Origin of the sequence: Nocardiopsis sp. NPDC006198 (assembly GCF_040613895.1) — a bacterium.
GTDB classification, from domain to species: Bacteria; Actinomycetota; Actinomycetes; order Streptosporangiales; family Streptosporangiaceae; genus Nocardiopsis; species Nocardiopsis tropica.
Window position 1 is genome coordinate 1 of record NZ_JBEXSY010000049.1, and the last position, 55,241, is coordinate 55,241.

Consider the following 55,241-nt stretch of genomic DNA (forward strand, 5'->3'; position numbering starts at 1 on the left):
GGGGGGCCCAGCGGCCCCCCCCCGCGGCCGCCGGGCCCCCGGGGGACCCCCGCCGCGGCGGGCTCACATACCCCCCCCGGCGGGCGGGGCCGGGCCCGGCCCCCCCCCCCGGGCCTCGGGGACGAGCGCTCCGGCGGGGCGCCCGGCGGCGCGGGCCGCGCGTACGGCCCCCCGCCGGCGCCGGCCGGGTGCGCCCCGAGGCGGCCGGGCGTCCGGCCCCGGACACGGGAAAGGGGCCCGGGTCGCCATGACCCGGGCCCCTCACACCCCGCCGCTCACGCGGAGGGGCGGTGACTACTCCTCGTCGTCCTCGTCGTCCAACCGGGCCAGCCAGGTGGCCAGCCGGTCGACCGGCGTCTCGAACTCGGGGTGGACGTCGGTGAACACCCGCAGCTGCTCGGCGAGCCAGGCGAAGCTGACCTCCTCCTCGCCGCGGCGGCCCTCCAACTCCTCGATCCCGCGATCGGTGTAGTACACGCTCTGCCCCGTCCTCAGTCGGCGGGCGGGAACACCGTGTCCACCAGGGCACGCTGCTCGGCCTCGTGGCGCTTGGCCGAACCGGCCGCCGGCGCGGAGGAGGCCGGACGCGAGATCCGGGTGAACGGACGGTCGAGCTGCTCGGAGAAGACCAGCGCGACGAAGGGCCACGGGCCCATGTTCGCCGGCTCCTCCTGCACCCACAGGACCTCGCCCGCGTTCGGGAAGGCCTTGAGCTGCTCGCGGATCTCCTCGATCGGCAGCGGGTAGAGCCGCTCCGCCCGGATGATCGCCGTGTGCTTGTCACCGCTCTTGCGGCGCGCGGCGTCCAGGTCGTAGTAGATCTTCCCGGAGCACAGCACCACGCGGCGCACCTTGTCGGGCGCGATCGAGTCGTCCGTGATCAGCGGCTGGAAGTGCCCGGACGTGAAGTCCGCGGTGGCCGAGGTGGCGGCCTTCAGGCGCAGCAGCGACTTGGGCGTGAACACCACCAGCGGGCGCTGGAACGGCGACTTGGCCTGCCAGCGCAGCAGGTGGAAGTAGCTCGCCGGGGTCGACGGCATCGCGACGGTCATGTTCTCCTGCGCGCACTGCTGGAGGAACCGCTCGATGCGGGCGGACGAGTGGTCCGGCCCCTGGCCCTCGTAGCCGTGCGGCAGCAGCAGGGTCACGCTGGAGCGCTGGCCCCACTTCTGCTCGCCCGCGGTGATGTACTCGTCGATGACGGTCTGGGCGCCGTTGACGAAGTCGCCGAACTGCGCCTCCCACATGACCAGCGCGTCCGGACGGGTCAGCGAGTAGCCGTACTCGAAGCCCAGCGCCGCGTACTCGCTCAGGAGCGAGTCGTGCGCGTGGAACCGGGTGGTCCCCTCGTCGAACTGCTTGAGCGGCGTGTAGGTCTCGCCGGTGTCGCGGTCCATGAGGGCGGCGTGGCGCTGCCCGAAGGTGCCGCGGCGGCTGTCCTGGCCGATCAGGCGGATCGGGTGGCCGTCGATCAGCACCCCGCCGAAGGCCAGCAGCTCACCGGTCGCCCAGTCGATGGAGTCGGTCTCGACCATCGTCGCGCGGCGGGTCAGCTGGGGCGCCAGCCGCGGGTGCGGCGTGAAGCCCTCGGGCAGCGACACCTGGGTGTCGATGATCCGCTTGACCGTCTCGGAGCTGATCGCCGTCTCCACCGCGGAGTGGTCCAGGCGGCCCTCGGTGAATACCTCGGGCTTGACCACGGCGCCCGGCTCGATCGGCTTCTTCTCGACCTCGCGGGTCTCGGTGAAGGCCCGTTCGAGCTCGGTCTGGTAGTCGCGCAGGGCCGACTCGGCCTCCTCCACGGTGATGTCCCCGCGGCCGATGAGGGCCTCGGTGAACAGCTTCCGGGTGGAGCGCTTGGCGTCGATGACGTCGTACATCAGCGGCTGGGTGAACGCGGGGTTGTCGCCCTCGTTGTGACCGCGGCGCCGGTAGCAGACCAGGTCGATCACGACGTCCTTGTTGAACGCCTGGCGGTACGCGAAGGCCAGGTGCGCGACCCGGACCACGGCCTCGGGGTCGTCCCCGTTGACGTGGAAGATCGGCGCCTGCACCATGCGCGCCACGTCCGTGGCGTACACGCTGGAGCGGCTGTCGGCCGGGGAGGTGGTGAAGCCCACCTGGTTGTTCACGATGACGTGCACCGTGCCGCCGGTCCGGTAGCCGCGCAGCTGCGACAGGTTGAGCGTCTCGGCCACCACGCCCTGGCCGGCGAACGCGGCGTCGCCGTGGATCAGGATCGGCAGCACCGTGAAGCCGTGCGGGCCCTTGTTGAGGACGTCCTGCTTGGCGCGGACGATGCCCTCGGCGACCGGGTCGACCGTCTCCAGGTGGGACGGGTTGGCGGCCAGCGAGATCTGGATCCTGTCGCCCTCGCGGGTCTCGAAGACCCCCTCGGTGCCCAGGTGGTACTTGACGTCACCCGAGCCGTGCGCGCTGCGCGGGTCGAGGTTGCCCTCGAACTCGCCGAAGATCTGCCCGTACGACTTGCCGCAGATGTTGGCGAGCACGTTCAGCCGGCCGCGGTGGGCCATGCCGATGACGGCCTCGTCCAGCTCGGCCTTGGCCGCCCGCGAGATCACGCCGTCCAGCAGCGGGATCAGCGACTCCCCGCCCTCGAGCGAGAAGCGCTTCTGGCCCACGTACTTGGTCTGGAGGAAGGTCTCGAACGCCTCGGCGCTGTTGAGCCTGTGCAGGATGTGCAGCTGCTCGTCGCGGTCGAGCTTCTCGTGCTCGCGCTCGACGTGCGACTGGATCCACTCCCGCTCCTCCGGGCTCTGGATGTGCATGTACTCGATACCCACCGTGCGGCAGTAGGTGTCGCGCAGCACGCCCAGCACGTCGCGGAGCTTCATGACCTGCTTGCCGCCGAAGCCCCCGGTGGGGAACTCGCGGTCCAGGTCCCACAGGGTGAGGCCGTGCTCGAGCACGTCCAGGTCGGGGTGCTTGCGCTGCTCGTGGTCCAGCGGGTTGGTGTCGGCCATGAGGTGGCCGCGCACGCGGTACGCGTGGATGAGCTCCTGGACCCGGGTGGTCTTGTCGAGCTGCGTCGCCTTGTTGACGTGGATGTCCTGCACCCAGCGCACCGGCTCGTACGGGATCCGCAGCGAGTTGAAGATCTCGTCGTAGAAGCCGTCCTCGCCCAGGAGGAGCTGGTGGATCCGGCGGAGGAACTCGCCGGACTGCGCGCCCTGGATGATCCGGTGGTCGTAGGTCGACGTGATCGTCATGACCTTGCTGATGCCGAGCTCGCTCAGGGTGTCCTGGGACGCCCCCTGGAACTCCGCCGGGTACTCCATCGCGCCGACGGCGAGGATGGTGCCCTGGCCGGGCATGAGGCGCGGCACCGAGTGCACGGTGCCGATGCCGCCCGGGTTGGTCAGGCTGATCGTGGTGCCCTGGAAGTCGGTCACGCCCAGCTTGTTGGCGCGGGCCTTGCGGACGATGTCCTCGTAGCCGCTCCAGAACTCGTTGAAGTCCATCTCCTCGGAGCCCTTGATGCTGGGCACCACGAGCTGACGGGAGCCGTCGGCCTTCTGGAGGTCGATCGCGAGACCGAAGTTCACGTGCTCGGGCTTGGCCACGCCCGGCTTTCCGTCGACCTCGACGTAGGAGTAGTTCATCTCCGGCATGGCCTTGGCGGCCTTGACCATCGCGTAGCCGATGAGGTGGGTGAAGGAGACCTTCCCACCGCGTCCGCGCCGGAGGTGGTTGTTGATGACGATGCGGTTGTCGAACAGGAGCTTGACCGGCACCGCGCGCACACTCGTCGCGGTGGGCATGGTCAGACTCGACTCCATGTTGGTAGCGGTCCGCGCGGGTGCACCGCGCAGACGCTCCTGCTTGACCTGGAGTGCCTCGTCCTTGCTCCCCTGCGCGGGCGCAGGGGGGGCAGCGGACTTCTTCGGCGCCGGGGCTGCGGGAGTCTTCTGGTCCTGCGCCTTGGCAGCACCCCCGCCCTTCGCGCCGGCAGTCTCCGCGGACTTGTAGTCCGCGAAGAAGTTCCACCAGGCCTTGTCGACGGAGTTCGGGTCGTTCAAGTACTTCTGATAAAGCTCCTCGACCAACCACTCGTTGGGACCGAAGTCTGTCAGGGGTTGAGACGCCTCAGACGACACGGCGGAGATCGCCCACTTCCGCAGCTCGCTTGTGAATGTGTATGAAGACGGGTGGCTGCTGGCAAGGCGGGCTCGAAGGAACGTGGGAGCATCCCCGCGCATGCGGGAAGCATCTGACCTGGCCAGCACTCGTCGGATACCAGGCTACTTGTACCGGCCTCCTCGCGGGGAACCCGGGCGTTGTTGAAACTAGGAGATAGGTAACAATGTTTCACATCGCCGCTCTCCCTACGCACGGGTAACTAAGCGCAGCGTTGTTATGCCGTCTGTTTTGTGTGGCTTTCAGGGGATTTTGAGATGTGAAGACACTGTCCTCGTTCGGCCAACCGGGGTGTGGCGCGTGCCACTCGGGGGTCCCGGGAGGGCGGGAACCGGCGGCGGCCGGACCGCGTCGGAGTGGGTGTGAGCGGCCGGGCAGGACGGCCGGGTCCCCGCCGCCGGCGTTTCCCAGCGGAGGCGGGGGGACCCGGGCCCGGCCGCGGACCCCCCTCCCCGTGCCCGGGTGGCCCGGTGGTCGGCGTCCCGCCTCTTTCCCTGGTCCCCACGGGCCGCCGACGGGTGAAACGCCGGTCCGGGACGCCGAGGATGCGCGGATCTGCGCGCTCTCCGGAGTTCTCCCACGGAACAGGCCCCGCGCTGTCTACGATCTCGGTGACGAGCACACCGATGTCGCGGGGTAGGGGAGGCCCATGAGGGGGCTGGGGGAACTGGAGGCGGCCATCATGGACGCGCTGTGGCGGTCGGACGCACCGCTCTCGGTGCGCCAGGTTCGCGAGAACATGGTCTACGACCGCGACATCGCCTACACGACCGTCATGACGGTCGCGAACATCCTCTTCCACAAGGCTCTGCTGGACCGGGAGAAGTGCGGGCGCGCCTGGGTGTACTGGCCCCGGGAGACGCACGCCGAGTACACCGCGCGGGTGATGGACGAGGTCCTCAACACGGGCCCCGACCCGCGCGCCACGCTGCTCAGCTTCGTGGAGCGCTTCAGCGACGAGGACATGGTGCGCTTCCACCAGATGCTCAGCCAGGTGAGGGGCCGCCGCGGCATCGCCAGCTGACCCCGTTCGGCGTCGGCCGGGCCGGGCACGGCCGTTCCGGGCGGGCCGGGGAGGCGGCGCCGCGTCCCCGGCCCGAGCGCTACTCCAGGACCCAGCTGCGCCCCTCGGCCGCCAGCTTCTCGACGAGGGTGGCGCTGTCGTGCTCCTTGGCGAACAGGTGCTCGGGCCGGGTGATCGGCACGATCCACAGCCAGCGCACCGGATCCCCCTGGAAGGAGAGCCCGGAGGTGTCCAGCGGCCGGTGGTCGGGGTGCGCGACCAGGGGGGCCGGGTCCTCCATCAGCAGGACCGCGCCCGCGCCGCCGCGCATCGCGCGGTCCTCGGGGTTGTCCAGCCACTTGACCGTGTGGCCGGTGCCGAACCACGTGACCGCCCGCCAGGGGAACGCGCCGATCCACCGGAAGATCCTGGCGGCCCGGTGGGCGGGCATGGTCGTGGCCAGGGCCAGTTCGACGCGCGCGTGCTGGGAGGTGTTGGCCATGTAGCGGTCCAGGGTGGGCATGCGCTGGCCGCACATCCCGACGGTGGACAGGACCGTGAACGGGCGCTCCGCCGTGGGCGGGCGCTCGGACACGCGGAGCAGGGGCGGGTGCCCGTCGGACACGTCCCAGTAGTGGCCGGGCTCGCCGACGCGGCGGTTGAGGTGGCTCAGGACGGTGCGCTGCACGCTCCGCCACGCCCCCGAGGCGCGGCGCCAGTCCCAGTAGGCCTCGGCGTGCACGACGCGCGGCCACAGCTGGCCGCGCACCGAGTCCAGCTCCCAGGCGTAGGCGCTGCGGCCGATGGCCTCCCGCGCGTAGCCGGGGAGCCCGCTGTCCGCCTCGGCCCAGCCGGGGATGACCGCGAGCAGGCCCTCCTCGTCGACCAGGGCCACGCCGTCGCCCTCCTCGAACCACACCGCGCGCAGGCACGAGGGGTCGAAGCGTGGGCGGCCCTGCGGGTGCTTGGTGTACGCCTCCGGCATGAGGGGCGCCTGGCCCTCGTACAGCCCGCCCGACTCGCTCGTGCGGGGGGCCATCTCGTGGTTGGCCAGCCACACGGGCACCCGGATGCGGCCCCGGGCGTCCAGCAGGTAGGCGGCCGTGGTGTGGGAGTCGCACTCCACCACGACACGGCGGCTCTGGTACGGGCTGATCTCGTCGAGCAGGACGTCGATCCCTGTCACCGGCCCTCCAACGCGCCGATCCCCTGATTGTCGTGGCTGGTGGACGAACTCGTCCGGGCCGTCCACACAGTGCGTAGAATCGACGGTAGTGCCCTGACAGGCGGAGCTGCACCGCAGCCGCGTATAGGTCGTATAACGACCCGAGCCGCTGCCACCCGCGCCGGGCCGAGACCATCGACTCCACCCCTTACGGACTCTCTATGCCCGCCGAGCTCACCTTTGTCGCCCCGCGCCGTGCCAAGCCTCCCCGGCACCTGGCCGACCTCAGCCCCGAGGAGCGGGCCGAGGTCGTCACCGAACTGGGGGAGAAGCCCTTCCGTGCCAAGCAGCTCGCCAAGCACTACTTCGGCGGGCTGGAGTCGGACACCGAAGCGATGACCGACCTGCCGGCGGAGTCCCGGGCACGCCTCGGCGAAGCCCTGCTGCCCACCCTCCTGACGCCCGTCAGGCACGTCACCGCCGACAAGGGGATGACGCGCAAGACCCTGTGGAAGGCGTTCGACGGGGTCCTGTTCGAGTCCGTGCTCATGCGCTACCCGGACCGCGTGACCCTGTGCATCTCCTCACAGGCCGGCTGCGGCATGAACTGCCCGTTCTGCGCCACCGGCCAGGCGGGCCTGACCCGCAACCTGTCCACGGGCGAGATCGTGGAGCAGGTCGTCGCCAGCGCCCGCGACCTGGCGCGCGGCGAGGTCGCCGGGGGTCCGGGCCGGATCAGCAACATCGTGTTCATGGGCATGGGGGAGCCCATGGCCAACTACAAGCGCGTCCTCCAGACGGTGCGCCGCATCACCGACCCCGTGCCCAACGGCATGGGCATCTCCCAGCGCGGCGTGACCGTGTCGACCGTCGGCCTGGTGCCCGCGATCAACAAGCTCATCGACGAGAGGATGCAGGTCCGCCTCGCGATCTCCCTGCACGCCCCCGACGACGAGCTGCGGGACGAGCTGGTGCCGATCAACACCCGCTGGAAGGTCGGGGAGGTCCTGGACGCCGCCTGGCGCTACGCCGGTACGACCGGCCGCCGGGTCTCCATCGAGTACGCGCTCATCAAGGACATCAACGACCAGGCGTGGCGGGCCGACCTGCTCGGCAAGCTCCTCAAGGGCCACCTGGTGCACGTCAACCTCATCCCGCTCAACCCCACCCCCGGTTCCAAGTGGACGGCCTCGCGGCCGGAGGACGAGCGCGAGTTCGTCCGGCGGCTCCAGGCGCACGGGGTGTCGGTCACGGTCCGCGACACGCGCGGACAGGAGATCGACGGGGCCTGCGGGCAGCTCGCGGCGGCCGAGAACTGACCGGGGCCGGGCCCGGGGGCGGCAGGTGATCGAGACAGCGCTGGCCTTCGCGGTCGCCCTCGTCTCCGGGGCCGTCCCGGTGATCAACATCGAGATCTACCTGGTGGGCGCCGTCGTCGCAATGGACGACGGCGCCCTCGTCGCGATGGCCGTCGCCGCGGGGCTGGGGCAGACCCTCGGCAAACTGCCCTACTTCTACGTGGGTCGGGGCACTATCGCCGTGCCGTGGATGCGCCGCAAGGCGCAGACCCCGGGCAAGTGGGCGGAGCGCGCCGAGGGATGGCGGCGCAAGGCGGAGGCGCGCCCCGCCTGGGGCGCGGGGCTGGTGGCCCTGAGCTCCTTCGCCAGCGTCCCGCCGTTCGTGGTGGTGTCGGTGCTGGCCGGGGTGGTGCGCATGAACGTCGTGCTGTTCTGCGCGGTCACCTTCGCCACCCGCACCGCGCGGTTCCTCGTCGTGGTGTTCGCCCCCGCCTGGGCGATGTCCTTCCTGCCCTGATCCGGGTCGGGGCCCGCCGCCCACGGCCCTCCGGTCGCGCCGCGGGCCGCCCCCGCACCACCGTCCGGCTCACCCCCGGCGGGCGGGCCACCGTCTCCGCCCACCGGGACGGGCCGCCGCGCCCGCACGGACCGTCCGCGCCCCTCCGGGGTTCGCGAGGCCCTCCGGCGTTTTCTGCCGACCCCTTCGGTCTGTATTGCAAACCAGAGGTCCGCGCCGTACCGTGGAGGAAAGGTTTGCGCCGCAGACCAAAAGTGAGGGAGGCCTGGATGACCAGCCCGCACGACATCGACCGTCTGCACCGCGTCCGAGCGGTCACCACCGACCTCGGCGACTACAAGGGGCTCCACCTCCTCGTCCTGGGCCTGTTCCTGGTGTTCCTCGCGTTCGCCGCCGCAGGGAGCGGGGAGCTCATCGCCCCCGGGGTGTTCCTCGCCGCCGGCCTGCTCCTGGTGGTCGGCCGGTACTACCGTGAGCGCTTCGGCGACGTCCGCCCCCTGAACACCGCGGGCCGCGCCGTCCGCCGGGTCCTCCTCCCGCTCCTGTTCCTCCCCCTGGCCCTGGTCCTCATCACCCTCTCCAACGTGTTCGGGCTGACCGACGGGCCCATCTCCGTCGCGGGGTTCCTGAGCGCCCTCCTCCTCGCCCTGGCCACCGGCCCCCGGTGGCGGATGCGCGCCCACTACCCCCTCGCCGCCGCGGCCATGGCACTGGCGAGCCTCCTGCCGCTCGGCGTGCTCACCCCCTCGGGGACGCACCCGTTCCTGGTCGACTCGCCCCCCATGCCGCTCCCGCTGGCCCTGGGTACCGTGCTGTGCGTCTGCGGACTGCTCGACCACCGCACGCTCGTGCGGACCCTTGCGCCCGCGCCCCGAACGAACGAAACGGACTGAACGACGATGGGTACGCCCTTCGAGGACATGGCGGACATCGACCGCCTGGTCCACGAACCCGCGCGGCTGGCGATCACCAGCGCGCTGCTGTCCTGCGAGAGCGCCGACTTCCTGTTCCTGCAGAGGATCACCGGACTCTCCAAGGGCAACCTGTCCAGCCACCTGTCCAAACTCTCCGCCGGGGGCGTGGTGGGGATCGAGAAGAGCACCGGCGGCCGCCCCCGCACCACCGTCCGGCTCACCCCCGGCGGGCGGGCCACCGTCTCCGCCCACTGGGACCGGCTGCTGCGCCTGCACGAGGCGGCCGAGGCGTGGACGGACCCCGGAGCCTGAGAGCCCGGGAGGCCGTCCACGCCTCGGCGGGGAAGGGCCGGGGCGCCGTCGACCGCCGGGTTGCGCACCCCGGCCGACCCCTCCGGGGCGCGGTGGCCGGACACATGCCCGTCACGCTGAACGCGTGTTCGGTCGCTCGGCAAGGGCGTGGCGCACCCGCGTCCGCCGCCGGGCCGGGCGGGGAAGCGGTCGTACACTCGGGTCACGGCGCCCCCGGGCGCCCCCACAACCACGAGGAGAGGTCCATGGTGCAGGTCGCGGTCGCCCAGTTCGCCCCCGGGCGGGACAAGGCGGAGAACCGGCGCTCGGTGGCGCGGCTGACCGCGCGCGCCGCCGCGGAGGGCGCGCGCGTGGTCCTCTTCCCCGAGTACGCGATGTTCACGGCGTCGCGCATGGACCACCGCTACGTCGAGGCGGCCGAGCCCCTGGACGGCCCCTTCGTCTCGTCGGTCGCGGACACCGCCCGCCGGGAGGGCGTGCACGTCGTCCTGGGCGTCAACGAGGCGGGGGAGGACCCGGAGCGCTTCACGAACACCCTGGTGGCCCTCTCCCCGGACGGGGACCGGGTGGCGCGCTACCGCAAGATCCACCTGTACGACGCGTTCGGCGTGAGGGAGTCGGACGTGCTGAGGCCCGGGCCCGTCGAGGAGCCGGAGACCTTCGCCGTGGACGGCGTGGTGTTCGGACTCCAGACCTGCTACGACCTGCGCTTCCCCGAGGTGACGCGGCGGATCGTCGACGCGGGGGCGCACGTGGTGCTGCTGGCGGCGCAGTGGGTTCCCGGCCCGCTGAAGGAGGAGCACTGGCGGACGCTGGCCCGCGCCCGTGCCATCGAGAACACCGTGTACGTCGCGGCGTCCGGACAGGCGGCCCCGACGGGCTCGGGCAACAGCATGGTGGTCGACCCGATGGGGACCCCCGTCGCGGCCCTGGGGGAGCAGTCCTTCGCGATCGCCACGGCCCAGGTTTCGGCCGACAGGGTCGAGGAAGTACGGGGGATCAATCCCGCGCTGTCACTGCGCCGTTTCTCGGTCTGTGAGCGTCCTTCGGGCTGAAGGGCGCGCTGCGAGCCCGTTGTAGATATCAGACAAAGGGTATGAACATGCAGTTGGCGACAGGGGTCTTCCCAGACTTGATCACTTAGGGTTATGATCTCCCTGCACGGAGTGATTTAGTTCGGTCCGGACCCTTCCAGGCGCCCAGCGCTTCTGATTCAATAAAGAGCCGGTAACTATCGGCCCGCCAGACTGTCCTAAACCACGGGGGGAGCAAGGACATTGCGCGGAACGAGCACGATGTGCGATCCAGACACGCTGCCTGACGACTCACACGACACCTACGTCTACGACCCGGGATCGCTGAGCGGGGCGCAGTGCATGGGGGATGCCTGCGTCGTCTGCCACGCCAAGTGGCCGCGGCCCCGAAAGGTCCTCGGAGAGCTTCCCGACGGAAGCCGCGTCTTCGGTTGTGAGGAGTGTGCGGGGATCATCGGCGTCGATCCGGGGATACCCGCCGGTGAACGGCTGTTCGCGGTGCGGTAGGAGCGGCAGGACGGTCGCGCTCCGGGTCCAGGGGGAGAGACGGACCCGGAGCGCTTCCGCTGACGCGCCCGCTTCCATCGGGGAGGAGGGGAAATGAGCGCGTCTATCCCGGATGGTCTCCTGTGACGGCCGACGCCGCCGAACACGCCCCGTGAGGGGCTTCCGGGGACAACGATACTCCGTGTCGTCCCCCGCCGACCGTCAGTGAGAGACATCCGTCCGGTATTTCCCCGAACTCGGACTAGCCGTTGGTGGGGAACCCCAGGTCGACGCCGCCGGAGGGCCGCCGCCCCGGGTCGGTCCAGCGCGCCGTGACCGCCTTCGTGCGGGTGTAGAAGTGGACACCCTCCGTGCCGTGCGCGTGGGAGTCGCCGAAGAGCGACTGCTTCCAGCCGCCGAACGAGTAGTAGGCCACCGGCACGGGGATCGGGACGTTGATCCCGACCATGCCGACCTGGACCTCGTTCTGGAACCGGCGCGCGGCGCCGCCGTCGTTGGTGAAGATCGCGGTCCCGTTGCCGTACGGGTTGGCGTTGACCAGCTCCACCGCCTCGTCGTAGTCGCGCACGCGCAGCACGCTCAGCACCGGGCCGAAGATCTCGTCCCGGTAGCAGGCCATCTCCGGGCCGACGCGGTCGAGCAGCGAGGGACCCAGCCAGAAGCCGCCGGGATCCCCGTCCGGGACCGGGTGCACCCGGCCGTCGATCGCCAGGGTCGCGCCCTCGCGGACCCCCGACTCCAGGTACGAGGCGACCTTGTCGCGGTGCTCCCGCGTGACCAGCGGGCCCATGTCGCTGCGGTCGTCGTCGCCGGGACCGACCCTCAGCCGGGACACCCGGTCGCGGATCCTCTCGACCAGCCCGTCCGCCACGGAGTCGACCACGGCCACCGCCGAGATGGCCATGCAGCGCTCGCCCGCCGAGCCGAAACCGGCCGACACCGCTGAGTCCGCCGCCAGGTCCAGGTCGGCGTCGGGCAGCACCACCATGTGGTTTTTGGCCCCGCCCAGCGCCTGCACGCGCTTGCCGTGCCCGGCGGCGGTCCGGTAGACGTACCGGGCGATCGGGGTGGAGCCCACGAAGCTGACCGCGGCCACGCCGGGGTGCTCCAGGACGGCGTCCACCGCCTCCTTGTCGCCGTGCACCACGTTGAACACCCCGGCGGGCAGCCCCGCCTCGGCCCACAGCCCGGCCAGCAGCACGGCCGCCGACGGGTCCTTCTCGCTGGGCTTGAGCACGAACGTGTTGCCGCAGGCGATGGCGATCGGGAACATCCACATCGGCACCATGGCGGGGAAGTTGAACGGGGTGATCCCGGCGACCACGCCGAGCGGCTGGAGGATCGAGTAGGAGTCCACGCCGGTGGACACGTTCTCGGAGTAGCCGCCCTTGAGCAGGTGCGGGATGCCGCAGGCGAAGTCCACGACCTCCAGGCCGCGGGCCACCTCGCCCCGGGCGTCGGAGAACACCTTGCCGTGCTCGGCGCTGATCAGCTCCGCGAGGCGGTCCTGGTCGCGGGCGAGGAGTTCGCGGAAGCGGAACAGGATCTGCACGCGCCGGGAGAGCGGGGTGTCCCGCCATCCCGGGAAGGCCTCCCGCGCGGCGGCGACCGCCGCGTCGACCTCCCCGGCCCCGGCCATGTCGACCGTGCCCGAGACCCGGCCGGACGCCGGGTCGTGGATGTCGCCCCGTCGCCCGGCGGCCCCCTCGTGGGCGCGCCCGCCGATCCAGTGGGTGACGTGCTTGCTCATGTGATCCCTCTCCTCGTCCACAGGCGTTGTCCACAGGTGCGGGGGCGCGGGCGTGCGCGGAGGGGGCCGGGGAATCCCCTGAATGGGGGACCCGCAGTCACACCGGCCCCTCCGGCACACCGGGCCCCGCGGGGGCCTCAGGCCCCGTCGTTCACGGCGTGCACCGCGTCCAGCAGCACGTCGCGGCCCTCCACGGCCTCCTCCTGCGACAGCGTCAGGGGCGGGGCCATCCGCAGCACGTTGCCGTGCACGCCCCCCTTGCCCACCAGCAGTCCCCGCTCCCGGGTCTCCTCCTGGACCCGTCCGGCCAGCGCCGGCGCCGGGGCGCCCGTGGCGGGGTCGGACATCTCCACGGCGAACATCAGCCCCTTGCCGCGCACGTCCTTCACGCTCGGCAGGGCGGTCAGCGCCTTCAGCCCCTCCATGATCAGGGAGCCCTGCCGCCGCGCGTTCCCCTGGAGGTCGTGCTCCAGCACGTAGTCCAGGGTCGCCCCCGCGGCCGCCATCGCCACCGGGTTGCCGCCGAACGTGGCCACTCCCAGCGCGCCCAGCCGGTCCATCAGGTCGCCGCGGGCCACGACACCGCCCACCGCGAAGCCGTTGCCCAGCCCCTTGGCGAAGGTCATGGCGTCCGGGGTCACCCCGTGGTTGCCGATGCCGAAGAAGCTCGTCCCCGTCCGGCCCCACCCCGTCTGCACCTCGTCGGACACGAACAGGATGCCGTGCTCGTCCAGCACCTCCTTGTACGCGGCGTACAGGCCGTCCGGCGGCATCGCGAACCCGCCCACGCCCTGGATCGGCTCGGCGATCAGGCACGCCACGCCGGGCGCGGCCGTGTCCAGGACGTCGCGCAGGTCGGCGACGCACGCCTCGACGTACTCGCGGTCCGACATCCCCCGGAAGGCGGGAGCGGCGTGGTCGGTGCCGTGCAGGTAGTGCACGTTCAGCGGTGACAGGGAGGAGTTCTTCCACGCACGGTTGCCGGTCACCGCCACGGTGCCGAAGGAGCGCCCGTGGTAGCTGCCGCGCATCGCCAGCACCTCGTCGCTCCCCCGCGCGAACGTGGCCAGCAGCAGGGCGGTCTCGTTGGCCTCGGTGCCCGAGTTGGTGAAGAAGACCTTCGCGTCCGGGATGCCCGACAGGCCGGCGATCCTCTCCGCCAGCTCGACCTGGTTGCGGATCAGGTACAGCGTGGAGGTGTGCACGACCCCCTTGGCGAGCTGGCGCTCGACGGCCTCCCGGACCTCGGCCACGTCGTAGCCGAGCATGTTGGTCACGATGCCGGTGAAGAAGTCCAGGTACGTGTTGCCGTCGGCGTCCGTGACACGGGCGCCCTTGCCGCTGGTGATCTCCAGCGGGGAGTCGTAGTAGAGGGGCAGCCAGGAGGGCATGACCGCGCGGTGGCGCGAGAGAAGTTCCGACATGGCTCCAGTCTCGCCCGCTCCCACCCGGATGGCCAGGATCACCGTGTTGACAACATGGTGGCCGGGTTTACGCTCTGTCAAGGACGGTCGGCGGCGCTCCGACCCGGGGACGCGGGCCCGCGGCGCGGACACCGTGTAAGGACGGGCGGCCCCACACCGACACCGCGTCCGAGGCGGTCTCCTAGAATGGGCCGGTGCTCCCCACCCTCGCCGAGGTCCTCCGGCTCCCCGCGCTGCGACGCGCCCGCCCCCGGGTCGTGGTCGGGGCCGAACTGCTCGACGACGTGGCCGTGCGCTGGGTCCACATCGCCGAGGTCACCGACCTCGCCCACCTGCTCCGGGGCGGAGAGCTGGTGCTCAGCACCGGCATCGCCCTGCCCGACGACCCCGAGGCCCTCCGCCGCTACATCGACGACCTCGCCGCCGTGGGCGTCAGCGGCATCGCGGTCGAGCTCGGGCGCAAGTACCACGCCGAGCTGCCCCCCGCCTTCCTCGACGCCGCCCGCGACGCCGGGGTGCCGGTCGTCCTGCTGGACCGCGAGGCCAGGTTCGTCGAGATCACCGAGGCCGTGCACATCCGCGTCGTGAACGAGCAGCTGGAGGAGCTGCGCGAGTCCGAGAAGCTGCACTCGGTGTTCACCCAGCTGTCGGTGGAGGGCGCCGACGCCGGCCGCATCCTGCACGAGGTGGCCCAGCTGTCCGGCTGCCCCGTGGTCCTGGAGAACCTCACCCACCAGGTGCTGGCCTGCGACCTCAACGGCGAGGACCCCGGCACCCTGCTCACCTCCTGGGAGAGCCGCTCGCGCGCCGTCCGCTCGGGTTCGCGCACCGTCCACGTGCCCGCCACCGGGTGGCTGGTCACCACGGTCGGGGCGCGCGGGCAGGACTGGGGGAGGCTGATCCTCGTCGCCGGGGCCGGCCCCACCCCGCGCCAGAGCATGCTCATCGAACGCGCCGCCACCACCCTGGCCCTGGGCCGGCTGCTCGAACGCCACGAGGAGAGCCTGGAGCGGCAGACGCACCGGACGATCATCGCCGGCATCATCGACCGCGCCTACTCCGACCCGGAGGAGGCGCTGGTCCGGGCCCGGGCCGTGGGCGTCCCGCTCAACGGACGCGAGCTCGTGGGGGTGGTGCTGCGCCTGCGCGAGAGCGGGACCGGCCTCGCCGCCCAGGCCCGGCTGTCCGACACGGCGGAGGGGGCCGCGCGCGCGTGCCGCGAACTGCGCCTGCCCGCCCTGGTCGGCTCGCTGGACGACCTGCGCGTGGGGATCCTGCTCGCGCTGCCCGGCAGGCAGCGGCTCGACCCGACCCTGTACATGCTCTCCGAACGGGTGCGGGGCGCGATCGGGGACGCGGCCGTGCTGGCCGTCGGCTCCTCCGTCGACGGCATCCGGGAGGTGCGGCGCTCCTTCCTGGAGGCGCGCCAGGTCGGGGACGTGGCCGTCCGCCAGAGCGACGACCGGCCCTTCTACCGGCTGCCCGACCTCCACCTGCGCGGCCTGCTCCACCTGTTCCGGGACGACGAGCGGCTGCAGACCTACGTCGAGCGCGAGCTGGGCCCCCTCCTGGACCACGACGCCCGGCACGGGAGCGACCTCACCGACATGCTCCGGCACTACCTCGGCGCCGGCCGCAACAAGGCGCTGGCGGCGAACCGCGCCCACCTGTCCCGCCCCGCGTTCTACGACCGGCTGCGGCGCATCTCCCACGTCCTCGAAGCGGACCTGGACTCGGCGGAGACCTGCGTGTCCCTGCACGTGGCGCTCCTGTCGCTGGACTCGGTGCGCGACGAGCGCTGAGGCCCCGGGAACGCGGCGGCGCCGGGCCCCGCGGGGCCCGGCACCGCCGGGGACCGGTCAGAGGCGGTCGAACGCCTCGGCCAGGATGTCCAGACCCTCGTGCAGGAGGTCGTCGCCGATGACCAGCGGCGGCAGCATGCGGATCACGTTGCCGTAGGTGCCCGCGCTCAGCAGGATCAGTCCCTGGGAGTGGCAGTGCGCCAGGACCTTGGCGAGCGCCTCGGGGGCGGGGGCCCTGTCCTCGCCCGCGACCAGCTCGATCGCGATCATCGCGCCGCGGCCGCGCACGTCGCCGATCACGTCGTGCCGGGAGGCCAGCTCGCGCAGGCGCCCCAGCATCAGCTCGCCGATCTCCCGGGCGCGCCCGACCAGGTCGTCGGACCCGATCGCGTCGAGTGCAGCCAGGGCCGCCGCGCACGCGGCGGGGTTGCCGCCGTAGGTGCCGCCGAGGCCCCCGCTGTGCACGGCGTCCATGAGCTCGGCGCGGCCGGTCACCGCGGCCAGCGGGAGGCCGCCCGCGATGCCCTTGGCCGTCGTGATCAGGTCCGGGACGACGCCCTCGTGGTCGCAGGCGAACATGTCGCCGGTGCGCGCGAAGCCGGTCTGCACCTCGTCCGCGACGAACACGATCCCGTTGGCGCGGCAGAACTCGGCCACCGCGGGCAGGAAGCCCGGCGCCGGCTCGATGAAACCGCCCTCGCCCTGGATCGGCTCGATCACCACGGCCGCGACGTTGCGGGCGCCGATCTGCTTGGTGATCTGGTCGACGACCATGGCGGCGGCCTCGGGGCCGCAGTTCTCCGGACCGGTCGGCCAGCGGTACGGGTAGGCCATGGGCATGCGGTGGATCTCGCCCGCGAACGGCCCGAAGCCCTGCTTGTAGGGCATGTTCTTCGCGGTCAGCCCCATGGTGAGGTTGGTGCGGCCGTGGTAGGCGTGGTCGAACACCACGACGGCCTGGCGGCCGGTCGCGCTGCGGGCGATCTTCACCGCGTTCTCGACGGCCTCGGCCCCGGAGTTGAGGAGGACGGACCGCTTCTCGTGGTCCCCCGGGGTGATCCGGTTGAGGGCCTCGCACACGTCCACGTACGCCTCGTACGGGTTCACCATGAAACAGGTGTGGGTGAACCGGGCGAGCTGCTCGGCGGCGCGCTCCACCACCCGGGGGTCGGCGTTGCCGACGTTGGTCACGGCGATGCCGGACCCGAAGTCGATGAGGGCGTTGCCGTCGACGTCCTCGACGATGCCGCCGCCCGCGCGCTCGACGTAGACGGGCAGGACGCTGCCGACGCCCTGGGCGACGGCCGAGCTGCGGCGCTCCTGGATGGCGCGGGACTTGGGGCCGGGGATCTCGGTGACGATCCGGCGGGACTGGACGACCTGGGTCGCTGCCATGCGGCTGCCTCCTTCTGCGGTGGGCACGGGGCGGAACGTATGTGGGCCGGCCGGGGGTGGGCTCCCCGACTCGCCTGACACTAGGACGACCGGGGCGGAGCGTGCATGGACACAGTGGATAATCGGTGGAGGGCCTTGCGCCACTGCGGCGGGGTTCGGACGACGGACACGTCTGGAGGGAGACAGGGATGCCCCCGACTCTGGGAGCCCTGCTGCGGACGCCGCACCTGCGGCTGAGCCTGCTCGCGGGACAGGAGAACCGGGACCGGCGCGTGGAGTGGGTCGCCGTCAGCGAGCTGGAGGACCCCACCCCCTACCTGGAGGGCGGCGAGCTCCTCCTCACCACCGGTGTGCGCTGGGCGGGCGGGGTCCCCGACCTGCGCGACTACACGCGGCGCCTGGCCGAGCGCGGGATCACCGCGCTGGGCTTCGCCGTCGGCGTGGTCCTGGAGGAGACCCCCGAACAGCTCCGCGGGGCCGCGGACGAGTACGGGCTCGCCCTGGTCGAGGTCGGCAGGGAGACCCCCTTCATCGCGGTCGGCAAGGAGGTCTCCCGCCTCCTGGCCAAGGAGGAGTACGAAGGCCTCAGCCGGGCCTTCGCCGCACAGCGGGGGCTCACCCGCGCCGCCCTCACGGGGGCTCCGGCGATCGTGGACCTCCTGGCCCGCGACCTCGGGGCCTGGGTGCTGCTGCTGTCCGCGGACGGCTCGGTCCGCCACGCCGCGCCCGCGTCGGCGGCCGGACGCGCGGCGGGCCTGGGGCCCGAGCTCGACCGGCTGCGGGACGCGGGCATGCGCGCGAGCGTGTCCCTGACCTCCGTCGGGGAGCAGGTGTCCGCCCAACCCCTGGCGACGGGCCGCCAGGTCCGCGGCTTCCTGGTCGTGGGCACCGGCGGCGTGCTGGGCCCCGACGAGCGCACCCTGGTCAACGCCGCGGTGTCGCTGCTCTCCCTGGAACTGGAGCGCACCGCGCACAGCCGTACCGCGCGGGTCCACGAGGGGGTGCTCGCCGCCCTGCTCACCGGCGCGCTGGACCCGCTCCACCCGGGGGCGGAGCGGCTGCGGGAGACGCTTCCGGCCCCTCCGGTCGTGGTGGCCGCCGCCGGAGGGGCAGGTCCGGCGCACCCCCCGGAGGGGGTCCTGGTCACCGAGATCGGCGGGAACGCGCTCCTGCTGGCGGGCTCGGAGATCGGCGAGGACGTGCTCCGGGAGGTCCTGGAGGGGCCGGTGGGGGTGAGCGAGCCGGCGGCCTACGGCGACCTCGCCCCGGCGCTCTCCCAGGCGGAGCGCGCGCTGGAGGCCGCCGCCGCGCGGGGCCCCGGGGAGCGGATCGTCCGTGCCGGCGACCTGCCCGGCGGGCTGCTCGGCCTGGCGGACAGCCCCGCCGGGGCGCGCATGGCCGGCGACCTGCTCGCGCCGCTCCTCCGGGAGCGGGCCGCCGCCGAGCTCCTCGCCTCGCTGCGCGCCTACCTCGCCGCGTCGGGCCGCTGGGACGCGGCCGCGGAGGCCCTCGGCGTCCACCGCCACACGCTCCGCTACCGGATGAACCGCATCCGCGAGCTGCTCCCCGGCGACCTGGACGACCCCGACCACCGCGCCGAGCTCTGGATCGCCCTCCGCCTCCGCGGCGTTCCCGGCCGGTAGGCCCGGCCCGACCGGCGCCGCGCACGGTGAAAATCGGGCGGGTTCCCGCGTTCCCGGGATCCGGGGTTGCTCCATCCTCCACAATGGACCCCGATAGCAGCGTGTAACCGCTTGGTCACACGGGCGGGGTGCGGGGGGCGACGTGAGGTCACTACGGGACGACGCGCAGGAGATCGACGAGGGGATCGGTCCGGGAAGGGTGACGGGGATCCCCGGCGCCGCCCCCGTCCAAGGACCGGCCGGCCGGACGGGGGTCGGCGCCGCCTCGCTCCGCTGGAAGCCGCCCATCGACCGCTCCGAGGTGCGCTCCCTCCTCGCCTATCTGCGCGCCTGCGTGCGCCGCGAGGCCGTGCACACCCACGCCGTCAGAGCCGACAGCCTCGACTCCGACACCTGCGCCTGCCTCCCGGAGGGACCCGAGATCCTGTTCAGCGGGGCGGGGGAGACCCTCCCGCCCCACCCGGAGGCCGCCAGGGTCCTGCGCCTGGGCCGGCGCCGGGGGCAGGCGCTGCGCTACGGGTACCCGCTCGTCGTCCTCCGCGAGGGCGGGAACCGGGTCGCGCTGCCCCTGCTGACCGTCGACGTGCGGGTCGTGGACGACATCGACGAGAGCCGCCGCGAACCGGACGTCCCCCTGGTCAGGGCCGTGGGGCCGCCCGACGTCAACACCGGCCTCCTGACACGCCTGGGCATCACCGACCCCGAGGACCTGTTCGAGCTCCGCGCGCGGCTGAGGTCCGGCGCCCCCGACCCCGCGCGCCGCCCCGCCGCGGTCGCCGACCTCGCCGCCAAGGTCCGGGGCCTCCTCACCCGCCTGGAGATCGAACGGGTCGACGACATCGACCCCCTCGCCACCCGGGGCGCCCCGCGCACCGTCGAGGGAGGGGCGCACAACGTCGCCGTGGTCTTCCTGGCCGGGCCCAGCGGGCAGGCCGAGGCCGAGGGAGCCGAACCCGGGACGGTCGAGGGCGTCCTCGCCGACCTCGATCCCTCCGACCGCGCCGGCCTCGACCCCGACGCCGTCACCGGGACCGCGCTGGAGCCCCTGCTCGGGCAGCCGTCCGCCGGGCGCGGGGCCGGGCCCGACCCCGCCGACGCCCCGGGGCGGCTCTTCAGGGGAGGGCGGGCCGCCGCCCGCCGCGCCGCCCGCGACACCGCGGAGGCGGACGGCGCGGACGACGCCACCGTCCCGGTCTCCGCCACCCCGCTCGACCAGGCCCAGTACGCGATCCTGCGCGCCGCCATGAGCGAGCAGATCACCGTGGCCGCCGCCCCGCCCGGGAGCGGCGCCCACGACCTGGTGGACGCCATCGTCCGCACCGCCGTCAGCAACGGCCAGCGCGTCCTGGTCTGCGGGAGGACGGAGACCGACATCGACGAGACCGCGGCCAGGGCCGACACCTCTCCCGCGCACCCCGTGGTGCGCGTCGGCGGACGCGGGCACCGCGCCGAAGAGGCCCGCATGCTCACCAGGCTCCTCGCCGAGCAGGCCGGCGGCCTGCCCGCCTCCGGCCCCGGCTCCGCCGGGGAGGACCCCGCCGCCCACTGGGCCGCCCTCGCCGAGGACTGGGCCCGGGTCCGCGGGGCCTGGAGGGACATGGACACCATGGCCTCCGGCGGGCACGCCCTCGCCCAGCTCGCGGAGGAGCGCGGACGCGGCATCGCCCGGGGCTGGGACCCCGACGCCCTCTTCACCCCCGAGCGCGGGGGCCCCGAGTACTGGCTGCACCGGACCGAGCGCGCCCGTGCGGGTGGTTTCGTCGGCTTCCAGCACCGCGGCGCCATCCGCCGCGAGCTGGGCGTCAGCACCGACCCCGACAACCTCGACCGCCTGGGAGCGGTCGCCCGGATGGAGAGCGAGTGGCGCTCCGCCGTCGACCGGCGCACCCGGTGCGCGCCCCTGGGAGAGCTCACCTCCGAGCTGGCCGACGCCCTCGCCCGGCACCGCAGGTCCAGCGCCGCCTGCCTGCGGTCCGTCTCCGGACCCCGCCTGCGGCGCGGCCGGGCGGCCGTCGAGAACCGGCTGGAGACCCTCGACTGGCACCACGGCAACGGGTGGCCCGGGGTCGCCAGCCTGTTGGACGCCCTGCCCGCGTGGACCTGCCGCACCGACCAGGTCAGGGCCCTGCCGCCGCAGGCGGGCCTGTTCGACCTGGTCGTCGTCCTCGGCGCGGAGCGCACCCGGGTCGCCGAGCTGCTGCCGGCGCTCTACAGGGCCGGCCGGGCCGTGGTGTTCGGGGACCCGGCGCACCCCGGGCCGACCACGGTCCTGGAGCCCGACGAGGAGCGCCGGGCCCTGGCCGCCGCGGGCCTGGCGCCCGACCAGCTGGACGCCCGCGGGCTGCGCCACGGTTCGGGTTCCGCGATGCGCGCCCTCCACCGGGCCGCACCGGCCATGCTGTGGCTGGACGAGCACGACGGCGCCCCGCCCCTGCTCGCCGGGGCCGCGTCCCGGCACTGCTACGGCGGAAGGATCGTGGTGCGCACCGACCCCGACCCGCGCTGCGGTCCGCCGTTCGAGTGGCGCGACGTCGCCGGATCCTGCGAGGCGGTGCCGGGCGCGTCCTTCGTCAACCGCGACGAGGCGTACCGCGTGGCGGTGGTGGTGGGGGAGGTCGACGACCGCCTGCCCCCGGGGCGGGTGGTCGCGGTGGTCGCGCCGACCCAGCCCCAGGTCGCCCTGATCCGCCGGCTGCTGAGCCGGCGCGCCCTGCTGCACGAGGTGAGGGTCGGAGGGCCGGAACTCCTGGACAGCGACCGTGCCGCCGCGGACGTCACCGTGCTCTCGCCGGTGCTCGCCGCCGGCGCGCCCGCGGCCGCCGAGCGCCGGGTCCGCGGTATGGGCCACCTGTGGTCCTCGGTGCTCACCCGGACCCGGCAGCGGCTCCTCGTGGTGGGCGACCGGGGGTACTGGTCGGGGGACGACGGCCCGCTGGGCGACCTGGACGCCATGGTCACGGGCACCTGCGTGGTCGGCGCGGACCCGGCCGCCACCGTGCTGGTGGAGGAGCTGCGGGCCGTCGGCACGGGGGTCGTGCTCCAGCAGACCGTCGAGGGGTGGACGGCCGACATGGTGGTCCGGTTCGGCTCGCGCCGCCTGCTGCTCCTGCTCGACCGCGAGCCCGACGGCAGGGCCCTGCGCCACCTGCTGGCCAGGGGAGAGGCGCTCAACCGGGCGACCGGGGACCCCGTGGTGGTGGTTCCGGCCTGGCGCTGCCTGGCCGACCCCGGCGCCCTCGTCGGGGAGATCCTCGCCGCCTGCTGACCGGCCCCGGGCGGCCTGCGCGCCGCACTACCCTGGGACGGAACGCCCGGAACGCGGAGGATCCGCGTGCCCGCCGGGCGGAGGGGAGAGGGGAACACCGGTGCCCGAGGGTCACACGCTGCACCGACTGGCGGCGCACTTCGAGAAGGCCTTCGGCGGCGGGACGGTACGCGCCACCAGCCCCCAGGGCCGCTTCGCGGAGGGCGCCGCGCGGGTGGACGGCCGCGTCCTCACGGAGAGCGAGGCCCACGGCAAGCACCTCTTCCTCGGGTTCGACTCGGGTGAGTGGCTGCGGGTGCACCTGGGCCTGTACGGGGCGTGGACCTTCGGCGACGCGGACGGCGAACGCCACCTCGGCGCGCCCCGCGCGCGGGGCGCCGGCCTCGCCCCCCTCGTCCGGGACGGGGACGGGCTGGTCGTGCCGCCGGCACCCGTCGGCGCGGTGCGCGCCCGGCTCGTCAACGCCTCCGGGTGGGCCGACCTGCGCGGACCCTCCGCCTGCGAGGTCGTCACGGAGGACGAGAAGCAGGCCGTCCAGGACCGGCTCGGCCCCGACCCCCTGCGCGACGACGCCGACCCCGAACGGGCCTGGCGGACGGTCAGCCGTTCCAGGACCAGCATCGCGGCGCTGCTCATGCGCCAGGACGTCATCGCGGGGATCGGCAACATCTACCGGGCCGAGTCGCTCTTCAGGGCGGGGATCGACCCGGCGACGCCGGGCCGCGAACTGACCGCCGGGCAGTGGGCGGCGCTGTGGGAGGACCTCGCCGGCCTGCTCCGCGACGGGGTGCGCGACGGCTACATCATCACCACCCGCCCCGAGGACCGGCCCGATCCCGACGCGCGTCCCGTGCCCAGGCCGGACACGCTGTACGTCTGCTACCGGACCGGCGAGCCGTGCCGCGTGTGCTCCTCGCCCGTCGCCGCGTCCGAGCTGGCCGGACGCACCCTCTACTGGTGCCCGGGGTGTCAGCGGGGCTGACCCGCTCCCGGCCCCGGCCGCCGAGGGGATCTGGACGCCGACAGGCCATGCAGTACACTCCCTAGCCGTCTGCTTAACCGGTTCAGTTTCTGTGATCAGGGGGGCGAATGGGGGGGTTGATGCGGCGTCCGACGATCGTGGACATCGCCAAGGCCGCCGGGGTGTCCAAGGGGGCGGTCTCGTACGCGCTCAACGGGCGGCCCGGGGTCTCCGAGGAGACCCGTCGGCGTATCCTGGCGATCGCCAGCGACATGGGCTGGGCCCCGAGCAGCCCCGCGCGGGCGCTCTCGCCGGGCGGCCGGATAGGGGCGATCGGCCTGGTGGTCGACCGCCCGGCGCACTCGCTGGGGCTCGAACCCTTCTTCATGCAGCTGGTCTCCGGCATCGAGACGGAACTGGCCTCCTCCAACAACGACCTGCTCCTCCAGGTCACCGAGGACATGGGCGCCGAGACCGCGGCCTACCGGCGCTGGTCGGCGGAGCGCCGGGTCGACGGCGTGATCATGGTCGACCTGCGGGTGGACGACCCCCGGATCGGCCTCGTGGAGGGCCTGCCGCTGCCCGCGGTCGTCCTGGGCGGCCCCGAGGGGGCGGGCTCGCTCCCGTGCCTCTACACCGACGACTCCGTGGCCATGCGCGAGGTCGTCCACTACCTGGCGGCGCTGGGGCACCGGCGCATCGTGCGGGTGGCGGGCCCGGAGGAGTTCGTGCACACCAGGGCGAGGACCGCGGCGTTCCTGGACGCGGCGGAGCAGGCGGGCCTGGCGGAGGCGTACTCGGTGCACGCCGACTACACCGGCGAGGCCGGCACGCGGACCACGCGCAGGCTGCTGGCACGGACGGACCGCCCGACCGCCCTGGTCTACGACAACGACCTCATGGCCGTGGCCGGCCTCGGCGTGGCGCGGGAGATGGGGGTCGGCGTGCCCTCCCAGCTGTCGATCGTGGCGTGGGACGACTCCGTCCTGTGCCGCCTGGTGCGGCCCTCGCTGACCGCGATCGCCCGCGACATCGTCTCCTACGGCCGCCTCGCGGCGGCCATGCTCGGCGACGCGATCGAGGGCAGGCCGGTGCGCAACCAGGAGACCTCGCGGGGCGAGCTGTACCCGCGGGCGAGCACGGGCCCCATGGGGGCGTGACGGTGCGACGCGGCCGACCGTCGCCCGAGAGCCGGTGAACGCCTGTGCGGAACCGGTTCAGTAGGGGTGAATTTACTGACGTACCCGCATCTTCGCTGTTACAAGCGAATAACAGCGAAGTGTCGGGGATTGACGGCCTTCCCGTGGGCGTGTTGTTGTTAACCTCACTTACCCGGTTCAGCAACGGTCCTGTGCTCCCTCTGCTGGGAGCGCTCCCAACCCTCCGGTTCCCGGAGGGGCGCCCCCCCACAGGCCGACCGGGTGACAAGGAGGAGTCCGGATGAGAAGTCTGCGGATTCCGGCGGCACTCGCGGCACTGGCCATCACGGCCACTGCGTGCTCGGGTGGCGGCGGGAACGAGGAGGGTTCCGGGGAGTACCCCCGGAGCGAGACGCTGTACACCACGGGTACGGCATGGGGTCCGCCGGTCAGCTGGAACCCGCTCATGAAGGGCCAGTACGCGCCCGGCACGATCGGCCTGGCCTACGAGACGCTCTTCCTGTACGACCCCAACGAGGGCGAGTACGTCCCCTGGCTCGCGGAGAGCGACGAGTGGACCGCGGAGAACGTCCACGAGATCACCCTCCGCGAGGGGATCACCTGGTCGGACGGCGAGCCCCTGGTCGCCGAGGACGTCGTCGCGACCCTGGAGCTGGGCCAGTTCGGCTCCGTCTCCTACAGCAACATCTGGAACTTCATCGAGAGCGCCGAGGCCACCGACGAGCGCACGGTGACCGTCACCTTCTCGGAGAACCGCCCCCAGGAGTGGATGAACTGGGTCTACCTCAACCCCGTCCTCCCCGCCCACATCTGGGGCGACATGGAGGAGACGGCGCTCACGGACAGCGCCAACGAGGACATCGTCGCCACAGGCCCCTACGTCTACGAGTCGCACACCGACGACCGGATGGTCTGGGAGCGCAACGACGAGTGGTGGGGCACCGAGGCGCTCGACCTGGAGATGCAGCCCCGCTACATCGTGGACATCGTCAACGCCTCCAACGAGGTGACGATGAACATGATCAACCAGGGGGACATCGACCTCTCGAACAACTTCCTCCCGGGGATCGACCAGGTCCTCAACAGCAACCCCAACGTCACCAGCTTCTACGACGGTCCGCCGTACATGAAGAGCGCGAACACCGCGTGGCTGGTCCCCAACGTCACGCGCGCGCCGCTCGACGACACGGCCTTCCGCCAGGCGCTGGCCCACTCCATCGACATGGAGCAGATCATCTCCGGCCCCTACACGGACCTGGTCCAGGCGGCCAGCCCGACGGGCCTGCTGCCCGAGTGGGACGAGTACATCGACCAGGAGCTGGTCGAGCAGGAGGGCTTCAGCTTCGACGCCGATGAGGCCGTCGCGATCCTCGAGGACGCCGGCTACATGGACGAGGACGGCGACGGCTACGTCGAGACGCCCGACGGCGAGCCCATCGCCCTCACCCTGGAGGTCCCCTCCGGCTGGACCGACTGGATGGAGGCGGCCCGCCTGATCGCCCAGCAGGCCCAGGCGGTCGGCATCAACATCGAGGCCCAGTTCCCCGAAGAGGACCTGCTGGTCGAGAACCGGAACTCCGGCAACTTCGATCTGGTGATCAACAACGAGCGCCAGATGAGCAACACGCCGTGGACCTACTACGACTACCTCTTCCAGCTGCCCGTCAACGAGCAGCAGACCACCGTCAACTTCGGCCGTTACGAGAACGAGGAGGTGTGGCAGCTCGTCGAGCAGCTGGCCGCCGTCCCCGCCGACGACGTGGAGGGCGCGGCCGCGATCACCTCGCAGATCCAGGAGATCCAGCTGGCCGAGCTCCCGGCCATCCCGCTCTGGTACAACGGCCTCTGGTCGCAGGCCACGAACGAGACCTGGACCAACTGGCCCAGCGAGCAGGAGGGCGCTCCGCAGAGCGCCGCGACGCTCTGGAACGGCTGGCTCGAGATGGGCGCCATCTACACCCTCGCGGAGATCGAACCGGTCGGCTAGGGGTCACGCGGACACTCTCCTCCGCGTACCCGTCGACCCCTCCCACCCCGGCCGGAGCACGGCGTACGCGCCCGGCCGGGGAGCCCCCGAGGGGCACGGGGCGGACCCCTCCCCCTTCCCGGGTCCGCCGCCGTGCCCCTCCGGGGACCCTCGCCTGTCCGCCGCCATCACCTGGAGGAACGTGTGTGGCGCTACATCGGCCGTAAGCTCTTCGTCTACCTGCTTACGTTCGTCATCGCGGTCACCATCAACTGGATGATCCCGCGCTTCATGCCGGGCGACCCCGTCCGCAGCATGCTCGCGCGAGCCTCGGTCGGCAACCCCGAGGCGCTCGAGCGCATGACCACCTACTACAACGAGGTCTTCGGCCTCGACACGCCGCTGTACCAGCAGTACTTCAGCTTCTGGGGCGGGCTGTTCCGGGGCGACCTGGGCGTCAGCGTGATGCTCTACCCCGAACCCGTCACCGACGTCATCATGCGCTCGGTGCCCTACACCCTGGCCGTGCTGCTCCCCGCGATCCTGCTCAGCTGGATCGTCGGCAACCGCTTCGGGGCCTTCGCCGCCCGGAGCAAGATCCTCGACAACACCATCCTGCCGCTCGGGTACGTCCTGACCGCCACGCCCTACATGTGGCTGGCCCTGCTGCTCGCCTGGAGCCTGGGCGTCGTCGCCGGGGTCTTCCCCGTCTCGGGCGGGTACAGCTTCTCCCTCCGGCCCGAGTTCACCTGGCTGTTCATCTCCGACCTGATCAGCCACTGGTTCCTGCCGTTCCTGTCCATGTTCGTCGTGGCGCTGGGCGGCTGGGCGATCGGCATGCGGAACATGATCATCTACGAGCTGGAGGCGGACTACTCGAACTACCTCCAGGCCCTCGGCGCGCCGCGCAGGCTGGTCCGCAAGTACGCCTTCCGCAACGCGATGCTGCCCCAGATCACCGGGCTCGCGGTGCAGCTGGGCACGATCATCGCCGGATCGCTGCTCACCGAGATCGTGTTCAACTACCCCGGCCTCGGCACCCTCATCATCCAGTCGCTGAACAGCCGGGACTTCTTCCTGCTCCAGGGGATCTTCCTGTTCGTGGTCGTCGGGGTGCTGATCGCCAACTTCATCATCGACATCGTGTACGTCCTGGTTGACCCGCGCACCCGGGTCCAGATGACGGGAGGCTCGTCATGACCAACGTCGCCGGGGCGCCCGGAGCCCAGTCCGCAGCCGAACCCGCGGCTCCGCGCAAGGGCTCCGAGACACTGCACTACGCCCGCCGCAACCCCAAGCTGCTCATCGGCCTGGGCATCGTCCTCGCGTTCCTCCTGCTCGGCCTCATCGGCCCCCTCTTCGTCGACCACGGGCCCAACGAGTACGTCGGCCCCCAGAGCCAGCCCCCCAGCGGCGAGTTCTGGCTGGGCACCACCTCCTTCGGCCAGGACATCTGGGCGCAGTTCGTGTTCGGGGTCCGCACCACGTTCCTCATCGGCGTGTTCGGCGGCGGCGTCGCGTTCGTCATCGGCACGGCGGTCGGCTTCATCGCCGGCTACAAGGGCGGGATCGTCGACGAGATCCTCAACATGCTCACGAACGTGGTCCTGGTCCTGCCCGCGATGGTCGTGCTGATCGTCGCGATCGCCTACCTGGACGCGCGAGGCGTGTTCGTGCAGGGCCTCTTCATCGGCCTCACCTCCTGGCCGTGGGCCGCGCGCGCGGTCCGCTCGCAGGCGCTCTCGCTGGCCACCCGCGACTACGTGGACCTGGCCCGCCTCAGCGGCCGGCGCACGGGGAAGATCATCACCACCGAGATCGCCCCGAACATGAGCTCCTACCTGGTGATGTCCTTCATCCTGCTGTTCGGCGGCGCCATCCTCATCGCCGCGGGCCTCGACTTCATCGGGCTCGGCCCCTCGGACGGGGTGTCCCTCGGCCTGATGCTGGAGAGCGCCGTCGCGTGGAGCGCCCTGCAGTTCGGGATGTGGTGGTGGTTCGTTCCGCCGGGCCTCGGCATCACGGTGATCGTGAGCTCGCTGTACATCCTCAACGTCGGGTTGGACGAAGTCTTCAACCCCAAGCTGCGGGAGCTGTAATGACCCTGCGCGTCAACGACCTGAAGGTCTACTACCAGACCCTGCGCGGGGACGTCCACGCCCTCGACGGAGTCACGTTCGACCTCGCCGACGGCGAGATCATGGGCCTGGCGGGGGAGTCCGGCTGCGGCAAGACCACCCTCGGCAAGAGCCTGATCCGGCTGGACTCGCGGATGCGCCACGTCGGCGGCACCATCGACCTGGACGGCAAGGACGTGCCGATCGCGGACGACGACGCGATGGTGCCCCTCCGCTACCACGAGATCTCGCTCATCCCGCAGTACGCGATGAGCGCGCTCAACCCCACCCGCAAGATCGGGCGGATGATCAACGAGCTGCTGCGCTCGCGCGGCGTCCGTCCGGCCGACATCTCCCAGGAGCTCACCCGGCGCCTGGAGCTCGTCGGACTCGACGCGGACGTGCTGAACCGGTTCCCGATCGAGCTGTCGGGCGGCATGAAGCAGCGCGTCGTCATGGTGATGGCCACGCTGCTCAACCCGTCGCTGCTCATCGCCGACGAGGTCACCTCCGCGCTGGACGTGTCCACGCAGCGGTCGGTCGCCGAGTCGCTCGTGGAGTTCCGCGACCGCGAGTACGTCAAGAGCATGGTGTTCGTGACCCACGACATCTCGCTCGTGTACCAGATGGCCGACACGATCATGGTGATGTACGCGGGCCGCATCGCGGAGAAGGCCCCCGCGAAGACCATCATCAACGCGCCGCGCCACCCCTACACCCAGATGCTCATCTCGGCTCTCCCCGAGGTCGGCTCGACCATGGAGCAGGGGCGCCTGGAGGGCATCCCCGGGACGCCGCCCGGCCTGCTGAACCCGCCGACCGGCTGCCGGTTCAAGGACCGCTGCCCGATGGCCTTCTCCAAGTGCTCCGAACAGCCGCCGCTGCTGGAGATCGAACCCGGCCACTGGGCCGCCTGCTGGAAGACGGGGTGAGGTAGACCGTGCTGGAACTCAGCCATGTGCACAAGGTGTACCGGGTCGGCGCGTTCGGCGGCGGCCGCCTGCGCGCGGTGCGCGACGTCAGCCTGACGGTGGAGCCCGGCGAGGTCGTCTCGCTCATCGGTGAGAGCGGCAGCGGCAAGAGCACCCTCGGCAAGATGGTGCTCGGCCTGAGCAGGCCGACCGGCGGCACGATCACGTTCGACGGCACCGACATCACCACCATCCGGGGCCACGCCGCGCGCAAGGAGTACTACCGCAGGGTGCAGGGGGTCTTCCAGGACCCGTTCAGCTGCTTCAACCCGATCTTCAAGGCCGACCGCGTCTTCGAGATGATCCGGACCTCCTACTTCCCGGGGGTCTCGGACGCGGACTGGCGGGACCGGGTCCTGGCCGCGCTGGCCACGGTCCGGCTGGACCCGGGCAACGTCCTGGGCAAGTACCCCCACCAGCTCAGCGGCGGCCAGTTGCAGCGGGTGCTGATCGCGCGGGCGCTGCTCCTGGACATCAAGCTGCTGGTGGCCGACGAGATCATCAGCATGCTGGACGCGTCCACGCGCATCGACGTGCTCAACCTGCTCAGCGACCTCAAGGAGCGCGGGCTCGGCATCCTGTTCGTGACCCACGACCTGTCGCTCGGCAACTACGTCAGCGACAAGTCGGTGATCCTGCGCAAGGGCGCCGTCGCGGAGATGGGTCCCACGCTCAGGGTGTTCGAGAACCCCCTCCACCCCTACAGCCGCCACCTCCTCTCGTGCGTGCCGCAGCTGCACCGCACCTGGGCGGAGGTCGACGCGGAGCTGGCGGCGAACCCGCCGGAGGACGTCGTCCTCCCGGTGGCGGCGGACGAGGAGTCCGCTCCGCTGCTCGAGGTGGAGGAGGGGCACTTCGTCGGGATCGACCAGGGGTAGCCCGTGCGCGCCGCCACGCCGCCCCGGACCGTGCGTGGCCGGGGCGGCGCACGTGGTGGGGGCGGTCGGGCACGCGCGCCGCTCCCACCGGAGCCGCGGGGTTCTTCGGCCGCCGTCGCCGACTCCGTCGGCCGAAAACGGAATTCACCTACGAAACCAGTGGGGATCGTTCTCCTACGCGCACATACGCGCCCATACGTGCGCGACCGCGAAGTCGTCGGCGCGCGCAGACCCCCGCATCGTCTCCCCCCGGGGCGTTCTCCGGGGGTCCCCGGGCGCGTGCTGTGCCTTCCGGAAGGCCGCACGGAGGGGCTCCGCGCCGAGGGGCGGCGGCGGGCCGGTGCGGGGAGCGCCCGGAAGCCCCTCCGCGCTGAAGTGCGGGAACGACATCGCGGTGACGGGTTCGCGAACAGGCCGTGACGCGCCCGTGACCACGGGGTCCGCCGCGCGCGGTTCCCTCCCCGCCCGCCGGTATTCCTGATGGGGCCGTGCGAGTTGCCACACCGAAAACCTTCGCGAGCCGGCCGGGCTGTGGTAAGTTCGGTGAAGATTGTTAGTCGTTGAATTTCGCAGTTGGTGTCTTGCCCGCGGAGTTTGTGACCGGCGGGCGGTTTCTCTTGGAGTCGGCTCGCGGCAATTCTCGGACGTGAGTATGCGTTCGTGTACACCGAGCTGAAGGAGAGAACATGGCTCAGGGAACTGTGAAGTGGTTCAACGGCGAGAAGGGCTTCGGCTTCATCTCCCCCGACGACGGTGGCCCCGACGCCTTCGTTCACTACAGCGCCATCCAGGGTAGCGGCTTCCGCAACCTGGAGGAGAACCAGCGCGTGGAGTTCGAGATCGTCGCCGGCACCCGCGGCCCGCAGGCCGAGAACGTCGTCGCGCTCTAAGACGTAGAACGTCGTAGGACGCCCCGGAAGGCACCGCCTTCCGGGGCGTTCGCGTGTCCGGGGCCCGGTCGGGACGGCCGTCCCGTGCCCCCTCACGGGACCGGCCGCCGCCCCCGTGAGGGGACGGCGGCCGACGGGGCGTCGCGAGGCGGGTCAGTCCGCGAGCAGCGCCTCCGTGCGCTCGCGCACCTCCGGGGTGTCCAGGCCGCGCACGGTCACCGTGGTGCGTCGGCGCAGCACGTCGTCGACGGTCACAGCCCACTCGCGGTCCCGCGCGAAGACCACCTGCGCCCAGATGTCGGGCCCGTCGGGGTGGATGCGCTCGCCCAGTTCCGGGAGGTCCCGGACCAGGACCGCGATGTCCATCGCCAGGCTTCCGTAGTGCGACGCCAGGTGGCGTGCGACCAGCGGGTCGAGGCGGGCGCCCGGCTCGCGGTCGATGATGAGCCGCTGGGTCACCGCGTCCGGGCTGGCCAGCCCGGGGAGCGGCACGGTGCGCAGCGGGTCGACCATGTCCTCGCCCAGGGGCACCGCCGAGACCTTGCGCAGCTCCTCCAGGACGGTGCGGCCGATGTGCCGGTACGTCGTCCACTTGCCGCCCGCCACCGACAGCATCCCGCCGCGCCCCTGGCTCACCACGGTCTCCCTCTTGGCCGCACTGGTGCCGCCGGGGCCTCCCGGCAGCACCCGCAGGCCGGCGAAGGAGTACGTCACCTGGGAGGCGTCCAGGTAGGGGGCGTCGATGCCCACCGCGGCCTCGCCCAGGATCTGCTCGACGTCGGAGGGGACCACCCCCACCTCGGCCGGGTCGCCGGTGTACTCCTCGTCGGTGGTGCCGAGCAGCAGCCTCCCCTCCCACGGGATGGCGAACGAGACCCGGTACCGGTCCACGGGGATGGTCAGCGCCGCGCGCCACGGCTCGGGCGTGCGCAGGACCAGGTGGGCGCCCTTGGACAGGCGCACGCTGGGCCCGGCCGCCGGGTCCTCCATCCGCCGCAGGCCGTCCACCCACGGCCCGGTGGCGTTGAGGACCAGGCGGGCGTCGATCCCGAACTCGTGGCCCCCGACGCGGTCGCGCAGGTCGGCGCCGGTGACCCTGCCCCGTGTGGTGCGCAGGCCCACCACCTCGGCGTGGTTGAGCACCACCGCGCCGGCGTCGGCGGCGGCGCGCACGGTCATGACGGCCATGCGGCTGTCGTTCATCTGGTGGTCGCTGTAGGCGGCCACCGAGCGCAGGCCCTCGGTGCGCAGTCCGGGCGCGAGGCGCTTGGCCTGGGCGGGGGAGAGCAGGCGGCCCATCCCGTCGCCGAACGCGGACAGGGCCGAGTACAGGAAGACCCCGGCGCCCATCTTCGCGGCGCCGTGGGGCCCGCCCGAGTAGACGGGGACCAGGAACGGCATGTGGTTGACCAGGTGCGGGGCCACGTCGGAGGCGAGGGAGCGGCGCTCCCGGTGGTTCTCCGCGACCAGGCGCACGTTGCCGGTCTGGAGGTAGCGCAGTCCGCCGTGCACCAGTTTGGAGGAGGCGCTGGAGGTGGCCCCGGCGAAGTCGCCGGAGTCGACCATGGCCACCCGGAGCCCGGCCTGGGTGGCGGTCCACGCGGCGGACGTGCCGAGGATGCCGCCGCCGACGACGAGGAGGTCGAAGGTTCCCCGGGAGAGTTCGTCCCGGGTGCGGGAGCGGGCGGAGGAGGTGTCGTTCTGGCGGGCGCTGGTGGTCATGGGCTGGTGCTCCGTCCGTTCGGAGGGATGGCGGGGACTCCGCAAGCGCCTGAACGGGCTCAGACCCTTCAGACGTGTGTCGCCTGCATAATACGACAATGCCGAACGGCGGCACGATCTGAGGTCATCCGTCCGGGGTGTCGTCGGCCCCGCACCGGTCCTGACGGGGGCGTCGTACTGCCGGTGTGACCAGAGACGACTGCGTGAACCCGCTTCGTGATCGATGTGCGGCATTGTCGAATACTTTGCGACCGTTCGCGTGCGCGCCCCGCCGGACCGCGGTCGCGCCCTGGCCCGGACGGGTGTGATGCCGGCGGGCGGGGCTCCGGGACCGGGCCCGCGGGGCCCGGTGCGGGATTCCGGGGCCGGGCGCGGTTTCGGGCCCCGGGATCCCCGGATTGCCCCACCGGAGGGACATCCCGAGTCCTACGATTGGGGCATCATGGCGACCAGGTACTCACCCACGATCCGGCGCCGCCGCCTCTCCGCCGAACTCCGGCGGCTGCGGCTGGCCGCGAGGAAGACCAGCGAAGAGGCCGCCGCCGCCTCGGGCCTGTCCAAGTCCACCTACTCCAACATCGAGTCCGGCGTGAAGAAGCGCCCCAGACTCAGCGAGGTCCGAGCCGTCCTGGACGCCTTCGGGGTCGGGCCCGGCCAGGAGTACGACGAGATCCTCAACCTGTGCCGCCAGGCCCTCGAACGGGGCTGGTGGAGCCGCTACCGGGACGTCCTCGCCGCGCGCTACGTCGGCTTCGAGACCGAGGCGAGCTCCATCACCACCTGGCAGCCGATCGTCGTGCCGGGCCTTCTCCAGGTGCCCGAGTACATGCGGGTGACGGCCCTGGCCGGGATGGCCAACCCCCAGGACATCCGCAGGGTGACGGACGCCAAGATGACCCGCCAGCGCATCCTGGACGACGAGGACCCGCCGGAGCTGTACGCGGTCTTCGACGAGGGGGCGCTGCTGAGGCTCCGGGACTTCCCCGACGCCAAGCGGGCCCAGGTGGCGCACATCGTGGAGATGGCGGAGCGCCCCCACGTCACCGTCCAGATGACCCTGGCGGCCAAGCTCAACCCCGGCGCCGGCGGCCCCTTCGTGATCATGGAGTTCCCCGAGCCCATCGACCCGATGGTCGTCTACCTGGAGACCGACACCGACGGCATCTACCTGGAGGAGCCCGACGAGGTGGTGCGCTACCAGAACATCCTCAACCACCTCCGACTGGTCGCCCTCCGCCCGGGGGAGACCCTCGACTACCTCCGTGAGGTCCACCTCGGGGCCTAGGCGGTCGGGCCCGCGTGCCGAGCACCGGCTCCCGTCCTCCGGGGCGGTGGGGCGGCCGGGTGGACGCGGACGGGGGCGCCCGGCGCGAACGCCGGGCGCCCCCGTTCCACCGCGGGCCGGGGCGGTCAGACCCCGAACCCGGTCAGCTTCCAGATCCACGCGCCGATCACACCGCCCACGAGCGGGCCGACGACCGGGATCCAGGAGTAGCCCCAGTCCGATCCGCCCTTGCCCGGGATCGGCAGCAGCGCGTGCGCCAGGCGCGGACCCAGGTCGCGGGCGGGGTTGATGGCGTAGCCCGTCGGCCCGCCCAGGGACAGGCCGATCGCGAGCACGAGCAGGCCGATCATCAGCGGCGCGATGCCGTTGGTGAACAGGCCGCCCAGGTCCACGTCCCCCTCGGAGACGAAGCCCGAGTTCGCGCCGATCCCGAGCACGCCCAGGAGCAGCATCGCGGTGCCGATGATCTCGGTGACGAGGTTGGCGACCGGGTTGCGCACGCCGGGGGAGGTGCTGAACACGCCCAGCTTGGCCTCCGGGTCGTCGGTCACCTTCCAGTGCGCGAAGTAGGCCAGGTAGACCAGGACGGCGCCGGTGAACGCGCCGCCCAGCTGGGCCAGCATGTAGCCGGGCACCTGGGCCCAGGCGAACTCGCCGATGCTGGCCAGGCCGAGGGTCACCGCGGGGTTGATGTGCGCGCCGCTCGTGGAACCGACGACGTAGACGGCCATCGCGACCGCCATGCCCCAGCCGAACGTGACCACGATCCAGCCCCCGTTGAGGGCCTTCGATCGGGCGAGGGAGACTCCGGCGACGACACCGCCGCCGAGCAGGATGAGGATCGCCGTTCCGACGAACTCTGCCAGGTACACCATGGAGGACCTCCGCCCCGGTGAGGGGCAGCCGGGTCACGGGAGGTCAGGTGTGCTCGCGGGGCGCGACCGCACGCCGGACGCGGGCATAATCAGACACACCCGTCACAGGATGGAGATGGGACGGGGGCGCGGTCGCGCCCCCTGTACCGCCTCCCAGGGGAGCAGGTGGCAGCCGTGGCGCCCCTGGGCGGCGGTCGTTCGGTCGGGGCCCTGCCCCGGCCTACGCTTCCTCGTGCTCGACCCAGTCCAGGGTGCGTCGCACGGCCTTGTTCCAGTTGTGGTACTCGCGCTCGCGGACGGCGGGCTCCATCTCCGGGTTCCACTCGGCCGCCTTGTGCCAGTTGGCGCGCAGCGTCTCCACGTCGGGCCAGTAGCCCACCGCCAGCCCCGCGGCGTAGGCGGCGCCGAGACAGGTGGTCTCGGCGACCATCGGCCGTACGACCTCGGCGTCCAGGACGTCGGACAGGATCTGCATGAGCAGGTTGTCGGCGGTCATGCCGCCGTCCACCTTGAGCGTCGTCAGGTCGATCCGCGAGTCGGCGTTCATCGCGTCGACGACCTCGCGGGTCTGCCACGCGGTGGCCTCCAGGACGGCGCGCGCGATGTGGCCCTTGGTGACGTACCCGGTCAGGCCCGCCATCACGCCCCGGGCGTCGCTGCGCCAGTGCGGGGCGAACAGGCCGGAGAACGCCGGCACGATGTAGCAGCCGCCGTTGTCGTCCACGGTGCGGGCCAGCGTCTCGATCTCCGGAGCGGTCGAGATCAGGCCGAGGTTGTCGCGCAGCCACTGCACCAGCGACCCCGTGACCGCGATCGAGCCCTCCAGGGCGTACACGGCCGGTTCGTCGCCGAGCTTGTAGCCGAGCGTGGTGAGCAGGCCGTTCTGTGAGGTCACCGGCTCGGTGCCGGTGTTCATGACCAGGAACGTGCCGGTGCCGTAGGTGCCCTTCACGTCGCCCGGGTCGAAGCAGGTCTGGCCGAACAGGGCGGCGTGCTGGTCGCCGAGAGCGGACGCGACGGGGGTGCCCTCCAGGTAGCCGCGGGCCTCGCCGTAGACCTCCGAGGACGAGCGGATCTCCGGCAGCACGGCCGCCGGGATGCCCAGTGCGTCGAGGATCTCGGGGTCCCACTCCAGGGTGGCCAGGTTCATGAGCATGGTGCGGCTCGCGTTGGTCACGTCGGTGACGTGGCGGCCGGTCAGGTTCCAGATGATCCAGGTGTCCATGGTGCCGAACAGGACCTCGCCCCGTTCGGCCCGTTCGCGGAGCCCGTCCACGTTGTCGAGCAGCCAGCGCAGCTTGGGGCCGGAGAAGTAGGTGGCCAGCGGAAGGCCGGACCGCTCGCGGAACCGGTCCTGGCCGCCGTCCGCGGCCAGTGCGCGGATCAGGTCGTCGGTGCGGGTGTCCTGCCAGACGATGGCGTTGTGGACGGGCTTGCCGGTCTCACGGTCCCACACCACGGTGGTCTCGCGCTGGTTGGTGATGCCGACGGCGGCGACCTGGTCGGGCGTGATGTCGCTCTTCTCCAGGGCCTCCTGGACGACCACCTCGACGTTGGTCCAGATCTCCTCGGCGTCGTGCTCGACCCACCCCGGTTGGGGGAAGATCTGCCTGTGCTCGCGTTGGTCGACGGAGACGATGCGTCCGTCCCGGTCGAAGAGGATGCAGCGGCTCGACGTGGTGCCCTGGTCGATCGCGGCGACGTACTGCTGACTCATCGGTTGCTCGCCTTCAAGGTGGAGGGCTCGGGATGGGGGCCGGACACACACGCACACGGGTTATCCCCGCACGTTGTACGACATTGACGCATGGGTAGGCGTTAGTTTCATCCGTTCTTCCTTCCCATGTCAAGGCCGTGTGACGCAATCGTGTCGCGTGGGTCACGCAGCCTGCCGGGCAACGGTGCCAGGGAAGGGGCGGCTCACGGAAGCCACCGCGCGGAACCGGCGCGGGGCGGCCGGGCCGGGGCGCGGCGGGACGCGCTCAGTACGGGGTGACGCCCAGGTCCCGCGAGATGGCCCTCGCGGCGTCGCGCACGTACGAGACCTGCTCCATGTCGGGCCGGCCCTCCTCGCCGCGCAGGCGCTCGACGGCGCCGCGGACGCCTATGGCGCCGACCGTGGTGCCGCGCCGGTCGCGGATGGGCGCGGCGATCGACACCTCTCCGTCGACGAGTTCCTCGACCTCCCAGGCCCAGCCGTTCTCGCGGACCTCGTCCAGCCGCCGCTCCAGGACGGCGGGGGAGGTGACGGTGTGCCGGGTGAACGACGGCAGGGTCACCGCCCCGCCCGCCTCGACGGCGTCCGCGTCCTCCTCGGGCACGGCCAGGGGGTCGAAGGCCATCAGCACCCGGCCGATGGCGGTGGCGTGCAGGGGGAGCAGGGTGCCCACGTCGAGCGTCTGGCGCGAGGAGTCCGGGCGGAACACGTGGTGCACCACCAGCACCTGGTGCTTGTGCAGGGTGCCGATGCGCACGCTCTCACCGCTGCGGGAGGCCAGGCTGTCGGCCCAGTTCAGGGCCCGGGTGCGCAGCTCGTTGCCGTCCAGGTAGCGGGTGCCAAGGCTGAGCATGCCCCCGCCCAGGCGGTAGCGGCCGGACTCGGGGTCCTGCTCGACGAACCCCACGTGCTGGAGGGTGCGCAGGATCCCGAGGGCGGTGCCCTTGGGCAGCTCCAGTGACCGGGAGATCTCCGCCAGGCTCAGCCCCCGGGCGCCGGTGGCCAGGATCCGGAGGATGGCCGCCGCGCGTTCGATCGACTGGATTCTTCCCGGCATTGAGGTGCTACCACTCTCTAGTACGACAATGTCATACGCGAAATGCTACTACGCGATGTGATGCCCGGCAGGGGAACGGTCGTCCGGCGGCATGCGGGATCGGGCCAGTGTAGCCGCCCGTCCCGCCCCGACCTGGGCCGCGGGTGAGGTCACAGCTCCTCGACGGCCTCGGCGATCCTCCGGGCCGCGTCCTCGACGTCGCGGTCGGTGATCTCCAGGTGCACCACGAGGCGGATCGACGCGCCGTTGCCCAGCCCCGTGACACCGTGGCGCGAGAAGGCCTCGGCGTACCGGCGGGCCTCCCCGGCCGGGGTCCGCACCAGCACCATGTTGGTCTGCGCCAGGGCGGGCAGCCCGGACAGCTCGGTGATCCGCGCGGCCAGGACGGCGGCCCGCTCGTGGTCCTCGGCCATCCGCTCCCTGTGGTGGCGCAGCGCGTACAGCGCCCCGGCGGCGATGACGCCCGCCTGGCGCATCCCCGCGCCGAGCAGCTTGCGCCCGCGCCGGGCGCGCGCCACCGTGTCGGCGTCGCCGGCCAGGGCCGATCCCACCGGGGCGCCCAGCCCCTTGGAGAAGCACACGGAGACGGTGTCGAACCCGTCGGCGACCGAGGAGGGGGCCGTGCCGAGGAAGGCGGCCGCGTTCCACAGCCGGGCGCCGTCCAGGTGGGCGCGCAGCCCGTGCCGGTGCGCGAACCCCGTCACCCGCGCCTGCTCGGCGAGCGGGACCACCCGCCCGGTGAACGTGTTCTCCAGCCACACCAGGGCGGGCTCGGCCCGGTGGACGTCGCCGCGGCCGGCGATCCACGACTCCAGCAGTTCGTCGGTGGGGAAGATCCCGTCGGAGTACAGCCGGGGGAGGGCGCGGGCCAGCACCGCGGTGGCGCCCTGCTCGTCGCCGATGAGGTGGTGGTGCTCGTGCGCCCAGACCTCGTCGCCGCTGCGGGTGGACACGTACAGGCCCAGCTGGTTGGCCATGTGCCCCGAGGGCACGTACAGCGCGGCCTCCTTGCCGAGCAGGTCCGCGGTCTCCTCCTCCAGGGCTCGGACGGTCGGGTCCTCCCCCCACACGTCGTCGCCGACCTCCGCCTCGGCGATGGCCCGGCGCATGGCGGGGGTGGGGCGGGTGAGGGTGTCGGAGCGCAGGTCGATCATGGCGGCTTCCTTCGGCTGGGTGCGGCGCCCCCGGTCCGCGGGGACGGAGGCGTGCCCCGGGCGCGCGGCACCCGGGGCACGGACGGCGGGTCGGCCCGGCGGAGCGCGCCGGACGGGCCGTGGAAGGGACGATACTGCCCCGCCCTCACCCCTCCCCGAGCCGGTCCAGGGCCCGGGAGAGCCGGTGCAGGGACTCCAGGGCGCGCTCGGCGCCGTCCTCCCCCAGTTCGGCGACCAGGGCGTCGGCGACCCTGCCGTGGTCCGGGTCGATCCGCCGCAGGGCCTCCAGGCCCTCCTCGGTGGGCGCGAGCAGCTTGGCCCGGCTGTGCGCCGGGTTGGGGCGGTACTCGGCCAGCCTCCTCTCCACCAGCAGGTCGGCGATGCGCTGGACGCTCTGCCGGGTGGTGCCGAACCTGCGGGCCACCGCCGACACCGGCAGGGGCTCGTCGGTCACGGCGCCGAGCACCTGCCAGCGGGCCGCGGTCAGACCGGCCGAGCGGGCCAGTTCCTCCGCCACCGAGAGGAGCTGCCCGTTGAGGCGGAAGACGGTGAGCGCCGTGCCGGTGAACAGCTCGGAGTGTCTGTCGGCGGTCGACGCCATGCTCAGGACCCCTCCAGCAGGACGTGGTAGGCGTCGGGGTCGTGCCGGGCGTGCAGCCTGTACCAGGCGTCGAGGACGCGGGGCGTGAAGAGGTGGAGGGCGGCGAAGATCGCGCGGGCGAACTCGAGGGGCGCGGTGGGACCGGCCGTGATGAGGCCGCCGTCGGAGACGGTGAGCTCGGAGCGGTAGCGGCCGGTGCCCGCGTATCCGGTGCCGAGAAGGTACTCGGGCGCGGCGCTGGTGTGGTCGCGGTAGTCGAGCAGGCCCTCGCGGGCGAGCCCTGCGGTGGCGCCGCAGATGGCGGCGACCGGCACCCCGGCGTCGAGGAAGATCCCCGCGGCGGACGCGAAGGGCGCGAGCGCCTCCGGGTCGGCGTCCCAGCCCGAGGCGCCGGGCAGGATCAGCATGGAGCTGGCGGAGGGCACCAGCTGGGGCAGCGCGAGGTCGGGGAGGACCGTGATCCCGCCCATGGTCGTGACGGGCGCGCCGCTGAGGCCGACGGTGACCACGTCGTAGCGGCCCGGGTCGTGCTGCCACTCGCCACCGCGGATGGTGGCCACCGCGTGGCCGATCTCCCAGTCGGCGAGGTCGTCGTAGACGGCGAGGTGAACGGTCTTCCTGTTCTCTGCACTCATGACAACATGCTGTCATTTCGACAGGATGCTGTCAATGCAATCGGGTGCCTGGCCGGGGTGGGGTCCCGGGGTGGGGCGCCGCCGTCCCCGTCTGTGCGGCCACCGTTTTCGGGCGGCCCGCAATGCGGGCATGTCACCGGACCTTCGGGGAGGTTCGTCCCGGTAGGGATGGGGGATGGCGGTTTGTCCGGGCGAATCGGGGGCGTCCCGGCCAGGAACTCCTACCCGGGCGGGGGGAGTTTGGCAAGGGTTCGCCGTGCGGCGGGGCTTCCGGGAGGGGGTGTGCTCCCACCCGGGCGGGCGGGGAGGGACCGTGGGCGGGGTGACGTGTGTCTCGTGGGAGTAACAGAACCGCACGGGTGGTTCACAGAAGCTCACAAATGGTATTACCATTGCCGAGACCTGTTTCAAGCGCAGGTCAAGGCCGTTTCATGCTGCGGTCGTGTGCCACCCCATCAGTCCACTGGAAGGCTCCGTCGTGGAGAACTTCGAGCCCGTCTACGGGACGGGTCCGCTCCTCGGGATCGCGGCGGGCGCCATCGCGCTCCTGCTGTTCCTCATCATCCGCTTCAGGATGCACGCGTTCATCGCGCTCGTCCTGGTCAGCGTCCTGACCGCCCTCGCCGCCGGCATCCCGGTCTCCGGGGTCATGCCGACCCTCCTGGACGGCTTCGGCGGCACGCTCGCCAACGTCGCCCTCCTGGTCGGCCTCGGCGTCATGATCGGGCGCCTGCTGGAGATCACCGGCGGCGCCGCGGTGCTGGCGGGGGCGCTCATCAGGCTCTTCGGGGAGAAGCGCGCCCCGCTCGCCCTCGGTGTGTCCTCGCTGCTGTTCGGCTTCCCGCTGTTCTTCGACGTCGGCCTCATCGTCATGCTGCCGATCGTCTTCAGCGTGGCCCGGCGCGTCGGCGGGTCGGTCCTGACCTACACCCTGCCCACCGCGGGCGCCTTCGCGGTCATGCACGCCTTCGTGCCCCCGCACCCCGGCCCGGTGACCGCCGCCGTGGAGGTCGGCGCGGACATGGGCCTGACCCTGCTGGTCGGCCTCCTCCTGGCGATCCCGACCTGGTACCTCTCCAGCTACCTGTACGGGCTCTGGGCGGGCAAGCGCTTCGAGATCCCGGTCCCCGACGACGTCATGTCCGACGGCACCGTCAAGCACGACGACCCGCCGCACCTGGCCACTGTCCTGGGCATCCTCCTGCTGCCGATGGTGCTGATCTTCGCCAACACCGGCGTCTCCGCCTTCGCCGCCACCGGTACCGTTGCCGCGGACGCCCTGTGGGTGCAGGCCTTCCAGCTGATCGGCCAGACCCCGATCGCCCTGCTCATCACCGTGCTCGTCGCCATGACGGTGCTCCGCCGGGGCCGCTTCACCCGTCAGAGGGTCGAGGAGATCGTCGGAGGGGCGCTCGGCCCCGTCTGCGCCATCATCCTCATCACCGGCGCCGGCGGCATGTTCGGCATGGTGCTGCGCACCAGCGGCATCGGCGACGCGCTGGCCGGCTCGCTGGAGGCCACGGGGCTGCCGGTGATCGTCGCCGCCTTCGTCATCGCCCTCGCCCTCCGCGTCGCGCAGGGGTCGGCGACCGTCGCCATCACCACCGCCGCGGGGCTCATCGCCCCGGCCGTGCAGGCGGCGCCGGGGCTGACCTCCATCGACCTGGCGCTGATCGTCATCGCGATCGCCTCGGGCGCCACGGCCCTGTCGCACGTCAACGACTCCGGCTTCTGGCTGGTCGGGCGCTTCCTCGGCATGGACGTCAAGACCACGCTCAAGACCTGGACCGTCATGGAGACCCTCATCGGCTTCATCGGGTTCGGTCTCGCCTTCGGGCTCAGCCTGGTGCTGTGACGCGCGGGCGGGCGGGCTCCAGCCCGCCCGCCCCTCAGGGGGCCGGGTACGCCTTCGGGTCGTGTTCCAGGGCGTCCGAGACCTCGGTGACGATGGACCGCATCGCGGCCTCGGCCACGTCGGGGAGGCCGTCCCGGATGGCCTGGGCGACGGTCTTGTGCAGCCGCAGCGCCTCCGGGCGCGGGTTGCGCGGCATCAGGTCGTAGGAGGTCCGGCCGACGAGGACCTCGGCCACCACCTGCGCCAGCCCGACGAGCATCTCGTTCTCGGAGAGCTCCAGGATGCGGCGGTGGAAGGTGATGTCGAGCTCGAGGAAGGTCGCGAGGTCCCCGGCCCGACCGGTGAGGACCATCTGGTCGGCCACCACCACCAGCTGGGCCCGCTCCTCCTCGCCGCCCCGCGCGGCGGCGAGCGCGGCGGCCCCGGGCTCGACGGCGGCGCGCAGCTCGTTGAGCGAGCGCAGCTGCTCCATACGGCCCGGACCGGCCAGGCGCCAGCGGATCAGCTGGGGGTCGAAGACGCTCCAGTCGCGCCGGGGCCGCACCCGGATCCCGGTGCGCGGGCGGCTGACCACGAGGCGCATCGACTCCAGGACGCGTACGGCCTCGCGCGCCACGGTCCGGGAGACCCCGAAGTCCTGCTCGAGCCCCTGGAGCGTGAACGTGTGGCCGGTCGCGTACTCGTCCGCGGCGATCGCGGGCCCGAGGACCGCCAGCACCCGGTTGTGCAGCGTGCGGTGGTCGGTGCCCATCGTGCTCCCTGTGCTCCGCGCTCGTCCGGTCCGGCCACAACCGGCCGGGTTCCAGCCTGAAGCCTAGCCGGATTGATTGATATCACTATTAGTGGTGGCGCTTGCGTCCCCGCAGGAGCACCAGGACACGGAGAGACCATGCACTTTGTCTTCATGGGCGTCGCCGGAAGCGGCAAGACCACCGTCGCCGAGTACGTGGCGAAGCGCCTCGGTCTGCCGTTCGCCGAGGCGGACGCCTTCCACCCCAGGGCCAACATCGAGAAGATGGCGGCCGGCGTCCCCCTGACGGACGACGACCGGTGGCCCTGGCTGCGCGACCTGGCGGCGTGGATCTCGGCGCACGACGCCCTCGGGGAGTCGACGGTGATGGCGTGTTCGGCGCTCAGGTGCGAGTACCGCGACGTCCTGCGCGAAGGGGCGCCCGGGGTGTGCTTCCTGCACATGCAGGGGCCCGCCGAGGTGATCCTGGAGCGGATGGCGGCCAGGGCCGACCACTTCATGCCGCCCGCCCTGCTGGAGTCGCAGCTGGCCACCCTGGAGAGGCTGGGCCCGGACGAGCCCGGCCGCGAGTTCGACGTGCGGAGCGACGTCGACACCCTCACGGAGCAGGCGCTGGAGTACGTCGGCGAGTGCATGCGGGCGGCGGACGCCTGACGGGCGGGAGGACCCGCCCGCGGGGCAGGGGGAGCGGGGCCGGGGCGCACGGGCCCCCGCCCCGCTCCGGGGCCTCCTACTCCTCGTCCTCGGCGTCCGCGAGGGAGTGCAGGCGCGCCAGGTGCTCGCTGTCGTCCTCCCCGTGGCGGGTCAGGTAGATCTCGCGCGCCTCGTCGGCGATGTCGGAGGTCTCGTCCTCGAAACCGTAGTCGGCGAGGTCGTCGAGCAGGTCGAGCACCCGGTGCAGGGCGTCGTCGTCGGAGTCCTCGGCGGCCTCATCCGGGCGGTGGTCGGCGACCGCGGAGAGGACGGCCGCGCGGGCGTCGTCCACGGCGCTCTCGGAGCCGGCGGCCCCGGTCAGCCGGATCCTGGTGATGGGGTCCTCGTCGGCGATCAGCATGAGCTGCTCGGCGAGCCAGGCGGTCTCCTGGCCTTCGAGGAACGCGGTCAGGGCCGCGTCGTCAAGGGGTGTGGTCATCCGGAGATCATAGGGCTGCCGAGGGGGCGTCCGAGTATCGGGGACCAACGTCCCGAGGCGGACTTCGTGTCGCATACGTTAATTCATCCGATGATCGGTTAATGCGTTCCGCAATTCCACGGGAGTCCCGGGGAAAGCGGGACGGGTGTCGTCACGGCGGCCTCCCGTGGTAATGGGTGTCCGTTGGACAGCGCGCACGCCAAAACGCGCCTATGGATCACGGCACAGATCTGAAACGGTTGTATTAATACCCAGCCGTCTACCTTCCCTGCCGGTCTCCCCCCGGTCTAGGGTCCACTCAATCGATCTCGGGCCTCATACCCCCGCCCCACATTGAGGTGGACCATGTTCACGAAGTCTTCCCGAAAGCCGCTGGCCCTCGTGGCCACCGCGGCGGCGCTCACGCTGGTGGCGACAGCGTGCGCGGAGAGCACGCGCGAGGGCGGCGGCACAGACGAATCCGCCCCGTTCGTCTTCGCCTCCGCAGGCGACATCAGGACCCTCGACCCCTTCCTCACCAGTGACGGGGAAACCTTCCGTTACAGCCGCCAGGTCTTCGAAACCCTTCTCGACCACGAATCAGGTGGGAGCGAGATCGTCGGCGGACTCGCCGAGACCTGGGAACAGTCGGAAGACGGAACCGTCTGGACCTTCAACCTCCGCGACAACGTGCAGTTCCACGACGGCGACGAATTGACCGCCGAGGCGGTGTGCGCCAACTTCGACCGGTGGCACAATCTGACCGGCGCCTGGCAGAGTTCCAACAACTCGTACTACTGGCAGACGGTCTTCGGCGGTTTCGCGGAGAACGAGAGCGAGGACACCCCCGAGTCCCGCTACGTCTCCTGTGAGGCCGAGGACGACCTGACCGCGGTCATCACGATCTCGGAGTACTCCTCGATCTTCCCCGGCGGGTTCAGCCTCGCCGCGTTCGGCATCATGAGCCCCACCACGCTGGAGGCCATCGCCGACGAGGAGATCACCGGGGAGGAGGGCAACTACTCGCTGCCCGACTACACCCAGAACGTGGGCACCGTCGCCGGCACCGGCCCGTTCACCGTGGAGGAGTGGAACCGCGACCAGGCCGAGGTCACCCTCTCCCGCTTCGGCGACTACTGGGGCACGGAGGCCGGCTTCGAGACCATGATCCTGCGGGCCATCCCGGACGAGACCGCCCGCCGCCAAGCGCTGGAGGCCGGGGACATCCACGGCTACGACCTCGTCGCCCCCGCCGACGTGGAGCCCCTGGAGGAGGCCGGATTCCAGGTGCCCACCCGGGACGTGTTCAACGTCCTCTACCTGGCCTACCAGCAGGAGACCAACGAGGCCCTCGCCGACCTGGAGGTCCGGCAGGCGCTCTCGCACGCGGTCAACCGCCAGCGCATCGTCGACACCATCCTCCCCGAGGGCGGCGAGGTGGCGACCCAGTTCCACCCCGACACCCTCGACGGCTGGTCCCCCGACGTCCAGACCTACGACTACGACCCGGACCTGGCCAGGGAGATGCTCGCCGACGCGGGACAGGAGGACCTGGAGGTCGACTTCTGCTACCCCACGGAGGTCACCCGCCCCTACATGCCCGCGCCGCGCGACATCTTCGACGTCATCGTCTCGGACCTGGAGGAGGTCGGCGTCACGGTCGAGGCCAAGTCCTTCGAGTGGACCGAGTACGTCCCGCAGACCGACAGCGGGAACTGCTCGATGTACCTGCTCGGCTGGACCGGCGACTACAACGACGCCTACAACTTCATCGGCACCTGGTTCTCGACCCAGAACGACGCCTGGGGCATGGACGAGCCCGAGCTGTTCGACGCCATGGCCGAGGCCAGCAGCAACCCGGACAACGAGGAGCGCGTCGCCGCCTACCAGGACCTGAACGAGCAGATCATGGAGATCCTGCCCGGTCTGCCCCTCTCCAGCTCCCCGCCGTCCATCGCCTTCGCCGAGAACGTCAACCCTCCCCAGGTCAGCCCGCTGACCCAGGAGAAGTTCTTCGAGGCCTCCTGGCAGTAGCCCGCCCCGCCCCCTGACAGGGGGAGGGGACCGGGGCCCGACCGGCCCTCACCGGCCGGTCGGGCCCGCGGCCCGTCCGGGGCCGCCGCCCGCACCGCGCGGGCCGGCCGCCACCGGGAGAACGCCCCATGGGAGCCCGTGGGGCCGTCCGGCCGCCGCCTCCGCCTCCGGAGGCCGGATCCCCGCACACGTGCACGACCCCCAACGGCCGCCGCGCCCCCCGACCGCACCGACCGTGCGGCTCCGCGCCGACCGGGACACCCGTACAACCCGAACCCCCGCCACACCCCGGCGGGGACGCTTCGCGTCCATCGTTCCCACACTGGCGAAAGGCGGCGAAGGTGCTGCGATTCATCGTCAGGCGTCTCCTTCAGCTGATCCCGACACTGGGCGGCCTGTCGATCCTGCTGTTCGTCTGGCTGCAACGGCTGCCGGGCGGACCCGAGTACGCCCTCCTCCCCGACGACGCGACCTCCGAGCAACGAGCCCAGCTGCGGCGCTCCCTGGGCCTGGACGAACCGATCACGGTCCAGTACCTGGCCTTCCTGCGCCGCATCCTCCAGGGAGACCTGGGCGCCTCCCTCCAGACCGGCAGACCGGTCCTCGAAGAGTTCTTCACCCGCTTCCCGGCCACCTTCGAGCTCGCCGTCACCGCGATGCTCATCGCGACCGCGGTGGGCATCCCGCTCGGCTACCTGGCCGCGCGCAGGCGCGGGTCCGTACTGGACTTCGCCGCGGTGGGCGGGTCCCTCCTCGGGATCTGCACCCCGGTCTTCTTCCTCGCCTTCATCCTGAAGGTGGTCTTCGCCGAGCGGCTGGGCTGGTTCCCGTCCGCGTTCCGGCTCTCCCCGGGCATCAGCCGCACGGACCTCTCCGGGTTCGCCGTCCTGGACGGGCTGCGGACCGGCGAGTTCGACGTGGTCGCCGACGCCCTCGCGCACCTGGTGCTCCCCGGGCTCGCGCTCGCCTCGATCCCGCTCGCGGTGATCGTCCGCATGACCCGCGCCAGTGTCCTGGAGGTGCTGGAGGAGGACTACGTCCGCACCGCCAACGCCAAGGGCCTGCACCGCAACACCGTGCGCACCCGCCACGTGATGCGCAACGCCATGCTCCCCGTCGTCACGTCCATCGGCCTGCTCACCGGAAGCCTGTTCGCCGGCGCGGTCCTCACCGAGAGCGTGTTCGCGTTCCCCGGGATCGGTTCGTTCGTGTACGCGGCCACGCAGACCCGCGACTACCCGGTCCTCACCGGGTTCATCCTGCTCATCGCCACCATGTACGTGTTCATCAACCTCCTGGTGGACATCTCCTACAGCCTCCTCGACCCGAGAGTGCGGGCCCAGTGATGCCAACGACACCGAGCTCCCAGAACCCGTCCCGGGCCGAGGACGCGTCGGACGCCGGGGGCCCGCTCCTCGGACGGAAGGCGGCCCGCGTCGACCGCCTCGCCGAGCTCATGGGCGAGCGCGACGAGAGCGGCCACGGCTCGGGGATCTGGCGCACCGCCTTCGCGCGGATGCGCCGCAGCCCCATGGCGATCACCGGCGCCGTGATCGTCGTCGTGTTCGTCGCCGTGGCCCTGCTCTCACCGCTCATCGCGCCCTACTCGCCCACCTCGCAGGCCTGGGGCGACGAGGTGTTCCCGAACCAGAACATCTTCGTCGGCCCGCGCGGCGAGAACTGGCTGGGGCTGGACAACCTCGGCCGCGACCAGTTCTCCCGCATGGTCGTCGGCGCCCGCCAGACCCTCATGGTCGGCGTGGTCGCCACCCTGGTCGGCTTCGGCGCCGGCGCGCTCCTGGGCGGCGCCGCCGGGGCCGCGTCGGTCCTCGGCGGGCGCTGGGGCCGCCAGCTCGACAACGTGGTGATGCGCGTCATCGACATGATGCTCGCGCTGCCGACGCTGCTCCTCGCGGTCACCGTCGCCGCCCTCGTCGGGCCGAGCCTCACCACGGTCATGATCGCCGTCGGCGTCGCCCAGGTCCCGGTCTTCGCCCGCCTCCTGCGCGGCGCGATGATCTCCCAGGGCAACCGCGACTACGTCCTGGCCGCACGCGCGCTGGGGGTGCGCAAGCGCAGGATCGCGCTCACGCACATCCTGCCGAACTCGCTGGGCCCGGTGATCGTGCAGTCCACCCTCACCCTGGCCACCGCCATCATCGACGCGGCGGCCCTGTCCTACCTGGGTCTGGGCAACCCGGACCCGGCCTTCCCCGAGTGGGGGACGATGCTCGCCGACGCCCAGCGCTTCCTGTCCAGCGCCCCGCAGCTGGCCGTGTACCCGGCCCTGGCCATCATCGTCACCGCCCTGGGCTTCACCCTCCTGGGTGAGGCGATGCGGGAAGCGCTCGACCCGAAGCTGAGGAAGTGACCATGAGTTCCAGCACGCCGCTGTTGGCGGTGGACGAGCTGTCCGTGGTGTTCCGCGGGCGCGGTTCCGACCCGGAAGAGGTCCGGGCCGTGGACGGGGTGTCCTTCACCCTGGAGGAGGGCCGGGTCACCGGCCTGGTCGGCGAGTCCGGCTGCGGCAAGAGCGTCACCTCGCTCGCCCTCATGGGCCTGCTGCCCGACAGGGGGGTGAGCGTCGGCGGCAGCGCGGTGATGCGGCTGCCCGGCGGGGAGGCCGACCTCCTGAAGCTCTCGCAGAGGCGGATGCGCGACCTGCGCGGATCCCAGCTGGCGATGATCTTCCAGGACCCCCTCAGCTCCCTCAACCCCGTGGTGCCCATCGGCCGCCAGGTCACCGAGATCCTCCGGCGCCACCGGGGCCTGCGGGGATCGAAGGCCTCGAAGGAGGCGGCCGACCTGCTCTACCGGGTGGGCATCCCCGACCCGACGCGCAGGCTCCGCGAGTACCCGCACCAGCTGTCCGGGGGCATGCGCCAGCGGGCGCTGATCGCCATGGCGGTGGCCTGCCGGCCCCGCCTGATGATCGCGGACGAGCCGACCACGGCCCTGGACGTCACCATCCAGGCGCAGATCCTGGAGCTGCTCAAGGACCTGGTCACCGAGGAGGGCACCTCCCTGCTCATGATCACCCACGACCTGGGCGTCGTCGCCGGCCTGTGCGACGACATCAACGTCCTGTACGCCGGCCGGGCGGTGGAGACGGCGCGGCGCGCGCCGCTGTTCGCCGACCCGACGCACCCCTACACCGTCGGCCTGCTGGGCTCCATCCCCCGGCTGGACGCCCCCCGGGGCGAGGCCCTCACCCCCATCCGCGGCTCGGTCAACGACAACATCGCCTGGACGGACGGGTGCGCGTTCGCGCCCCGGTGCGACCACTACACGATGGAGTGCCTCCAGGGCCCGCCGCAGCTGGTCACCGCGGGAGCGGGGGGCGGGGCCGCGGCGGCGGACGGCGGCGCGGCGGACCGGTCGGCCGGAGCCGGCCACGCGTACCGCTGCGTGAACCCCGTCCGGCACGCGGACGTGGTGGACCGGACGGTACTGGAGAGCCCGGCGGTGGTCGGCGACGACGAGGAGGCGCAGGGATGAGCCTGCTGCGGATCAACGACCTCAAGGTGCACTTCCCGATCAGGCGCGGGGTGGTGTTCGACCGCACGATCGGCCACGTGCGCGCGGTCGACGGCGTCAGCCTGGAGATCCAGGAGGGCCAGACCTACGGCCTGGTGGGCGAGTCCGGCTGCGGCAAGACCACCCTGGGCCGGGCCGTGCTGCGGCTGGTGGACGTCACGGAGGGGGAGGTGCTGTTCGGCGGACGCGACCTGGCCGGCCTGGACGCCGAGTCGATGCGCCGGGAGCGCAGGAACCTCCAGATGGTCTTCCAGGACCCCCTGGGCAGCCTCAACCCCAGGCAGAACATCGGCTCGATCCTCCTGGAGGGGCTGCAGACCCACGGGATCGGCGGCCCCGACGGGGGCGGCGACGGCCCCGGGGCACCCGCCGGGAGGTCCGAGCGGCGGAAGCTGGTCCTGGAGGACCAGCACCGCAGGGTCGTGGACGCCCTGGAGAGGGTGGGGCTGTCCTCGAAGGCGCTCACCCGGTACCCGCACGAGTTCTCCGGGGGCCAGCGGCAGCGCATCGGGATCGCCCGGGCGCTGGTGCTCGAACCCGACCTCATCATCTGCGACGAGCCTGTGTCGGCCCTGGACGTGTCGATCCAGGCACAGGTCCTGAACCTGCTGGAGAGCCTCCAGCAGGAGCTCGGGCTCACCTACCTGGTGATCGCCCACGACCTGGCGGTGGTCCGCCACGTCAGCGACGTGGTGGGGGTGATGTACCTGGGGGCGCTGGTGGAGGAGGCCTCCAGCGACGAGCTGTACGAGACGCCGATGCACCCGTACACGCGGTCCCTGATGTCGGCGGTGCCGGTTCCGGACCCGGAGGTGGAGGACGCCCGCGAGCGCATCCTGCTCTCCGGCGACCTGCCCTCGCCGGCGAACCCGCCGTCGGGCTGCCGCTTCCACACCCGCTGCCCGTGGCGGCAGGAGGAGCTGTGCGACACCGAGCGCCCGGAGCTGCGCCCGGTGCGGGGCGCCGCCGAGGGCAGCACCCACCGTGTGGCCTGCCACTACGCGGAGCAGATCCTGGCGGGGGAGATCCGGCCGGACGAGAAGCTGGCCGAGCGCATCGTGCACGGCGTGGGCTGAGCACGGCCGGTCCCGCCCGAGGAGCCGGGACGCGCCGGGCCGCCCCGGCCCGGCGCGTCCTGAGCCGGCGCCTCCCGCCCCGGCCCCGGTCCGCCCGGGGTCAGGCCGCCCGCAGGGTCCGGCAGGCGTCCAGCAGCCGCTCGCGCAGCACGGCGCCGCGCTCGGCGAAGCCCCTCTGCGCCTCCATGTACGCGGCCTTGCCCCCGGCCGTCTCGATGCGCACCGGTTCGTAGCCCCAGTCCGCCAGGTCGTAGGGGGACGCGCGCATGTCCAGGGTCCGGATCTCCCGCGAGAGCTCGAAGCAGTCCACCACGAGCTCGGAGGGCACCGCGGGGGAGAGCTTGTACGCCCACTTGTACAGGTCCATGTTGGCGTGCAGACAGCCCGGCTGGTCCAGCTCCGACTGCCGCTCGCGGGTCGGCCGGAGCGCGTTGAGGGGGCGCGCGGCCTCGGTGAAGAACCGGAACGCGTCGAAGTGCGAGCACTGGATCCGGTGCGACTCCACGACGCGGTCGGTGCCCTCGTGGCCGAGCCGCAACGGCACCTGGCCGTGGCGCACCCGTCCCGTGCGGTACGCCATCGCCCACTCGTGCAGGCCGAAGCAGCCCAGGTGGGCGGGGCGGGAGGCGACCGACGACAGGAGCTTCTCCACGAAGCCCAGCACGGGCCGCGCCGCCAGGAACTCCCCGGCGTCCACGGCGACGGCCCCGTCGGGCAGCTCCGTGTAGAACCGCTCGGACAGGCGGGCGCGGGCCCCTTCGCCCAGCAGCGCCGTCCCGGCGCCCGGGTGCCAGCGCCGCAGCTGCGAGGGCTTGAGGTTGTAGTAGGTGAACAGGAAGTCCTCCACCGGGTGGGGCACGCCCTCGCGGCGCCGCCGCAGGTGGTCGGCGACCAGCGCGTCCACGCGCCGCTCGTGCCTCTCGGCGCGCCCGCGCCACTCCGTCTCGGCGAGGGCTGTCGGCGCCCCGGTACTCGTTCCCGTCACGGCCCCCAGGGTACGCGGGCGCGGGGAGCGCCCTTCCGCGCCCGCGGCGCCGGCGCGGGGACGGGCTCAGTTGGACTGCTGGACGGGCAGGTGGCGGCCCAGGTAGCCGATGTAGACGCGGTTGGTCGTGCCCGGCCCCAGGTGGGGGTAGAAGTACAGCCGCGGGCAGATCCCGTACTCGATGTCCAGCTTGATGTGGGCGTACATCGGGACGCGCCCGCCGGGCTCCACCTCCTCCGGCACCCGGAAGAGGCGCTTGTCGTTGAGCTTTCCCCGGTTGCGCACGTGGTCCGACTCCTGCGAGGCCAGGCGCTTGACCGGGATCACCTCGTAGCCGTCGGGCGTCTCCTTCAGGTACGAGTGGAACCCGAGCCCGCTGCCGGGGTTGTCGAACTGGTAGCGCGCGTAGTCGTTCAGGGCCAGCAGGGCCTCCCAGGCGCGGGTGACCCACAGGGCCTCCTTGCGGCTGTCGGACAGCTCGTACACCGTCTGCGCCTCGATGGTGAAGAACAGGTGGGGCAGCGCGGTCCCGTCGGTGACGCGCTCCAGGAGTTCGCGCACGCTCCGGGGAGGACGCCGCCGCGGGTCGCGCGGCGCCGGGGCCGCCGCCAGCCGGAACTGCCCGGCCTCGCGGGCCCGGTCGCGCAGCCACCGGACCTCGTAGGCGGCGGCGCGCGCGTGGTCCCGCGCGCTGTCGAGCTCCTCGGCGAGGTCGGCCGTCTCGGCGAGGAGGCCCTGGCGCTCCTCCGAGAGTTCGGCGACCCGGGTGCTGAGGCGCGTGACCTCCTCCCTCAGGCGCTGGACCTGCTGCTCCTGGGCCTCGCGCTCCTGCTCGGAGGCCAGGGCGGCGGGGCCGGGGACCGCCCGGTGCGCGGCGGCGCGGACGGGGCCGGGGGAGGGGGCCCGGACGGCCGCGCGCAGGTCGTCGGTCTCCTCGGAGAGGAGCGCGTCGACCGCGAGGAGGGGGTCGGGGAGGCTCACGTCGAGGGCGTTGTCGCGTACCCGGCGCGACAGCGCCGCGCCCACCCAGTTGCGGATGCGCTCGCCGTCGCGGGCGGTGTCGAGCGTGGCCGGGCTCATCCGGGGGTGGCGGGGGGCGTCGTCCTCGTCGAGCAGGTCGACGCCCGGTAAGAACGTGCGCACCCCGCCCGGGGGGACGTCCAGCCCCCGGGGGAGGAGGGAGCCGACGCGCTCCAGGGCGGCGGCGTCGAGCACGTAGGCGGCGCACATCCCGGTGCAGCGCGCCATGGCGCCCGCCATGGCGTCGCGCCAGTCGGCGACGGTGACGTCCCGGGGAGCCCCGGTCGCCACCACCGCCATGCGTCTGACGGGGTCGCGGATGGCCGACACGAGCGTGTCCATGAGGGCGTCGTCGCGTCCGCGCACGATCAGGGGGGCGGGGGGCATCGGGTGCTCGCCGTCGTGGGCGTCCACGGAGTCGAGGAGCATGCGGGCGGCCTCGGGGGGCATGATGTCCAGGCGGGGAGGGTCCGCCGCGGCGCGCTCGGCGGGGGCGGGGTCGACGGCCATGTCGATCCACACGTACCGCCACGGTGCGAGTTCGGGGTCCACGACCGCTGTGGCGACGGTCCGCCACACCCCGTCGGGCTTGTCGGACTCCGTGGTGAGCCGGAGGAAGCGCAGTCCCTCGTCGTCGTTGTCGTGCCGGACCACCAGGGCCCGGGAGCGGTTGCTCAGATCGTGGCGCCCCGAGGCCGAGAAGTCCACCCGCGCGCCCGAGTTGCCGCGTTTGCTGAGCCAGCGGGACAACACCGTCGAGGTGGTGTCGATGAGGTCGCCGTCGTGCTCCGGGACGGCGACGAGCGTGCGGTAGACAAGTGGCAATGAGCACTCCCGGGCTCCCGACGGCGGCGGCGGACCCGAGGGTCCGCCCGAACACGCTGGCAGAGCCCTCCTCCCCACTTTGGACGAAGGAGACCTCCGGCGCCAGTCGGTTGACCAAAGATCCCTCGACCACATCCCAAGGATCCCAGGAGTCTCAGGCCGCCCCACCGGGGCGCTCCGTGCCGGTTGCGCCACTGTGGCCAAGGAACGACACTCCAGTAGAAAAAATGGACAAAGCGGGCGGCGAGGCGCGGGCACTAGCGTCACGGGCATGTCCACGCACCCGTTCTGGCTGGCCGGCACCGCCGCGACCGGCGACACCGAGATCCCTGTCGTCAACCCCTACACCGGCGAGTCCGTCGGCGCGGTCGCCGTGCCGACCGCCGAGCAGATCGAGCAGGCCGTCTCCGCGGCCCACGCCGTCGCCGCCGAGGCCGCCGCCCTGCCCGCGCACGTACGGGCCGACGCCCTCGTCCACATCTCCCGGCGCATCGGCGAGCGGTCCGAGGAGATCGCCCGGACGATCACCGCGGAGAGCGGCAAGCCCCTCAAGTGGTCCCGCGCCGAGGCGGGCCGCGCCGTCTCCGTGTTCCGCTGGGCGGCGGAGGAGGCCCGGCGCGACAGCGGCGAGCTCCAGCGGCTGGACACCGACCCGGGCGGCGTCGGCCGGATGGCCGTGGTCCGCCGCGTCCCCAAGGGGCCGGTCCTGGGCATCTCGCCGTTCAACTTCCCGCTCAACCTGGTCGCCCACAAGGTCGCCCCGGCCCTCGCCGTCGGCGCGCCCGTCGTCCTCAAGCCCGCGCCGGCCACCCCGATGACGGCCCTGATCCTGGGCGAGATCGTCGCGGAGACCGAGCTGCCCGGCGGCATGCTCTCCGTGCTCCCCATGCCCAACGACCGCGCGGCGTCGCTGATCACCGACGAGCGCCTCCCCGTCATCTCCTTCACCGGCGGGGCCTTCGGCTGGGAGCTGCCCCGGCTCGCGCCGCGCAAGCACGTCACCCTGGAGCTGGGCGGGAACGCCGCCGCCGTGGTCCTCGCCGACGCGGACCTGGACTGGGCGGCGCAGCGGGTCGCGCTGTTCGGCAACAACCAGGCCGGGCAGGTGTGCATCGGCGTGCAGCGCGTGATCGTCGAGGACTCCGTCCACGACGAGTTCGTGGCGCGGCTGGTGGAGCGCGTGGAGGCCCTCGGCGTCGGGGACCCCTCCGACCCCGCCACCGACGTGGGACCGCTCGTGAACGAGGCGTCCGCCGAGCGCGTGGCCGCCTGGATCGACGAGGCCGTCGCCGACGGCGCCGAACTGCTCACCGGCGGCACCCGTGACGGGGTGACGGTCGCGCCGACGGTGCTCGCGAACGCGCCCGCCGACGCGAAGGTCGTGCGCCAGGAGGTGTTCGGACCGGTGCTGGTCGTCCAGCGGGTGGCCGACACCGACGCCGCGTTCGCGGCGGTCAACGAGAGCGACTTCGGCCTCCAGGCCGGGGTGTTCACCCGCGACCTGCCCACCGCGTTCCGTGCGCACCGGGAACTGGAGGTCGGCGGCGTGGTGATCGGCGACGTCCCCACCTTCCGCGCCGACCAGATGCCCTACGGCGGCGTCAAGCAGTCGGGCGTGGGCAAGGAGGGCGTGCGCGCCGCCATGACGGACCTGACCTACGAGCGGGTCCTGGTGCTCACCGGCATCGACCTGTAGCGGAACCGGGCGCCGCCCCGTCGGCGGCGCCCGGTCGCGGACCCCTCCCGTACGCCCGCCGGAGCGGCGGCCACCGCCTCCCCGGCCCGGGCCGGGGAGGCGGCCGTCGGGCCGCCTCCCACCGCGCCGGCCGCGCCCGGACGGCCGAACCCGGGCCGACCATCGCCGCTCGGCC

At 72.3% G+C, this 55,241-nt stretch carries 45 protein-coding genes; 27 read left to right on the forward strand and 18 right to left on the reverse strand.

Going from position 1 to position 55,241, the window contains the following annotated elements; genetic code table 11:
• Positions 1–294 precede the first annotated feature (294 nt).
• Both ABZ234_RS25485 and ABZ234_RS25490 read right to left on the reverse strand, forming a co-directional pair.
• Positions 295–477, reverse strand: coding sequence for a DUF6104 family protein (locus ABZ234_RS25485; protein WP_267948366.1), 183 nt, complete (start codon positions 475–477; stop codon positions 295–297).
• A 14-nt stretch (positions 478–491) separates the two neighbouring features.
• On the reverse strand, positions 492–4,118 hold the full coding sequence (locus tag ABZ234_RS25490) for a multifunctional oxoglutarate decarboxylase/oxoglutarate dehydrogenase thiamine pyrophosphate-binding subunit/dihydrolipoyllysine-residue succinyltransferase subunit (protein WP_355013723.1): 3,627 nt from the start codon (positions 4,116–4,118) through the stop codon (positions 492–494).
• A 689-nt stretch (positions 4,119–4,807) separates the two neighbouring features.
• On the opposite strand from ABZ234_RS25490, the gene ABZ234_RS25495 reads away from it, so the two are divergent.
• Positions 4,808–5,182 carry a BlaI/MecI/CopY family transcriptional regulator gene (locus ABZ234_RS25495; protein WP_330157451.1) on the forward strand — a complete coding sequence of 125 codons (375 nt, stop codon included), beginning with the start codon at positions 4,808–4,810 and terminating at the stop codon, positions 5,180–5,182.
• A 79-nt stretch (positions 5,183–5,261) separates the two neighbouring features.
• Here the strand turns inward: ABZ234_RS25495 and ABZ234_RS25500 are convergent, their stop codons facing one another.
• Complete coding sequence (locus tag ABZ234_RS25500; protein WP_267948369.1) at positions 5,262–6,347, reverse strand: suppressor of fused domain protein; 1,086 nt, start codon at positions 6,345–6,347, stop codon at positions 5,262–5,264.
• Positions 6,348–6,547: 200 nt separating this feature from the next.
• Here ABZ234_RS25500 and rlmN point away from each other — a divergent pair, with 200 nt between their 5' ends.
• The 6 genes from rlmN to ABZ234_RS25530 all read left to right on the forward strand — a co-directional run bounded on the left by rlmN (position 6,548) and on the right by ABZ234_RS25530 (position 10,908).
• Positions 6,548–7,645, forward strand: a complete 1,098-nt coding sequence (rlmN, locus tag ABZ234_RS25505; protein ID WP_267948370.1) for a 23S rRNA (adenine(2503)-C(2))-methyltransferase RlmN — start codon at positions 6,548–6,550, stop codon at positions 7,643–7,645.
• Positions 7,646–7,670: 25 nt separating this feature from the next.
• Positions 7,671–8,141 carry a hypothetical protein gene (locus ABZ234_RS25510; protein WP_344179729.1) on the forward strand — a complete coding sequence of 157 codons (471 nt, stop codon included), beginning with the start codon at positions 7,671–7,673 and terminating at the stop codon, positions 8,139–8,141.
• A gap of 269 nt (positions 8,142–8,410) precedes the next feature.
• The gene (locus ABZ234_RS25515) at positions 8,411–9,034 is read left to right on the forward strand and encodes a hypothetical protein (RefSeq protein WP_355013724.1); all 624 of its coding nucleotides are present in this window, start codon (positions 8,411–8,413) and stop codon (positions 9,032–9,034) included.
• Positions 9,035–9,040: 6 nt separating this feature from the next.
• Positions 9,041–9,367: a transcriptional regulator gene (locus ABZ234_RS25520; RefSeq protein ID WP_355013725.1), complete on the forward strand. Its 327-nt coding sequence runs from the start codon at positions 9,041–9,043 to the stop codon at positions 9,365–9,367.
• A gap of 245 nt (positions 9,368–9,612) precedes the next feature.
• Entirely contained in the window at positions 9,613–10,422 is an 810-nt protein-coding gene (locus ABZ234_RS25525; protein ID WP_267948374.1) for a carbon-nitrogen hydrolase family protein, read from the forward strand.
• 240 nt (positions 10,423–10,662) lie between these two features.
• Positions 10,663–10,908: a hypothetical protein gene (locus tag ABZ234_RS25530; protein ID WP_267948375.1), complete on the forward strand. Its 246-nt coding sequence runs from the start codon at positions 10,663–10,665 to the stop codon at positions 10,906–10,908.
• Positions 10,909–11,149: 241 nt separating this feature from the next.
• On the opposite strand, the gene ABZ234_RS25535 is transcribed toward ABZ234_RS25530, so the two are convergent.
• Entirely contained in the window at positions 11,150–12,658 is a 1,509-nt protein-coding gene (locus ABZ234_RS25535) for a CoA-acylating methylmalonate-semialdehyde dehydrogenase (protein ID WP_355013726.1), read from the reverse strand.
• A 137-nt stretch (positions 12,659–12,795) separates the two neighbouring features.
• Positions 12,796–14,082 carry an aspartate aminotransferase family protein gene (locus tag ABZ234_RS25540; RefSeq protein WP_355013727.1) on the reverse strand — a complete coding sequence of 429 codons (1,287 nt, stop codon included), beginning with the start codon at positions 14,080–14,082 and terminating at the stop codon, positions 12,796–12,798.
• A 194-nt stretch (positions 14,083–14,276) separates the two neighbouring features.
• Here ABZ234_RS25540 and ABZ234_RS25545 point away from each other — a divergent pair, with 194 nt between their 5' ends.
• Positions 14,277–15,884 carry a PucR family transcriptional regulator ligand-binding domain-containing protein gene (locus tag ABZ234_RS25545; RefSeq protein WP_355013728.1) on the forward strand — a complete coding sequence of 536 codons (1,608 nt, stop codon included), beginning with the start codon at positions 14,277–14,279 and terminating at the stop codon, positions 15,882–15,884.
• Between the two features lie 57 nt (positions 15,885–15,941).
• Here the strand turns inward: ABZ234_RS25545 and gabT are convergent, their stop codons facing one another.
• Entirely contained in the window at positions 15,942–17,279 is a 1,338-nt protein-coding gene (gene gabT, locus ABZ234_RS25550; protein WP_355013729.1) for a 4-aminobutyrate--2-oxoglutarate transaminase, read from the reverse strand.
• 188 nt (positions 17,280–17,467) lie between these two features.
• On the opposite strand from gabT, the gene ABZ234_RS25555 reads away from it, so the two are divergent.
• From ABZ234_RS25555 to ABZ234_RS25600, 10 genes are all read left to right on the forward strand, one after another.
• Positions 17,468–18,922, forward strand: a complete 1,455-nt coding sequence (locus ABZ234_RS25555; protein WP_355013730.1) for a PucR family transcriptional regulator — start codon at positions 17,468–17,470, stop codon at positions 18,920–18,922.
• Positions 18,923–19,121: 199 nt separating this feature from the next.
• Positions 19,122–22,187 carry a DNA helicase gene (locus tag ABZ234_RS25560; protein ID WP_355013741.1) on the forward strand — a complete coding sequence of 1,022 codons (3,066 nt, stop codon included), beginning with the start codon at positions 19,122–19,124 and terminating at the stop codon, positions 22,185–22,187.
• Between the two features lie 100 nt (positions 22,188–22,287).
• Positions 22,288–23,169 carry a DNA-formamidopyrimidine glycosylase family protein gene (locus ABZ234_RS25565; RefSeq protein WP_355013731.1) on the forward strand — a complete coding sequence of 294 codons (882 nt, stop codon included), beginning with the start codon at positions 22,288–22,290 and terminating at the stop codon, positions 23,167–23,169.
• 119 nt (positions 23,170–23,288) lie between these two features.
• Positions 23,289–24,308, forward strand: a complete 1,020-nt coding sequence (locus ABZ234_RS25570) for a LacI family DNA-binding transcriptional regulator (RefSeq protein WP_267948382.1) — start codon at positions 23,289–23,291, stop codon at positions 24,306–24,308.
• Between the two features lie 280 nt (positions 24,309–24,588).
• Positions 24,589–26,295: an ABC transporter substrate-binding protein gene (locus ABZ234_RS25575; RefSeq protein WP_355013732.1), complete on the forward strand. Its 1,707-nt coding sequence runs from the start codon at positions 24,589–24,591 to the stop codon at positions 26,293–26,295.
• 183 nt (positions 26,296–26,478) lie between these two features.
• The gene (locus tag ABZ234_RS25580) at positions 26,479–27,474 is read left to right on the forward strand and encodes an ABC transporter permease (protein ID WP_355013733.1); all 996 of its coding nucleotides are present in this window, start codon (positions 26,479–26,481) and stop codon (positions 27,472–27,474) included.
• Entirely contained in the window at positions 27,471–28,373 is a 903-nt protein-coding gene (locus ABZ234_RS25585; RefSeq protein WP_355013734.1) for an ABC transporter permease, read from the forward strand. Before ABZ234_RS25580 ends, ABZ234_RS25585 begins: the two co-directional genes overlap by 4 nt.
• Positions 28,373–29,323: an ABC transporter ATP-binding protein gene (locus ABZ234_RS25590; protein ID WP_267948386.1), complete on the forward strand. Its 951-nt coding sequence runs from the start codon at positions 28,373–28,375 to the stop codon at positions 29,321–29,323. The genes ABZ234_RS25585 and ABZ234_RS25590 overlap by 1 nt, the downstream gene beginning before the upstream one ends.
• Before the next feature lie 8 nt (positions 29,324–29,331).
• Positions 29,332–30,240 (forward strand): ABC transporter ATP-binding protein, encoded by a 909-nt coding sequence (locus ABZ234_RS25595; RefSeq protein ID WP_267948387.1) that lies wholly within the window; start codon positions 29,332–29,334, stop codon positions 30,238–30,240.
• Positions 30,241–30,926: 686 nt separating this feature from the next.
• Positions 30,927–31,130, forward strand: coding sequence for a cold-shock protein (locus tag ABZ234_RS25600; RefSeq protein ID WP_267948388.1), 204 nt, complete (start codon positions 30,927–30,929; stop codon positions 31,128–31,130).
• A gap of 153 nt (positions 31,131–31,283) precedes the next feature.
• On the opposite strand, the gene ABZ234_RS25605 is transcribed toward ABZ234_RS25600, so the two are convergent.
• Positions 31,284–32,852, reverse strand: coding sequence for a glycerol-3-phosphate dehydrogenase/oxidase (locus ABZ234_RS25605; protein ID WP_267948389.1), 1,569 nt, complete (start codon positions 32,850–32,852; stop codon positions 31,284–31,286).
• Positions 32,853–33,294: 442 nt separating this feature from the next.
• Between ABZ234_RS25605 and ABZ234_RS25610 the strand changes: the two genes are divergently transcribed.
• Positions 33,295–34,137, forward strand: coding sequence for a helix-turn-helix transcriptional regulator (locus ABZ234_RS25610; protein ID WP_267948390.1), 843 nt, complete (start codon positions 33,295–33,297; stop codon positions 34,135–34,137).
• 125 nt (positions 34,138–34,262) lie between these two features.
• Here the strand turns inward: ABZ234_RS25610 and ABZ234_RS25615 are convergent, their stop codons facing one another.
• The 6 genes from ABZ234_RS25615 to ABZ234_RS25640 all read right to left on the reverse strand — a co-directional run bounded on the left by ABZ234_RS25615 (position 34,263) and on the right by ABZ234_RS25640 (position 40,176).
• On the reverse strand, positions 34,263–35,012 hold the full coding sequence (locus ABZ234_RS25615) for an MIP/aquaporin family protein (RefSeq protein ID WP_267948391.1): 750 nt from the start codon (positions 35,010–35,012) through the stop codon (positions 34,263–34,265).
• Between the two features lie 220 nt (positions 35,013–35,232).
• Complete coding sequence (gene glpK, locus ABZ234_RS25620; protein WP_344179714.1) at positions 35,233–36,729, reverse strand: glycerol kinase GlpK; 1,497 nt, start codon at positions 36,727–36,729, stop codon at positions 35,233–35,235.
• A 265-nt stretch (positions 36,730–36,994) separates the two neighbouring features.
• A complete protein-coding gene (locus ABZ234_RS25625) occupies positions 36,995–37,786 on the reverse strand; it encodes an IclR family transcriptional regulator (RefSeq protein WP_330157426.1) in 792 nt (263 codons plus the stop codon).
• A gap of 149 nt (positions 37,787–37,935) precedes the next feature.
• On the reverse strand, positions 37,936–38,940 hold the full coding sequence (locus ABZ234_RS25630; protein WP_355013735.1) for a GntG family PLP-dependent aldolase: 1,005 nt from the start codon (positions 38,938–38,940) through the stop codon (positions 37,936–37,938).
• Positions 38,941–39,085: 145 nt separating this feature from the next.
• A complete protein-coding gene (locus ABZ234_RS25635; protein ID WP_267948395.1) occupies positions 39,086–39,541 on the reverse strand; it encodes a MarR family transcriptional regulator in 456 nt (151 codons plus the stop codon).
• 2 nt (positions 39,542–39,543) lie between these two features.
• Positions 39,544–40,176: a DJ-1/PfpI family protein gene (locus tag ABZ234_RS25640; protein WP_267948396.1), complete on the reverse strand. Its 633-nt coding sequence runs from the start codon at positions 40,174–40,176 to the stop codon at positions 39,544–39,546.
• 478 nt (positions 40,177–40,654) lie between these two features.
• Between ABZ234_RS25640 and ABZ234_RS25645 the strand changes: the two genes are divergently transcribed.
• Positions 40,655–42,031 (forward strand): GntP family permease, encoded by a 1,377-nt coding sequence (locus ABZ234_RS25645; RefSeq protein WP_267948397.1) that lies wholly within the window; start codon positions 40,655–40,657, stop codon positions 42,029–42,031.
• A 34-nt stretch (positions 42,032–42,065) separates the two neighbouring features.
• Here ABZ234_RS25645 and ABZ234_RS25650 read toward each other — a convergent pair whose 3' ends face one another.
• On the reverse strand, positions 42,066–42,782 hold the full coding sequence (locus ABZ234_RS25650; protein ID WP_267948398.1) for an FCD domain-containing protein: 717 nt from the start codon (positions 42,780–42,782) through the stop codon (positions 42,066–42,068).
• Between the two features lie 138 nt (positions 42,783–42,920).
• On the opposite strand from ABZ234_RS25650, the gene ABZ234_RS25655 reads away from it, so the two are divergent.
• Positions 42,921–43,436 carry a gluconokinase gene (locus ABZ234_RS25655; protein ID WP_355013736.1) on the forward strand — a complete coding sequence of 172 codons (516 nt, stop codon included), beginning with the start codon at positions 42,921–42,923 and terminating at the stop codon, positions 43,434–43,436.
• A gap of 76 nt (positions 43,437–43,512) precedes the next feature.
• Here ABZ234_RS25655 and ABZ234_RS25660 read toward each other — a convergent pair whose 3' ends face one another.
• On the reverse strand, positions 43,513–43,914 hold the full coding sequence (locus ABZ234_RS25660; RefSeq protein ID WP_267948400.1) for a hypothetical protein: 402 nt from the start codon (positions 43,912–43,914) through the stop codon (positions 43,513–43,515).
• 345 nt (positions 43,915–44,259) lie between these two features.
• Between ABZ234_RS25660 and ABZ234_RS25665 the strand changes: the two genes are divergently transcribed.
• The 5 genes from ABZ234_RS25665 to ABZ234_RS25685 all read left to right on the forward strand — a co-directional run bounded on the left by ABZ234_RS25665 (position 44,260) and on the right by ABZ234_RS25685 (position 50,540).
• Complete coding sequence (locus tag ABZ234_RS25665) at positions 44,260–45,927, forward strand: ABC transporter substrate-binding protein (RefSeq protein WP_267948401.1); 1,668 nt, start codon at positions 44,260–44,262, stop codon at positions 45,925–45,927.
• Between the two features lie 341 nt (positions 45,928–46,268).
• Positions 46,269–47,273 carry an ABC transporter permease gene (locus ABZ234_RS25670; RefSeq protein WP_267948402.1) on the forward strand — a complete coding sequence of 335 codons (1,005 nt, stop codon included), beginning with the start codon at positions 46,269–46,271 and terminating at the stop codon, positions 47,271–47,273.
• Entirely contained in the window at positions 47,273–48,298 is a 1,026-nt protein-coding gene (locus ABZ234_RS25675) for an ABC transporter permease (RefSeq protein WP_267948403.1), read from the forward strand. The genes ABZ234_RS25670 and ABZ234_RS25675 overlap by 1 nt, the downstream gene beginning before the upstream one ends.
• A 2-nt stretch (positions 48,299–48,300) precedes the next feature.
• The gene (locus tag ABZ234_RS25680) at positions 48,301–49,425 is read left to right on the forward strand and encodes an ABC transporter ATP-binding protein (protein ID WP_355013737.1); all 1,125 of its coding nucleotides are present in this window, start codon (positions 48,301–48,303) and stop codon (positions 49,423–49,425) included.
• Positions 49,422–50,540 (forward strand): oligopeptide/dipeptide ABC transporter ATP-binding protein, encoded by a 1,119-nt coding sequence (locus ABZ234_RS25685; protein ID WP_267948405.1) that lies wholly within the window; start codon positions 49,422–49,424, stop codon positions 50,538–50,540. Before ABZ234_RS25680 ends, ABZ234_RS25685 begins: the two co-directional genes overlap by 4 nt.
• Positions 50,541–50,640: 100 nt before the next feature.
• On the opposite strand, the gene ABZ234_RS25690 is transcribed toward ABZ234_RS25685, so the two are convergent.
• Entirely contained in the window at positions 50,641–51,525 is an 885-nt protein-coding gene (locus tag ABZ234_RS25690; RefSeq protein ID WP_355013738.1) for a 3-methyladenine DNA glycosylase, read from the reverse strand.
• Positions 51,526–51,591: 66 nt separating this feature from the next.
• A complete protein-coding gene (locus ABZ234_RS25695; RefSeq protein WP_355013739.1) occupies positions 51,592–53,370 on the reverse strand; it encodes a hypothetical protein in 1,779 nt (592 codons plus the stop codon).
• 271 nt (positions 53,371–53,641) lie between these two features.
• Here ABZ234_RS25695 and ABZ234_RS25700 point away from each other — a divergent pair, with 271 nt between their 5' ends.
• Positions 53,642–55,066 (forward strand): aldehyde dehydrogenase family protein, encoded by a 1,425-nt coding sequence (locus ABZ234_RS25700; protein WP_267948408.1) that lies wholly within the window; start codon positions 53,642–53,644, stop codon positions 55,064–55,066.
• Here ABZ234_RS25700 and ABZ234_RS25705 read toward each other — a convergent pair.
• Positions 55,027–55,241 (reverse strand): hypothetical protein (locus ABZ234_RS25705; RefSeq protein WP_355013740.1); only part of this gene is annotated, 215 nt, incomplete at its 5' end. The two genes, ABZ234_RS25700 and ABZ234_RS25705, sit on opposite strands and share 40 nt — an antisense overlap.

Bases quoted from the DNA above. Each gene is read 5' to 3' on its own strand.
- gabT (WP_355013729.1), bottom strand. From the start codon at position 17,279: ATGGCAGCGACCCAGGTCGTCCAGTCCCGCCGGATCGTCACCGAGATC.
- ABZ234_RS25660 (WP_267948400.1), bottom strand. From the start codon at position 43,914: ATGACCACACCCCTTGACGACGCGGCCCTGACCGCGTTCCTCGAAGGC.
- ABZ234_RS25575 (WP_355013732.1), top strand. From the start codon at position 24,589: ATGAGAAGTCTGCGGATTCCGGCGGCACTCGCGGCACTGGCCATCACG.
- ABZ234_RS25495 (WP_330157451.1), top strand. From the start codon at position 4,808: ATGAGGGGGCTGGGGGAACTGGAGGCGGCCATCATGGACGCGCTGTGG.
- ABZ234_RS25520 (WP_355013725.1), top strand. From the start codon at position 9,041: ATGGGTACGCCCTTCGAGGACATGGCGGACATCGACCGCCTGGTCCAC.
- ABZ234_RS25515 (WP_355013724.1), top strand. From the start codon at position 8,411: ATGACCAGCCCGCACGACATCGACCGTCTGCACCGCGTCCGAGCGGTC.
- ABZ234_RS25615 (WP_267948391.1), bottom strand. From the start codon at position 35,012: ATGGTGTACCTGGCAGAGTTCGTCGGAACGGCGATCCTCATCCTGCTC.
- ABZ234_RS25540 (WP_355013727.1), bottom strand. From the start codon at position 14,082: ATGTCGGAACTTCTCTCGCGCCACCGCGCGGTCATGCCCTCCTGGCTG.
- ABZ234_RS25680 (WP_355013737.1), top strand. From the start codon at position 48,301: ATGAGTTCCAGCACGCCGCTGTTGGCGGTGGACGAGCTGTCCGTGGTG.
- ABZ234_RS25675 (WP_267948403.1), top strand. From the start codon at position 47,273: ATGCCAACGACACCGAGCTCCCAGAACCCGTCCCGGGCCGAGGACGCG.
- ABZ234_RS25625 (WP_330157426.1), bottom strand. From the start codon at position 37,786: ATGCCGGGAAGAATCCAGTCGATCGAACGCGCGGCGGCCATCCTCCGG.
- ABZ234_RS25585 (WP_355013734.1), top strand. From the start codon at position 27,471: ATGACCAACGTCGCCGGGGCGCCCGGAGCCCAGTCCGCAGCCGAACCC.
- rlmN (WP_267948370.1), top strand. From the start codon at position 6,548: ATGCCCGCCGAGCTCACCTTTGTCGCCCCGCGCCGTGCCAAGCCTCCC.
- ABZ234_RS25700 (WP_267948408.1), top strand. From the start codon at position 53,642: ATGTCCACGCACCCGTTCTGGCTGGCCGGCACCGCCGCGACCGGCGAC.
- ABZ234_RS25650 (WP_267948398.1), bottom strand. From the start codon at position 42,782: ATGGGCACCGACCACCGCACGCTGCACAACCGGGTGCTGGCGGTCCTC.
- ABZ234_RS25630 (WP_355013735.1), bottom strand. From the start codon at position 38,940: ATGATCGACCTGCGCTCCGACACCCTCACCCGCCCCACCCCCGCCATG.
- ABZ234_RS25555 (WP_355013730.1), top strand. From the start codon at position 17,468: ATGCCCCCGACTCTGGGAGCCCTGCTGCGGACGCCGCACCTGCGGCTG.
- ABZ234_RS25640 (WP_267948396.1), bottom strand. From the start codon at position 40,176: ATGAGTGCAGAGAACAGGAAGACCGTTCACCTCGCCGTCTACGACGAC.
- ABZ234_RS25535 (WP_355013726.1), bottom strand. From the start codon at position 12,658: ATGAGCAAGCACGTCACCCACTGGATCGGCGGGCGCGCCCACGAGGGG.
- ABZ234_RS25600 (WP_267948388.1), top strand. From the start codon at position 30,927: ATGGCTCAGGGAACTGTGAAGTGGTTCAACGGCGAGAAGGGCTTCGGC.
- ABZ234_RS25525 (WP_267948374.1), top strand. From the start codon at position 9,613: ATGGTGCAGGTCGCGGTCGCCCAGTTCGCCCCCGGGCGGGACAAGGCG.
- ABZ234_RS25590 (WP_267948386.1), top strand. From the start codon at position 28,373: ATGACCCTGCGCGTCAACGACCTGAAGGTCTACTACCAGACCCTGCGC.
- glpK (WP_344179714.1), bottom strand. From the start codon at position 36,729: ATGAGTCAGCAGTACGTCGCCGCGATCGACCAGGGCACCACGTCGAGC.
- ABZ234_RS25635 (WP_267948395.1), bottom strand. From the start codon at position 39,541: ATGGCGTCGACCGCCGACAGACACTCCGAGCTGTTCACCGGCACGGCG.
- ABZ234_RS25655 (WP_355013736.1), top strand. From the start codon at position 42,921: ATGCACTTTGTCTTCATGGGCGTCGCCGGAAGCGGCAAGACCACCGTC.
- ABZ234_RS25685 (WP_267948405.1), top strand. From the start codon at position 49,422: ATGAGCCTGCTGCGGATCAACGACCTCAAGGTGCACTTCCCGATCAGG.
- ABZ234_RS25610 (WP_267948390.1), top strand. From the start codon at position 33,295: ATGGCGACCAGGTACTCACCCACGATCCGGCGCCGCCGCCTCTCCGCC.
- ABZ234_RS25530 (WP_267948375.1), top strand. From the start codon at position 10,663: ATGTGCGATCCAGACACGCTGCCTGACGACTCACACGACACCTACGTC.
- ABZ234_RS25605 (WP_267948389.1), bottom strand. From the start codon at position 32,852: ATGACCACCAGCGCCCGCCAGAACGACACCTCCTCCGCCCGCTCCCGC.
- ABZ234_RS25570 (WP_267948382.1), top strand. From the start codon at position 23,289: ATGCGGCGTCCGACGATCGTGGACATCGCCAAGGCCGCCGGGGTGTCC.
- ABZ234_RS25665 (WP_267948401.1), top strand. From the start codon at position 44,260: ATGTTCACGAAGTCTTCCCGAAAGCCGCTGGCCCTCGTGGCCACCGCG.